The 57671-nt window shown below is 43.3% G+C and carries 49 protein-coding genes (2 of these 49 only partly in view); 25 read left to right on the top strand and 24 right to left on the bottom strand.

All coding sequences use genetic code 11. The annotated features are described in order from the left end of the window. On the top strand, positions 1–143 hold the 3' end of the coding sequence (locus AABW11_RS01230; RefSeq protein WP_340102676.1) for a type II toxin-antitoxin system VapC family toxin. 292 nt of this gene lie to the left of the window's left edge; the window shows 143 of its 435 coding nt (coding positions 293–435); its start codon lies beyond the left edge, outside the window; it ends in the stop codon at positions 141–143. Between the two features lie 283 nt (positions 144–426). Here the strand turns inward: AABW11_RS01230 and AABW11_RS20060 are convergent, their stop codons facing one another. Beyond that, positions 427–654, bottom strand: coding sequence for a Fic family protein (locus AABW11_RS20060; RefSeq protein WP_445263727.1), 228 nt, complete (start codon positions 652–654; stop codon positions 427–429). Positions 655–1470: 816 nt separating this feature from the next. Between AABW11_RS20060 and avs2 the strand changes: the two genes are divergently transcribed. From avs2 to AABW11_RS01140, 18 genes are all read left to right on the top strand, one after another. Next, positions 1471–6225: an AVAST type 2 anti-phage system protein Avs2 gene (avs2, locus tag AABW11_RS01225; protein WP_340102675.1), complete on the top strand. Its 4755-nt coding sequence runs from the start codon at positions 1471–1473 to the stop codon at positions 6223–6225. Beyond that, positions 6212–7309, top strand: a complete 1098-nt coding sequence (locus AABW11_RS01220) for an MBL fold metallo-hydrolase (RefSeq protein WP_340102674.1) — start codon at positions 6212–6214, stop codon at positions 7307–7309. The genes avs2 and AABW11_RS01220 overlap by 14 nt, the downstream gene beginning before the upstream one ends. 281 nt (positions 7310–7590) lie before the next feature. After that, positions 7591–7977, top strand: coding sequence for a hypothetical protein (locus AABW11_RS01215; protein ID WP_340102673.1), 387 nt, complete (start codon positions 7591–7593; stop codon positions 7975–7977). Continuing rightward, complete coding sequence (locus AABW11_RS01210) at positions 7961–8131, top strand: hypothetical protein (RefSeq protein WP_340102672.1); 171 nt, start codon at positions 7961–7963, stop codon at positions 8129–8131. The genes AABW11_RS01215 and AABW11_RS01210 overlap by 17 nt, the downstream gene beginning before the upstream one ends. Positions 8132–8239: 108 nt before the next feature. Beyond that, entirely contained in the window at positions 8240–9946 is a 1707-nt protein-coding gene (locus AABW11_RS01205) for a GMC family oxidoreductase (RefSeq protein ID WP_340102671.1), read from the top strand. 4 nt (positions 9947–9950) lie between these two features. After that, positions 9951–10547 carry a gluconate 2-dehydrogenase subunit 3 family protein gene (locus AABW11_RS01200; RefSeq protein ID WP_340102670.1) on the top strand — a complete coding sequence of 199 codons (597 nt, stop codon included), beginning with the start codon at positions 9951–9953 and terminating at the stop codon, positions 10545–10547. Between the two features lie 189 nt (positions 10548–10736). Beyond that, the gene (locus AABW11_RS01195) at positions 10737–12263 is read left to right on the top strand and encodes a serine hydrolase (protein ID WP_340102669.1); all 1527 of its coding nucleotides are present in this window, start codon (positions 10737–10739) and stop codon (positions 12261–12263) included. 311 nt (positions 12264–12574) lie between these two features. Beyond that, positions 12575–13300, top strand: coding sequence for a hypothetical protein (locus AABW11_RS01190; protein ID WP_340102668.1), 726 nt, complete (start codon positions 12575–12577; stop codon positions 13298–13300). 169 nt (positions 13301–13469) lie between these two features. Further along, on the top strand, positions 13470–14090 hold the full coding sequence (locus AABW11_RS01185; RefSeq protein WP_340102667.1) for a hypothetical protein: 621 nt from the start codon (positions 13470–13472) through the stop codon (positions 14088–14090). Positions 14091–14775: 685 nt separating this feature from the next. Further along, complete coding sequence (locus AABW11_RS01180; RefSeq protein ID WP_340102666.1) at positions 14776–15786, top strand: hypothetical protein; 1011 nt, start codon at positions 14776–14778, stop codon at positions 15784–15786. Positions 15787–16103: 317 nt separating this feature from the next. Then, positions 16104–16553 carry an acyl-CoA thioesterase gene (locus tag AABW11_RS01175; RefSeq protein WP_340102665.1) on the top strand — a complete coding sequence of 150 codons (450 nt, stop codon included), beginning with the start codon at positions 16104–16106 and terminating at the stop codon, positions 16551–16553. A 227-nt stretch (positions 16554–16780) separates the two neighbouring features. Then, complete coding sequence (locus AABW11_RS01170; RefSeq protein WP_340102664.1) at positions 16781–17593, top strand: hypothetical protein; 813 nt, start codon at positions 16781–16783, stop codon at positions 17591–17593. A gap of 436 nt (positions 17594–18029) precedes the next feature. Continuing rightward, positions 18030–19067: a serine hydrolase domain-containing protein gene (locus tag AABW11_RS01165; RefSeq protein ID WP_340102663.1), complete on the top strand. Its 1038-nt coding sequence runs from the start codon at positions 18030–18032 to the stop codon at positions 19065–19067. Further along, the gene (locus AABW11_RS01160) at positions 19064–20035 is read left to right on the top strand and encodes an NAD(P)-dependent alcohol dehydrogenase (RefSeq protein ID WP_340102662.1); all 972 of its coding nucleotides are present in this window, start codon (positions 19064–19066) and stop codon (positions 20033–20035) included. The genes AABW11_RS01165 and AABW11_RS01160 overlap by 4 nt, the downstream gene beginning before the upstream one ends. 9 nt (positions 20036–20044) lie before the next feature. Next, complete coding sequence (locus AABW11_RS01155) at positions 20045–20230, top strand: hypothetical protein (RefSeq protein WP_340102661.1); 186 nt, start codon at positions 20045–20047, stop codon at positions 20228–20230. A gap of 278 nt (positions 20231–20508) precedes the next feature. Continuing rightward, the gene (locus AABW11_RS01150) at positions 20509–21144 is read left to right on the top strand and encodes a DNA-3-methyladenine glycosylase family protein (protein ID WP_340102660.1); all 636 of its coding nucleotides are present in this window, start codon (positions 20509–20511) and stop codon (positions 21142–21144) included. A gap of 143 nt (positions 21145–21287) precedes the next feature. Further along, positions 21288–22325 (top strand): vWA domain-containing protein, encoded by a 1038-nt coding sequence (locus AABW11_RS01145; RefSeq protein WP_340102659.1) that lies wholly within the window; start codon positions 21288–21290, stop codon positions 22323–22325. A gap of 12 nt (positions 22326–22337) precedes the next feature. Further along, positions 22338–23087 carry an HAD family hydrolase gene (locus AABW11_RS01140; RefSeq protein WP_340102658.1) on the top strand — a complete coding sequence of 250 codons (750 nt, stop codon included), beginning with the start codon at positions 22338–22340 and terminating at the stop codon, positions 23085–23087. A gap of 511 nt (positions 23088–23598) precedes the next feature. Here the strand turns inward: AABW11_RS01140 and AABW11_RS01135 are convergent. The 3 genes from AABW11_RS01135 to AABW11_RS01125 form a co-directional block, all read right to left on the bottom strand. Further along, a complete protein-coding gene (locus AABW11_RS01135; protein WP_340102657.1) occupies positions 23599–24396 on the bottom strand; it encodes a copper resistance protein NlpE N-terminal domain-containing protein in 798 nt (265 codons plus the stop codon). Between the two features lie 15 nt (positions 24397–24411). After that, a complete protein-coding gene (purE, locus tag AABW11_RS01130; RefSeq protein WP_445263729.1) occupies positions 24412–24870 on the bottom strand; it encodes a 5-(carboxyamino)imidazole ribonucleotide mutase in 459 nt (152 codons plus the stop codon). 306 nt (positions 24871–25176) lie between these two features. Continuing rightward, on the bottom strand, positions 25177–26337 hold the full coding sequence (locus AABW11_RS01125) for a 5-(carboxyamino)imidazole ribonucleotide synthase (protein ID WP_340102655.1): 1161 nt from the start codon (positions 26335–26337) through the stop codon (positions 25177–25179). 152 nt (positions 26338–26489) lie between these two features. Here AABW11_RS01125 and prfA point away from each other — a divergent pair, with 152 nt between their 5' ends. The 3 genes from prfA to nfo all read left to right on the top strand — a co-directional run bounded on the left by prfA (position 26490) and on the right by nfo (position 29137). Next, complete coding sequence (gene prfA, locus AABW11_RS01120; RefSeq protein ID WP_340102654.1) at positions 26490–27569, top strand: peptide chain release factor 1; 1080 nt, start codon at positions 26490–26492, stop codon at positions 27567–27569. A 73-nt stretch (positions 27570–27642) separates the two neighbouring features. Continuing rightward, positions 27643–28254 carry an inorganic pyrophosphatase gene (locus tag AABW11_RS01115; RefSeq protein WP_340102653.1) on the top strand — a complete coding sequence of 204 codons (612 nt, stop codon included), beginning with the start codon at positions 27643–27645 and terminating at the stop codon, positions 28252–28254. 37 nt (positions 28255–28291) lie between these two features. Further along, the gene (gene nfo / locus AABW11_RS01110) at positions 28292–29137 is read left to right on the top strand and encodes a deoxyribonuclease IV (protein ID WP_340102652.1); all 846 of its coding nucleotides are present in this window, start codon (positions 28292–28294) and stop codon (positions 29135–29137) included. A 64-nt stretch (positions 29138–29201) separates the two neighbouring features. Here the strand turns inward: nfo and AABW11_RS01105 are convergent, their stop codons facing one another. Then, positions 29202–30038, bottom strand: coding sequence for a universal stress protein (locus tag AABW11_RS01105; RefSeq protein WP_340102651.1), 837 nt, complete (start codon positions 30036–30038; stop codon positions 29202–29204). A 427-nt stretch (positions 30039–30465) separates the two neighbouring features. On the opposite strand from AABW11_RS01105, the gene polA reads away from it, so the two are divergent. Beyond that, positions 30466–33198, top strand: coding sequence for a DNA polymerase I (gene polA / locus AABW11_RS01100; RefSeq protein WP_340102650.1), 2733 nt, complete (start codon positions 30466–30468; stop codon positions 33196–33198). 185 nt (positions 33199–33383) lie between these two features. Here polA and AABW11_RS01095 read toward each other — a convergent pair whose 3' ends face one another. The 6 genes from AABW11_RS01095 to AABW11_RS01070 all read right to left on the bottom strand — a co-directional run bounded on the left by AABW11_RS01095 (position 33384) and on the right by AABW11_RS01070 (position 43794). Continuing rightward, positions 33384–34490, bottom strand: coding sequence for a DUF6588 family protein (locus AABW11_RS01095; RefSeq protein WP_340102649.1), 1107 nt, complete (start codon positions 34488–34490; stop codon positions 33384–33386). A 75-nt stretch (positions 34491–34565) separates the two neighbouring features. Further along, the gene (gene rsgA, locus AABW11_RS01090; protein ID WP_340102648.1) at positions 34566–35480 is read right to left on the bottom strand and encodes a ribosome small subunit-dependent GTPase A; all 915 of its coding nucleotides are present in this window, start codon (positions 35478–35480) and stop codon (positions 34566–34568) included. Positions 35481–35583: 103 nt separating this feature from the next. Continuing rightward, positions 35584–38124, bottom strand: coding sequence for an endopeptidase La (lon, locus tag AABW11_RS01085; RefSeq protein WP_340102647.1), 2541 nt, complete (start codon positions 38122–38124; stop codon positions 35584–35586). Between the two features lie 151 nt (positions 38125–38275). After that, a complete protein-coding gene (locus AABW11_RS01080; RefSeq protein WP_340102646.1) occupies positions 38276–39802 on the bottom strand; it encodes a DUF5723 family protein in 1527 nt (508 codons plus the stop codon). A gap of 255 nt (positions 39803–40057) precedes the next feature. Next, on the bottom strand, positions 40058–42349 hold the full coding sequence (locus tag AABW11_RS01075; RefSeq protein ID WP_340102645.1) for an ATP-dependent helicase: 2292 nt from the start codon (positions 42347–42349) through the stop codon (positions 40058–40060). 128 nt (positions 42350–42477) lie between these two features. Next, on the bottom strand, positions 42478–43794 hold the full coding sequence (locus AABW11_RS01070) for a glycerate kinase type-2 family protein (protein WP_340102644.1): 1317 nt from the start codon (positions 43792–43794) through the stop codon (positions 42478–42480). A 287-nt stretch (positions 43795–44081) separates the two neighbouring features. On the opposite strand from AABW11_RS01070, the gene AABW11_RS01065 reads away from it, so the two are divergent. After that, positions 44082–44822 carry an SDR family NAD(P)-dependent oxidoreductase gene (locus AABW11_RS01065; protein ID WP_340102643.1) on the top strand — a complete coding sequence of 247 codons (741 nt, stop codon included), beginning with the start codon at positions 44082–44084 and terminating at the stop codon, positions 44820–44822. Between the two features lie 58 nt (positions 44823–44880). Beyond that, entirely contained in the window at positions 44881–45600 is a 720-nt protein-coding gene (locus tag AABW11_RS01060; protein WP_340102642.1) for a PIG-L deacetylase family protein, read from the top strand. A 213-nt stretch (positions 45601–45813) separates the two neighbouring features. Here the strand turns inward: AABW11_RS01060 and AABW11_RS01055 are convergent, their stop codons facing one another. From AABW11_RS01055 to AABW11_RS00995, 13 genes are all read right to left on the bottom strand, one after another. Beyond that, positions 45814–46740, bottom strand: a complete 927-nt coding sequence (locus AABW11_RS01055) for a mechanosensitive ion channel family protein (RefSeq protein WP_340102641.1) — start codon at positions 46738–46740, stop codon at positions 45814–45816. A 60-nt stretch (positions 46741–46800) separates the two neighbouring features. Continuing rightward, positions 46801–47208 carry a VOC family protein gene (locus AABW11_RS01050; protein WP_340102640.1) on the bottom strand — a complete coding sequence of 136 codons (408 nt, stop codon included), beginning with the start codon at positions 47206–47208 and terminating at the stop codon, positions 46801–46803. 38 nt (positions 47209–47246) lie between these two features. Continuing rightward, positions 47247–47762, bottom strand: coding sequence for a DUF427 domain-containing protein (locus AABW11_RS01045; protein ID WP_340102639.1), 516 nt, complete (start codon positions 47760–47762; stop codon positions 47247–47249). A gap of 55 nt (positions 47763–47817) precedes the next feature. After that, the gene (locus tag AABW11_RS01040; RefSeq protein ID WP_340102638.1) at positions 47818–49239 is read right to left on the bottom strand and encodes an esterase/lipase family protein; all 1422 of its coding nucleotides are present in this window, start codon (positions 49237–49239) and stop codon (positions 47818–47820) included. 169 nt (positions 49240–49408) lie between these two features. After that, on the bottom strand, positions 49409–50410 hold the full coding sequence (gene nuoH, locus AABW11_RS01035; protein ID WP_340102637.1) for an NADH-quinone oxidoreductase subunit NuoH: 1002 nt from the start codon (positions 50408–50410) through the stop codon (positions 49409–49411). Between the two features lie 8 nt (positions 50411–50418). Next, positions 50419–52155 (bottom strand): molybdopterin-dependent oxidoreductase, encoded by a 1737-nt coding sequence (locus AABW11_RS01030; RefSeq protein WP_340102636.1) that lies wholly within the window; start codon positions 52153–52155, stop codon positions 50419–50421. 51 nt (positions 52156–52206) lie between these two features. Beyond that, on the bottom strand, positions 52207–53502 hold the full coding sequence (gene nuoF / locus AABW11_RS01025) for an NADH-quinone oxidoreductase subunit NuoF (RefSeq protein ID WP_340102635.1): 1296 nt from the start codon (positions 53500–53502) through the stop codon (positions 52207–52209). A gap of 5 nt (positions 53503–53507) precedes the next feature. Beyond that, positions 53508–54038 carry an NADH-quinone oxidoreductase subunit NuoE family protein gene (locus AABW11_RS01020; RefSeq protein WP_340102634.1) on the bottom strand — a complete coding sequence of 177 codons (531 nt, stop codon included), beginning with the start codon at positions 54036–54038 and terminating at the stop codon, positions 53508–53510. A gap of 4 nt (positions 54039–54042) precedes the next feature. After that, positions 54043–55335: an NADH dehydrogenase (quinone) subunit D gene (gene nuoD, locus AABW11_RS01015; RefSeq protein ID WP_340102633.1), complete on the bottom strand. Its 1293-nt coding sequence runs from the start codon at positions 55333–55335 to the stop codon at positions 54043–54045. A gap of 10 nt (positions 55336–55345) precedes the next feature. After that, a complete protein-coding gene (locus AABW11_RS01010; protein ID WP_340102632.1) occupies positions 55346–55858 on the bottom strand; it encodes an NADH-quinone oxidoreductase subunit C in 513 nt (170 codons plus the stop codon). An 11-nt stretch (positions 55859–55869) separates the two neighbouring features. Beyond that, entirely contained in the window at positions 55870–56352 is a 483-nt protein-coding gene (locus tag AABW11_RS01005; RefSeq protein ID WP_340102631.1) for an NADH-quinone oxidoreductase subunit B, read from the bottom strand. Between the two features lie 6 nt (positions 56353–56358). Next, a complete protein-coding gene (locus AABW11_RS01000; RefSeq protein ID WP_340102630.1) occupies positions 56359–56748 on the bottom strand; it encodes an NADH-quinone oxidoreductase subunit A in 390 nt (129 codons plus the stop codon). A 272-nt stretch (positions 56749–57020) separates the two neighbouring features. Continuing rightward, positions 57021–57671, bottom strand: the final stretch of a protein-coding gene (locus AABW11_RS00995; RefSeq protein ID WP_340102629.1) for a transglycosylase domain-containing protein. Its footprint extends 1689 nt past the window's final position; the window shows 651 of its 2340 coding nt (coding positions 1690–2340); the start codon falls outside the window, past its right edge — the gene reads right to left on this strand; the stop codon is at positions 57021–57023.

Below are 57671 nucleotides of genomic sequence, written 5' to 3'. Positions count from 1 at the left end.
GCAAACCCCTTCCGGCAATTGATGCATTAATTGCTGCTACAGCTCTGGTGCATGACTTATTGGTTGTTACAAGAAATACGAAGGATATGGAAGGTTCAGGAGTTGAGGTAACTAATCCCTGGAACTATGAGCTGAACACATAACCAGCGGTTCATGCGATCGGGTTGTTGTTGGTTGCCACTGGCTTTGATTCAGCCCCGACGTACAACCACTAAACCGTTATAATGCTCTCTTAACTCTACATTTGAGCGCAAAGTTTTGTATTAATGAACCATGAAATCAGATACCAAAAGAAAAATATAGACTCTATTTCCCGCGAGGCCATGAAGTCACAAAGAGCTTCATTTCGTATTGAGGGCATAAATATTCCAAAGAAGAGATCAGAACGAATTCGACGTGAAGTGGTGCGGGAGTTTCAAAACAATTCTACTTCTTAAAACTCCTGAATAGCTTGATCAACGGTTCATAGTTTTTTTCTGTTGCTGAAATATACCCCGGCATTCTTTTTTCGGTAATCTTTTCAAAATTAAAGCGATCAAACCCACTCTTTAAAGCAATCAAGTCGGCAAAAAGTCTAATTGTACATCCATTTCCATCCCGGAATGGATGAATAAAAAGAAGTTCAGCATGAAGAGGTGCAACATGCTTTATCATCAGTGGGGCCGCCGGGCCTTACATTGGTTTAGAGACGGGAGACGGTTTCAATGATGCCGGACCAGACATACAGACGGTGATCGGCGCGCGCCTCGGCATTGGCTCTGGCTCTCATGCATGGAACTGGTTGAGGCTTGGTTTGCGCACAGCGTATCACTTGACACCGGAATTCGATGACGCACTTGGAAAAATTCAGAGCGGGAGCGGAGTACAGCTGTCCATTGAGGCCGGCGCATCCTTCTGAGGCGAATGAGCACGGCAAAATCCATGCCTTAAAAAAAGAGTACTGAGGTGAGCGCTAATTGATTGTGGGGGAATGCAATCGCTACATAAACAACCCCAGTATTTAATTAAAAACAGTTGATTAAGTCACGTAAAAAATCCAGCTTAACTGACCCACTGACCCACTGACCCACTGACCCACTGACCCACTGACCCACTGACCCACTGACCCACTGACCCACTGACCCACTGACCCACTGACCCACTGATTATATTTGCGAGAGTAGAAGAATTGGATTACTATCAGGCAACATTCGGGGCTGTTAAGTTTTGAGAGAAATACATGTTATATGGTGACCGTAATTGTACGCTTTTATTCTTTAGTGCAAGCTGATGATCTTCCTTTAATAGGGCTTATGATTTCTTCATTTTATCCTCAATATTTAAAGAATAAAACGATTAAAACTTACGTACGAAGCTAGGATAACCTCAACAGCGTGGGTTATATGCCAATGTTGTGGAGTATATAAATCAACATTAGTAAAATATCCTCGACAGATTCTTTACATAAATAATTTTGTGATAACTAAATCTATGATTAACCCAAATCAAGACACACTGATTTCTCGTTTAACTGTTCGACTTCGAGAAGAATCAACAAAAGCAGTAATTGGAACTGGATTGATTTACTATTCAGATGATCTTAGAGATAATGTTTATTTAATTACTGCTTCGCACTGTTTACACCATGATGGAGATTCTTTTCAAGAATTACTTTCCTCTGTCATTGTGGACATGTACAATCCTTCAGAAGACAAGTATGTATCAATCAAAGTAAATCACATCAATAAAAATCTCCTATTCAAAGATGCTGGCAAGGATTTGGCTGTGTTGCCACTTAATAAATCCGACGTGGAAAGTATTATAGGAGATATCCCAAGGGTTAGAGTTGTAACCACTCGACAAAATAAGACTCAATTCATCGTTAAAGGGTTTCCAAATGCCACCATGGGTAAAGAGCTAGATGTAATCTTTCCCACATGGAAACAGGAGTTAACGACAACTCGAAACTTTCAGTTGCAATTAAATGAGGATTACAACGACTATGCTACTGAAGGATTTTCGGGAAGTGGTATTTTTTTGAACGATAATGAATATGTCTACTTATTTGGCATCTTCACGAGATTTCGCCCAGAAGATAGGGGTAGGGTTATTTATGGACAACATATTGAATTAGTTAATGATTTGCTCTTTAAGAACTACTTGCCTTCTATAAGGTTTGATTACTTGGGAGATAACAATTTGAATCACAGCTTCTTTAAAAACAATGTAGAAAAGGCGATTCATAATTTAGGTCAACGCTATAGTAAAGAACTCAATTTAGAATTACCTATTTCCAAACTGTTCAATGACCTTATTCGTGATAAAGATTTTGAACACCGATTTCTTCAAGCAATCGACAATTGGATCAATGAAAATCGATACTCAAGTCCAAAAGAAGAATCTGTGCTTTTCAATATTCAGACTGAGCAATACAATCTGAAAACCAAAGTAACAAACTGGATCGAATCAATTTCCATCAATGTGCCTAACGTCATTGATTGTACATGGATTATTAACGAAATCAATCGTATATCTGATTTGATTAATGAAAGGCAATCAGAACTATATGAGCTTCAGAGAGAAAAAATAAAAGCTGAGAAGGATACCAAAAAACCATACAACTATAGAACTCCTTATGAAGCGGAATTAAACACTTTAAGAGAGCTGCAAGCAAAGAACAGACGAATGGAGGATGATTTACAGAACAAAGTAAATGTTAAGCTTACAAATTATCCTGTGTTGATTCTCAAGGGAGAAGCAGGAAGCGGAAAATCTCACCTTTTAGGAGATATAGCCCAAAACAGGATGGATCGAGGACGACCAACTGTCCTGCTTTTGGGACAACATTTTAAACCTGGGGTCGGTAGCGTAGAAAAGAACATTTTAGATCTATTAGGGCTGGAAATGAATATGGATGATTTTCTTAAGTCTCTAAACAAGGTTGGTGATCAATTAAATGAAAGAATACCTATTCTGATTGACGCTTTGAACGAAGGCGGAGGAGTTGATTTGTGGAGGGATGAAGTATTTGGGTTATTAAATAACGTCTCCAAGTATCCATATATAGGAGTCGTTTTGAGTATCAGAACGACCTATTTTGATCTAATGTTTCCTGAAAGTATTCCTCAAGAAATTTCGATCGTAAACCATGAAGGGTTTGCAGGCAATGAATACACAGCATTAAAACTATTCTGTGAACATTATGAGCTTAAACAACCAGACTTCCCAATATTGGCACCTGAATTTACCAAACCCCTCTTTTTAATCTTGATTTGTAAAGGAGTGCAAAACTCTCCATCAAAAGAATTTCCTCAAGGTTTTCAGGGTATTGGGACGATATTTAGCTACTACGTTAAAGCTCTGGAAAGCCAATTTCAAAAACTTCGTGAGGAATATCATTTAGCCCCCAACTTAATCTCGATTGCGATCCAAAAGTTTTCGTTAGAATGTTTCAGTAAAAACGAGAGTGTATTATTACTTGAAGAGGCTCAGACTTTCTTCAATACAAATTTCCCTCAATACCCCAGCCTTTTAAAAGACATGATCCAGGAGAGCGTATTTATAAGGAATTGTCGTGAAAACTATAATACTGGAGAAAAGGAAGAAGTAATATATTTTGCATATGAGCGGTTTGGAGACCATTTTATTGCTAACGAACTCATTAAGGATTTCAAGGATCAGCAAGAAGTATTAAGAGCTTTTGGCAAGGAAGAGAAACTCGGTAAACTGATAGAGGAACATCATTGGAAATATGGGGGTGTTCTGGAGTCTCTCGCAATTTTACTACCAGAAAAGCATGGATTAGAATTGTTTGAGGTATATAGTTGGCTATATGAGGATGTGAAAAAGGACGATTTCGGACTTAAAAATACCATTGATTGGCAAAACGGATTCCTATTAGATAGCTTGAAATGGCGAAGTATCGAAAGTATCAATGAAGAAAAGCTAATTGAGTGGTTTCAGGGAGATTTCTTTTACTTTGACTATGATAGGATTTTACTCACAATTGAAGAGCTCGCTACAATAAAGAATCATCCATTCAATTCGGATAGGCTTCATCGAATTCTTTTAAAAACACCAATGCCAGAAAGAGATAGCTTTTGGCAACATCATGCTTTGTGGTATTCAGGGCATAATGATAACGAAATCGGTTTTCCACTTCGCCGATTGATTGACTGGGCATGGTCTTCCTCTATTTCAAGTTCCGTTGACAGTCATACTGCATTGCTAGCTGCTCAAACGTTATCATGGATGCTCGCATCAACTAATCGAAAATTAAGAGATGAAGTAACTAAAGCTATCGTCAATCTACTTGAGCAACAACCTAAGGCACTACTTGATCTACTTACGAAATTTAGTGAAGCAGACGACATGTACATTCAAGAAAGGCTTTATGCAATTGCTTATGGATGTATCCTGAGAACTGAATATGAAGAATCAATTCAATTGATAGGCAACTACATATATAATAAGGTCTTCAAGAAAGGTAACCCACCTGAACATGTATTACTTCGTGATTATGCTCGAAACACTGTAGAATATATGATATACAGGGGGCTGGGAGAGGAAATAGATACTGAAAAAATCCGTCCACCGTACAAAAGTAAGCTACCAACCTATCCAACAGAGGAGGAAATTAGCATCTATGATATAGACTATGAAAATCCTGAATACGACAAAGAGTTTATTAGAACACATAATAAAATACATTTTTCAGTGATGTCATGGGACTTCGGACGGAAAACGGTTGAACCAGACATTAGGAAGTTTTGTCCTGTCAGCTTTACTACTGAGGATGAATACACAAAATTCATTAACGACGAACTCTCAAAGGAACAACAAGATCACCTCTCGTCTTTAGTCGATATGATATATTCAAAGGAGCTTCATGAAAGTAAAAGTAGTAAATACGATGTCGAAAGGTTAGGGGGGCAAGAAAGGTATGATAGTTTATTAAAGGAGTATGAACAAGTAGTTGAAAAAGGATTTGAAATCCTCAAATCAATGTTTAATGGAAAGTCAGAATATGTAATTAAAAATATCCTCCCATATTTGCAAAATGTCAAAAGGTTAAATACTACAAGCTACAATCGAAGACCATTTGATACAAGACCTGTGAAAAGGTGGATTGTGAAGAGAGCTCATGAATTAGGTTACGATGTCAAATTACATGGCAGATACGACCAAAGTAGTGGGTCGTATGGTCAAAGCAGACCAGGCGTTGAACGCATTGGTGAAAAATATCAATGGATCGCTTTTCACGAAATACTAAGTATTCTCTCCGATAATCATAAAATAAGTGAGTGGTATTCGGATAAGAATTATCAATACTACCAAGGAGCATGGCAATTTTACGCAAGAGACATTGATCCTGTTTACACAACTAAGAACCCTGAAGAACTACCTGAAGACGACATGATGATTTTAGAAAAAGAGTATAAATGGTGGCATGCCCCAGAGTATTCTTTTTGGAATCAAGAAAATCAGGAATGTGCAAGAAATATTGACGATTTACCAGAAGTCAAACATGTCATCTCGAAAAAAGATGACAATGGGGTCGAGTGGCTCTTTTTGAACAAGAGTGCCAAATGGATGATGCCAAAGCCAATAGGAGTGGACAAATACTCTATGTATAGAAAAGAAGTGTTTTACATGATAAATGGATATATAATCAAACGAGATGATAAACCGCAGATAGTCGAATTTCTACAAGACAAGAATTTATGGGGAGGCTGGATGCCAGAACCCAGAAATGAATCCAACCAACTATTAAATAGAGAGAAATATTGGTCTCCAGCATATCACAATGCAGAAAGAGAGGAGCCATGGGTGGAAATCTACTACAATCATATATCAACAGGTTTAACGGTTATGCCTGCTATAGAAGACGCAAAATCGCATATTAGTGATGATAAATCTGGGGCAGAGTCCTTATATAACATCCCTTGTGAGCAACTTTTTAATGACCTTGAGTTGATTTATGCTCCGAATGATGGTGACTTTGTTAACCCTCAAGGGGTTTTGACAGTTCAGAATATTCCCAAATCTGATGGGCTCATGATAAACAAAGAAACTCTCTTAGACTATCTGAAAAAGAATGACCTGGATATAATCTGGACTCTTCTTGGAGAAAAAATGGCATATATCTCGCATGGGGAGCAAAGTTATTTTGGAGCTCCTTGTGGAGTGTTCCATCTTGAAAATGGAGAAGTAAAAGGACAATTGAATCACTATGAAAGAGATTAAAAAGGAAATATTCTTCTACCAAGCTGAATGTGGCGATGCTTCAAGAGTGAGATTTTACGGGAGTGATGGAAAATACCATAACGTTTTTATTGATGCAGGATATAGAAGAACTTTTAGAAATGTCATATCGTCTCATGTAAAAGACATTCAAGCTAGTGATGAGTCAATTGACCTATGGATCGTGTCTCATATCCATGATGACCATATTGGAGGAGTAGAACAGTTTATAAAGCAAATAAAAACTGGGGAGTCGAAGGATACAATCAACAAGTGGTTTTATAATCGACCAAGAAGAACAAATCAATCAACTCAGGATAAAAACCTTGTGAGCGCATCTAAAAGCATCAGACAAGGCGATATTTTAGCTGAATATCTTGAGAGCATTGATAAGATTCCTCTCCAGGATATTGTTACATGTGAAGAACCGATTGATTTATTTGGCTTAAAAATCCATGTTATTACTCCTTCCTTGGACAAACTTCACAAATTGAGAACTAAGTATGAGAGTGAACCTAAACTCCCACTGGAAAAACAAGAGGGAGAAACAGTTAGTGGAGCTAAAAGAGCCATTAAAGATGATTACCACATACAGCTAAATGATTTTGATCTATCCCTTTGGGATGAAGACGACTCAATCGAAAACGGCAGCAGTATTAGTGTATTGACTGATTATAATGGTATAAGAACCTTATGGCTCGCTGATGCCCATCCAAGTGATATTGTCACATCACTTAATTCAATGGGGTATAACAGTAGCAACAAATTAGTATGTGACTGGGTCAAAGTCACTCATCATGGTAGCAAAGCAAACAACAGTAATGAATTGTATAGTTTAATTGACTGCGAAAACTTCCTTTTCAGTGCAAATGGTATGAACAAACATAAGCTTCCGACCAAGGAATCTATTGCGAGAATTTTAAGAAATGAACATAGGAAAATGGACAAACACTACAACCTTTATTTTACGCATGACAACAAAGTTCTTCGAAATATTTTTGCCAATGAAAAAGAATCAATATATAATGAATTAAACTTTTCAACTCTATTTTCAGAGGAGTCAAATTTTTTAAGATTTGAATATTAAAGTAACGCTCCACAACAATGGCAAAAAAAAATCATAGCTGCCCTGTGGAACAGCAATGCTTTTTAGCCGGAACGTTAAAATTATCTAAAATCTTATCATAAAACACTCTATAACAAGCATTTAAGCGGATTTACCTGCTCTTCATTTTTTCATAATTCAAGTCATGTAGTAATCTAGAGTTTTCTACACTTTATTTATTGTAAAAGGCAAAACCGCTTAAATGTCATGCCGCTAAATACCAACTTTGCAGCACATCAAAAACCCGATCACCAGTAGACCAATTGAACATCACCGATCATAAATCTGATAAAACCATCGCCGTTCTTCCATTTGCAAACAGGAGTGCGAGTGAGGACATCGAGTATTTTAGTGATGGCATGACAGAGGGTGTTATTAATGCGCTGGCAAAGATTGAAGGTCTGAAGGTGACCTCCAAAACTTCATCATTTTATTTTAAGGACAAGCATATTCCTTCCCCTGAGATCGGAGAAAAATTGGGTGTCTCAACACTGTTGGAAGGCAGTGTTCAGTTGTCCGGAGATTCAATGCGTATTACGGCTCAGTTGATCGATGCTACTGAGGATTTTCAATTTTGGTCGGAGACGTGGGACCGAACAATCGACCATATTTTTGACGTGCAGGATGAGATCAGTGGCTATTTCAGATAGAGCACCCATCATTTCGGCAATTGAAGCCTTCAGAAACGATCCGGGCTATGTAGCGGCGGCTAATGCAGAAATCACCTATGGATCTGACGCACTATTTTATATGCGTCAGTTCAAAGAGCGTGCGGAACAGATTCTTACGATTCTCCAATCTTAGAATAGGTTCCGGCAACCCGAAGATCCAAGAGTTGAATTTCACTCCTCTTTTAAGCAAATTCGAACTCAATGCGATTTCTTTCCCAATTCTGACTTTTAAATCCTCATTATGGCTCAATTCATTACCGATGCAAAGCGAGACACAACCTATGATGCAATTGTCATTGGGTCCGGAATAAGCGGTGGATGGGCTGCCAAAGAACTCTGTGAAAACGGACTTAAAACACTGGTGCTGGAAAGGGGGAGGATTGTCAATCACGTGACGGATTACCCAACCATGAATGATGATCCATGGGACGATGATTTAAAAGGCGCGCTTACACCTGAAGACAGAGAGAATCATTACAAAGGCATACGGTCAGGATTTATTGGACAAAGCACCAAACATTTTTATGCCAACGACAAGGAGAACCCTTATACCGAAGTGAAGCCATTTCTATGGGTGAGGGCGCATCAAATGGGCGGACGCTCACTGCTATGGGGACGGCAGTGTTATCGCTGGTCAGATCTCGATTTTGAAGCGAATGCGAAAGATGGTCACGGCGTCGACTGGCCGATACGGTACGAGGATATTGAACCGTGGTACACGTATGTGGAAAAATATGCGGGTATCAGTGGTGAAGCACTTGGCCTTCCTCAGCTGCCTGACAGCCATTTTTTGCCGCCCATGGAGATGAACTGCCTGGAAAAGCACGTCAAAAGCAGGATTGAGAAACAGTTTCCCGGACGACATATGACGATTGGCCGTGCAGCGCACCTCACCGAACCACTGAACGGACGTGGCAAATGCATGTATAGAAATAAGTGCGGACAGGGCTGTCCGTATGGCGCGTATTTTAGTAGCAACGCGGTGACGCTGCCGGCCGCCAACGCAACCGGTAACTTGACCATCAGGCCATATTCGATTGTACAATCCATCATCTATGACGACCAGTCAAACAGGGCCTCAGGCGTCCGGATTATTGACGCGGAAACCGAAGAGGTGATAGAGTATCAGTCACGGATCATTTTCTGTAATGCCTCAGCTCTTAGCTCCACTCAAATCCTTCTGAATTCAACCAGCGATCGATTCCCGGACGGGCTTGGCAATGACAGCGGTGAACTTGGCCATAACCTGATGGATCATACCTACAGAATTGGAGCTATGGGCGAGTCGGAGGAATTTGCTGATCAATACTACAAAGGTCGGCGGCCAAACGGTATCTATATACCAAGATACGTCAACCTGGAGGGGCAGCCTCAATCCGACACATTTGTTCGTGGGTTTGGTTTCCAGGGCGGAGCAGGCCGAGCCGGTTGGGGCAGAGGTGCCAATGAAGAGGATTTTGGTGGAGAGTTCAAAGACAGGTTAATGAACCCCGGACCATGGGAATTTTTTATCACCGGGTTTGCAGAATGTTTGCCCTATCATGAAAACAAGGTGACACTCGACAGTGAGAACCTGGATAAGTGGGGTCAGCCAACGCTTGCGATTGATGCAGAGTGGCAAGAAAATGAACTGGCCCTTAACAGACAGATCCGGGAAGATGCCAAAGAGATGCTGGACAATATCGGGTTAAAAAATGTGGTGGACTTTGATAACAACCATGAGATGGGGTATGGAATCCACGAAATGGGAACGGCACGAATGGGGAGAGATCCCAAAACCTCTGTTTTAAACGGCACCAATCAAATTCATGCGTGTAAAAATGTCTTTGTGACAGACGGCGCCTGTATGACCTCTTCATCCTGCGTCAATCCATCACTCACCTACATGGCTCTGACTGCACGGGCTGCAAATCATGCGGTATCGGAACTCAAAAAAAATAACCTCTGATTCTATGGACAGACGAGATGCAATTAAAAACACGGCGTTACTGGTTGGAGGTGTCCTGGCGGGGCCTTCTTTGTTATCAATTTTGCAATCCTGCACGAGAGTAGATCGCTTGTCGTGGCAGCCACAATTTCTGACGGATGATCAGGCTCGCTTCATCTCTGCTTTTGTTGATACGCTGCTGCCGGCAACAGACACGCCCGGCGCGCTGGATGTAAACGCGGATATATTTATCGATCGTTTTTTTGAAAATGTGTATGACGATGCTGCTCAACAGCAGGCAAGCAATGATATTGATGAGTTAAATGTGGGTGCAGTAGCTAAATACGGGGATACTTTCCTGAATTTAAATTCAGAGGATAGGAAGAATTACCTTGCTGACCGTGAAAAGGAGTCAGGTAAATACAGGAAAAGCGTATGGGGAACGCCTGTAGGCGATGAAATCGAACCGCCGGGATTCTACAAATCTTTAAAATCGCTGGCACTGTGGGCCTATTTCAGTTCTGAAAAAGTAGGCGAGGAGATACTTGTGTACGATCCGGTTCCCGGGACTTATAGCGGGTGTATTCCATTGTCTGATGTGGGCAGATCGTGGAGTCTTTGAGAGACGATATCAGGGTAAAAATTCAGATGTTTATTAATTCGTAATCTGATTACCTGTTTTGTGCTAATTTGATACACCACAATTGTATATGGCGGATAAATCGTAACTACTTTCTCTAAGAAGAGTATATCAGTTGGTCATCTTTCTACTTTCTGAATTAATATCAATAATACCTACCATATACCCACCATGGTGAAAGTGTTTTTTATACTCCTATTGTTCTTTTCCTTTAATAATTCGGTATCAGGTCAAGAGTCGCCAATATATTATTGTCCTCCCTGTAACTGCCAGGCCCATGAAACGAACGAGGAGTTTGATGAACATGGAAAGTGCCCTCATTGCGGAATGGCGCTACTTGAGACCGACAACTCACCTGTCCCGTCTATACCAATCCAACAGCTTTTAGACTATGAAGGCAAATATGAATACGTCTCGGGATCAATATTAGAAATGATGGTATCGTCAATGGATACGACGCTTTATGCAGTTATTGACAAGGCTAAATATCCGCTATCCCATGTTGAAGGAGATAGCTTCACCAATATTGAAGATATCCCAGTGATCTTTCAGCGGGATGGTCAGGATAATGTTGATGGCTATAGGGTTAATGGGCAATCCTTTAACCTGATTACAACTGATATTGAAAAATTGGTGATGTATCCTCGTAGAGAAATGTTTGATCAGCCTGAGGCTTATACTTATCAATCTCCCGAAAAAAATAGTGATGGCTTAGAATCCGGCGATATTAACGATGCTTTTGAACAGACAGAACTTATTAAAGAAATGGTTAAAAAAACCATCAAAGGCGAATATCCTGACGTTCATAGTATGTTAATCTATAAAGACAACACGTTGGTATTTGAAGAGTATTTTTATGGATATGATAGAACTACGAAACATCAACTGCGGTCGGCAACAAAAGCGTTTATCGGTTCACTCGTAGGCTTAGCAATAGAATCTGGCGCAATCGGTAGCGAGCAGGATCAGCTATTGCCCTATTTTAAGGATGAATACAACAGCTTTGATCAAATGACCGAGCGAAAAAGAAGTATTACTATTCAGGACTTTTTAACCTATCGCCACGGTTTGGATTGTGAAAACGATAATCCGGAAAGTGTGGGCAATGAACAACAAATGATGCAAAGTGCCGACTGGGTGAAATACACGCTCGATCTTCCAGCCGTTCATCAGCCCGGAGAGCTGTCATCATATTGCACCGGAGCAGCATTAACCCTGGGACGACTTGTAGAGCTTGCAACTAATACACCCCTGGAAGAATTTGCTGAAGAGCATCTCTTTAAGCCAATGGGTATCACCAATTATGAATGGCGGTTTGCTCCTGATTCCACAAGCCGACAAACATTCAGCCAAATGTATCTTCAACCGCGAGACCTTGTCAAGCTCGCATCGATGTATATGAATGGTGGCAAGTGGCAAGGAAATCAAATTCTTCCTGAAGACTGGGTTCGGAAAACTTTTAAAGAATATTCACCAGAATTTGGGTACTTATGGGAACACAAATATTTTGTTATAGATGGAAAGCAATACAATTCCTATATGGCATCGGGTAATGGTGGTCAAAAAATTAATATTTGGCCCGACTACAATATGATCACAGTTTTTACCGGCGGAAATTATAATTCATATGAACTGTATGGGAGAAGCACTCCTCCGAATTATATGATTCCCAACTATATATTACCGGCACTTGATTAAGCTGATGGTAAAAAAAGGTCATTAAGCGGACGTGCTTCTCTTTCCCTGCCGGTTTTGAGGTTACTTAATTTCTGTAGTACATTTTGTTTTAAAATCAACGTTGACATGCACGCAGCTCATGCGCAAGGCCGTTATACAACCTAATGAACCTTTTATAATGTATGTATCTCAAATTGAATGCCGATAGTAACAGTCTTTAAATCAGTTTATTAAGTCAAAAAAAAGACTAAACTTGAAACATGTTTTAACGATAATCGTGCAAAAATACCTAATTATTTAATTCGACTTCAAAAATTAATAAGTAACTCATCATGCAAGAATTCAAAAACCTGGAACGACCAATTTCCTACGCTCTGTCGGTGCTTTTTATGTTCATCTTGACATTGGGCATCAGCTCATCTGAAACCCAGGCCCAAAACAGAAACGGTACAGAGACTGAAATCATCTTTACAGAAGAGAAAAGAGAGCAGGCCCGCGAGCAGCTGCGGCGGATACTCGCAACATACGATCTCGATCCGTGGATTATCACAAACGAGGTGAAAATTGAGGAAGAGGTAGATCCCCACAGCAGGCCGATTCTCACGCTGAACACCAACTTTCTCGACAGTGACAAAATGCAGCTCGCTATTTTTATCCACGAACAGGCCCACTGGCTGCCGTTTGACAAACAGGTAGCCGCGGCTGAAGAGCTGTCCGAACTTTTCCCATCTATTAACGGATTGCCCGATATGGAAGGTATGTCTGCTGAACAGCTTGAAAGGCTCGTAGACATTCAGGACAGAATTTACAGACACATCGTTGTAGGCTGGGCAGAATTCGATGGCATGGTTGAGATGGTTGGCGAGGAAGAGGCGAGAAGGGTTATTAAAGAAAAAAACAATCGTTTTGTTGAAGAGCCCTACTCTAATCTGGATAAGACGTATCTCTGGTATTTTGAAAGAGTATTAGAAGACACCGAAGCGGTTGGGCAGGTACTGGCACGGCACGACCTGATTATTACTCCTGAGAAGGGCATCGTGATCGATTCCGCGCAGTAAATTAGATTGGGGCCGACCATCAATATCATGTATTGCGGTTGGGGCTATTTTACATTTTCTTAACGGAGAATTTGCATGACACCTCGATATGTGTAAAACACAACTAAGTTCACAACACTTATCCAGAGTTACAGAGCTTCGTTTAAATGAATTAACATAATTTTTTTCAATGGATACCGACGATCACAAATCATCCTTTTCTGACTGGATTCGAAGTCCACAAACAATGATTGCTCTATCTGCTGTGGTTTTAAGCGTCTGCGGTCTGTTTATTTCTATGTATGAGGCATCTTTGATTCGAGAACAGCAGCGTGCCTCAGTATGGCCTAACGTGGAAATCCAACCTTCAATCAGAAATGATACACTGAAAATTTTTGTAGTAAACTCTGGAATCGGACCAGCCCGAATAATGAAAACCTCAGTAATGTTAGAAGGGGAAGTAAAAGATAACTGGGGTGATGTGATGAGTGATTTTACGTTCCAGAGAAACGAAACCTCTGATTATCAATCACTGATACAGGGAAGCGTGCTGCCACCAAATTCCGGACAGCAGATGATATTTAGAATTGCATCCAATGAATCAGATCCACAATCAAATTTAGCAATTCAAATGGGCAGATCTATTCTACAGGAAGATCTCAATATAAGCATTTGCTACTGTTCAGTTTATGATGAATGCTGGACGACGCAACTTTCTTACTTGATAAAAAGAAATAGAGGGGAACAAGTACCATCCAGAGAAGAGCGGCGTGTCACAAGATGCTCAGCTTTAGAACAAAGCGGAATTTAAGTATTGACGAAGTGGGTATTGTAGATATTATTAAAATGATGATGTAAATAGCCTAAGAATAATTGCTCCAATCGAATTTATTTTTTTATAACCTTTACACTATTATCGGCTTCATAACCTGAGTTCGATTATTAATCATCATCAAAGTGCGCCAAAAGCCCCCTACTTTTCTAAGGAGGGGATTTCCCCGCAAGGGATCCCTGTGGGAAGGGGTGGTTTTGCCTTGGCCATCCCTGGAAGAAAAGTATTTTTTGAGTCTAATTTGAGCTCGAAACCTAAAGCTACCACCTCCTGCCCCTCCTTACACAGGAGGGGAGTATCCTTGCCCCGATTTACAATCGAACTCAGGTTTGTAGTATTAAGAAATTTGGATTAACCCTAAGTGGTTTAAATTATAAGGGGTTTAATTCTCAGACCTATTGGGTCTAAGGTAAAAGTCCTCTTTTCCCCAACGGTATCCCCACGTTTTAAGCTGCCAGGAATCGATCTTGTAAACTCAATCATTCTATATTGCGAAGTGATGTTCGCGCATTGGCTTTAGCAGATCCTGATTCATATTACTCTCACAATTACATCGTAATCTAAAAATATCAAGAGGTGGTAAATGTTACGGGTAAACCAAAATCAATCGGAAAAACTGAGAGCTTTATAAACAGATCATTTATAACAAGAAAGGGGTGGACGTATGAAAATTTTGAACACTTTAATGACCGTACTTGCCGTCACGATTTTGGTGAGTTGTTCTTCTAAAAACAACAGAACCGTAGATGATATTCTAAACTCACCCTTCAGGGTTTATCAAATTTCCGGATTCCAGGGCCCCAATATCGATATCAATAAAGATAGCCTTGCCCAGTTTCTGGTTGCCCTGCACTATGATATTCCGCTTTCTGACATTGAAAATGAACTGAACTGGAGTGCTGAAACATCGGAGAAGAACATCGATGCCCTTATTGAAAACAGACTGCTCGAAAAAGATGGGGATGACCTTCAGCCAGCTCTTGGGATATTCACGCTGGAGCGGGGGAAATTAATGGAGTTAAAAGCCCGAAACGTAGCGAATGAAATTGCAGACAGCGTATACAGCCGGCTGCCGGAAATCATGGCCATCCATGACGAAGCGCACATTTCACAGCGGCATGATTTCCGTGAACTGTCTCTCTTCTACCTGAGCAACGTCGTCCTCGATAATTTTCAGATCCGGCAGGTGGAAGAGGCATTTTTAAACCAGGAGCGGCCGTTACGAAACGGAAGCCGGTACTACCTTGGCATTGTTGAAGATGATCTTGCCGGTAACACCGAACCGTATGGAATGTATGGCAACATGGGGCTTTTTTGGAGTGACTCCATAGGCATTTCCGTGTATGGGAACACGCGAACATCGTCGAATCCAGGCTGGGACAATTATGATGACATGTACATCCATGTGTTTGATGAACACGATACTGAGCTGATCACCCGAACCATGCCCGACCTCTTTTTCCCGACACTGCTCGATATCCTGAACAGGAACCGGCCTGATTTTGAAGCCACATATCAGGAGCTGAACTTTGATGAAGAGATATCCTTTGAGGAGTTTTTTATCTTCTGGTACCACTGGATTTACACGGAAGCGACGGACGTCCTCATTGCAAGAGACATCATTCAAGAGACGCAAAACGAGATGTTCTATTACCAGGTTGCGGTGTATTTTTAAACAGCATATGCAGCATTCCCGCATTTTTTTGCTTATACCAATTTACATTTGGAAATAAATATAGCCAGCCGGGGAGAAAAGCTATAGGCATAAAACGCGCTATGACTATTGTTGTGTCAACGGTAAACTGTCGAAAGCAACCTGTCAGCACCCACCGGATCTGACAGCGTTGGTTTTTGACGCTGACAGAAACCCGGTAAAGCACCGGGAATGCTGTCAGGTCTTTATGCGACAAATGAGAATTGACATGATAATAGTATGTTTAATTATCTATCCATTTCATTTCCATAGCAGGTTTACTTGTATATATTGAAAGCATGCAGACATACAGCAAAACCTTTGAAGTAACATGGGCGAATATGGATCCCAACAACCATATGCGTCACTCCGTGTATAACGATTATGCTGCCCAGACACGGGTGGCCATGTTCTCCGATTTCGACCTATCCATAGCGGAGATCGGACGGGGGGGATTTGGGCCTGTCTTGTTCCGTGAAGAGACTAAATTTCTGAGAGAAATTAACCTGCTTGAAATCATTACGGTTACCTGCGCACTGGCATCGATGCGCGAGGATGGCTCCCGTTGGAGTTTTGTGCATGAAATATTTAAAGAAGGCGCAGACGATGTGAAGGCAGCTAAGATTACTGTGGATGGTGCCTGGCTGAACCTGGGGAGCCGTAAACTGGGCGTAATTCCTGAGCTGGCAGATGTGATGAAACGCTTTCCAAAAACTCCGGACTTTGAGTGGCTTCCCGAAAGGACCTGAGCATCCCCGGTGCTTTCCGTCCCGACAGCGGTCGGGATGTCAGCGTCATAAACCAACGCTCTCAGATCAGCTGGTTGCCAAGCAGGTGAAGCCAGGAGAGGAACAAAGCGTGGTTTATGTAAGATGCAGGATGCATTGTATGGGTTTCTTGCAGGAGTTGGTTATGAAACTGCAACCGCATGATTATTAATGCGTACGCTTATCGATCACAATAGCGGGGTAGGTTTATGAAATTATATGATAGTAAGGAAGTGAGGGCGATCCTGAAGATAGCTGCTGAAAACTCATCTGCAGATAATCCAGATCAAGAAATGGGATTGACAATTGATGAACTGCGTCAGCTTGCATCCGAGGCGGGAATTGACCCGGAGCAAATAACGAAGGCGGCTGCTGAAATTGAAGCAAATACCGGCAAGAATGATCGAAACTTTTGGGGCGGGCCTTTCTCATTTAGTACCCAGGTGCTGGTTGATGGTGAGATAACAGGGGAGCAATGGGAAGAGATGCTCCTTTCGATTCGGGATTTCTTCAAGTCAATGGGAGAAGTGAGTTCCAGAAATTCCGTGTTTGAGTGGAGTTCGCCATGGGATACAAGCAATTCTGCCCGGGTAACGGCTCTAAAACGAAATAGCAGCACAAAGATCAATGTAAGCTGGAATGGCCCTCTGACGGCCCTGCCGTATTATATTCCGGTGCCGTTGGTTGCCATTGCTTCATTATTATTTGCCTCCGGTTTTTTAGAGCTGTCAGCCATCCCCGGTGTGGCGTTTACGGTATTAATGACCGGACTTGCATTCCTGATCGGGCGATGGAAGCTTCGCGAAAACCTCGATAAAGGATTTAAAAAACTACGGCAAATGGTCACCGGTCTCGAAGTGATCGCAAGCAGGCCAATATCAAAGTCTGAGTCAGGTGTGACACCAACAAGCGAGATTGAAGATAAAATCGATACAGATGATTCTCTGAAAAATATACTTATCGAAGAGGATCAAATTGACCCGGAGATAAAAACAAAGCCTAAAAATCGTCATAGAATATGAAAGCTGGCCTGCACATTTTTCAGCTCATCAGGCGTCTTTCTGTGATATATGACTGCCAGTGAAAGTTTTATTCAGAGTAAAATCCCCTCTATGAGAGGGGAAATGGAATTGAAACCTGCGGAACGCAGATTTTCAAACCGAGGGGTGTGTTGAAAGGGACAGGAACCGAAATTTGATTACAGTATTTTTCAAGGCACAGGAACACATCCCTCGTCACACTCAACCGGCGTTGCCGTTTCGTTTAAACTTTTTCGCTGCCGCGTGCAAAAGATGAGCCCTCTTGAGAGGGGATTTTATTTTCTGTCACCTCTTAGATGGCATCGCCTTCTTTTGGGCAAGATTGGCGGCTACCAAAGTCTATGCTGATAACGGACGTACGAAAGGAAGTGTGGTAATTGAAATAGGGACTAAAACAGCAGTTTTCATATAATACCGTATGACAAAGAAGAGCAGAAAGAGAATTCTTAGAATAGTACTCCTTGTCGGTACGGTTGTCTCACTCTTCTTCGTGCCGTGGATGTTGTTAAAAGCATGGATAGTACCACTTCCCGATACGGTACAGGAGCAGGTTGGTGAGGCCATTGATTATGGGTTTGACGGTGTGATTGTTTATGTAGACCAGGCTGGGAACACCCCCCAGTATTTTGCTGCCGGCTGGCACGATCGGGAAGCTAAGATTCCAGCCAACCCTCAAGCCTTATTCAAAATTGCCAGCATCAGCAAAGTGTATGATGCTGTAGCTGTCACCAAATTGGTTTGTGATGGGCGCCTATCTTTGGATAAAACCCTCGCTGACTATTTACTTGATCTTATTGGACGAATTGATAACGCTGATAAAATTACGTTGAGATTGATGTTACAGCATCAAAGTGGCATTCCCAATTTCACGAATACTCCCAATTTTTGGGTTGCTCCAACAGAGACATATGAAGAAAGTCTTGCATTGATTCTGGACAAGCCGGCCAACTTTGAACCCGGTGAAGAGTATGAATATAGTAATACGAATTACCTGTTGATCAATAAGATAATGGATGATGTATTGGGTTACGGGAACTTTCAATTTATTCAGGAAGAAATTCTAAACCCGCTAAATCTTACCAATACATTCGCTTCGCTAAACGATGTGGCATTAGACGATGTGATGAGTGGCTATCATGCAGGACACCCATTTGATTTAAAGGCAGACGAACACGGTATGTTAGCCACTGCGGAAGACGTGGGTACTTTCCTCAGGGCATTGAACGATGGATCATTGTTTGAAGAAGGAGAACAGGACATCCATTCATTCATTTATGAATATGAACATTCCGGCTGGGTTCCCGGATATCAGAGTTTCGCTGAATATCACAAAGATATTGATGCTGTTGTTGTTGAGTTCTACAGCACAACCGATCTAAAACTTTACAATTGGAACTTATCAGAAATCATAAACGGTAGAATTGTAAAAATACTGAAAAGGCGAAAAACCTCATGAAAGCCATACTACTAAAGGAATACGGGTTACCAAAAGATCTTGAGTTTGGGGACGTGGCAAAACCGGTTCCGAAAGAGAATGAAGTACTGGTGAAAGTACACTCTGCATCTATCAATGACTGGGATTGGGGGTTTGTGAGGGGAAAGCCTTACATAATCCGTATGTTTTTTGGCCTGAGAAAGCCAAAAATAAATATTCCCGGTGTTGACGTTTCCGGAACCATCGAAGCGGTGGGCGGGAATGTGAAATCCTTTAAAATCGGCGACGATATTTACTGCGATCTGTCTGAGTGTGGTCTTGGCGGATTTGCAGAGTACGTTTGTGTTCCGGAAAAAACATTGTACAGGAAAACTTCCAACATCAGCCACAATGATGCCGCTGCCATACCCCATGCCGGAACACTTGCACTTCAGGGACTTTTGGAGAAGGGGGAGGTAAAATCCGGTCAGACCATCCTCATTAATGGAGCCGGAGGCGGTGTCGGGACCCTGGGAATTCAAATACTGAAACCCTACGATGTAACAGTAACTGGAGTGGATAGTGCCGAAAAACTGGATCTGATGAAATCGCTGGGGTTTGATAGCGTGATGGATTATAAAAAAGTGGACTTTACCGCCACCGGTGAAACGTATGATCTTATTCTTGATGCAAAATCAAACAGATCCGTATTTAAATATGCTCGTGCCCTCAAGAAGGGTGGCAAATATGTTACTGTAGGGGGATCGATGATCAGGCTTCTCGAAATAGCATTAATAGGATCGCTCATATCACTTTTTACCGGAAAAAAGCTGAGTGTGCTTGTCTTAGAGGCAAATAAAGGCTTAGACCAGATTTCTGAGCTGGTGAAGCAGGGACATATCAAGCCAATTATTGATGGTCCTTACGAATTTGAAAAGATCCCGGAGCTGATTCAGTATTTTGGTGAGGGCAGGCATAAGGGAAAGATTGTTGTTGAGATGGAGAAATAGCGACGGATAATGCGGAAAACATTAATAAACACAGCAGGAAATGATAAAATTCTGTTTGATACGTTGCAGATGGCCTGTCCTGCATTGATCGGCCAACCAGTTATGACGATTCAGAATGCTGATTATCTTTCACCTGAAAACAAGCATGTAATATTGTGGGTAAATGCGACTGATTCATTAGAGGTAGTGGAGTAAAACCCGAATTATTCACGAATGTGTATGAAAAGGTACTATAAGTGCTGTAAATAATTTGTTAACGTTATATGGATGTTAGCTCAAATCTGTGTGTAGATTTTTGCGTCGTAATCTTAATATGTACTGCGTCTAAGTATAAATGTCCTACTCAGGGTACATATGTATCCTTCCGTCGTCATTCCCCCTTCACCTTGTTCATATCAAAATTTCTTGGTGAATAATCCGGGTAAAAAGAGCAATGATTAAGTAATGTCAGTAGATAACAAAGTATGAAGAATATGATGCCAAAAAACCGTCTGGATGAGAAATCACTGTATGTTGGAGTTTCAATACTTACTGAAGCTGATTCTGATTTGGAGAACGTCATCACTAAATTCGGCAACCCGCCATTATGGTCTCGCGAACCAGGGTATTCAACACTGGTCCATATCATTCTTGAGCAGCAGGTCTCATTGGCATCGGCAAAAGCAGCTTTCAATAAGTTAAAAGAAGCCGTGGAAAACGACCTGACACCAGAGCGATTTCTTGAATTTTCTGATACCGAATTAAAGAATATTGGTTTTAGCCGACAAAAGACTAAATACTGCCGGGAACTATCGAAATCTTTAATAAATGGAGATCTTGAACTTGACAAGCTTGAAGGATTAGATAATGCCGATGCACGAAAAGAACTGAAAAAAATAAAAGGGATCGGAGATTGGACTGCAAATATTTATTTGCTCATGGCGTTAATGCGTCCGGACGTTTGGCCATCAGGTGATCTTGCGCTTAAGAAGTCCATTCAAAAAATTAAGAGCCTGCCTGATACGCCGAGCAGTGAACGATGCGATGAAATTGCATCACAATGGAAACCGCTGCGCGCAGTTGCAGCACGTATCATTTGGCATCATTATCTAAATCAACCTTCTTTATAAAGCCAAAAATCACATAAACCAGAGTTGCTTTTGCTGTGAAGCGCGAATCAAACAGATAAGCACCTGTAATTCTAACTCAAGATCTTACCTTTCACGAAATTATGTTATCTTTAAAGCTTTGCTCAAAAAAGAATTGATCTACCATGATTTGGGAAAATAGTACGTATTTATTTGGACTGCTCCTGATACCCATTGTGTGGGGAGCATTTTGGTGGTTAAGAGTTGCCCGGCACAAGCGTCGGTCGGAGCTCTTCGATGACCGTCTGCTAACACTGCTGCGTCTGAACTTCTGGAAAACGGGCGATAGCATCAGGTTCTATAGTTTTCTGCTCGCGCTGTTATTCTTTGTTCTTGCCCTTGCCGGACCTAAAATCGGGACGGAAATTCGCGAGGTTGAACGAAGCGGCGTGAACATGCTGATTGCCCTGGATCTGTCCCGAAGTATGAATGTTGAAGACATCTCACCCAGCCGGCTGGAAAAAGCGAAGTTTGAGATTAACCGGCTCATCAACCGACTGGAAGGAGACAGGGTAGGGTTGATGGTGTTTACAGGGCAGGCGTTTGTGCAGAGTCCGCTTACGCTCGACTATTCCGCACTGCGATTGTACCTCGACATCGTGAAAACGGACCAAATGCCCTCTTATACATCAAATTTTCAGGCCGCATTGGTGAAAGCCCAGGAGACGTTTCAGTCGATAGAAGAGAATAATAATGCTGCAAATGTATTGTTGCTTATTGGGGATGGTGAAAACCACGGCCCCGGATTTACTGAAGCCGCTGAACAACTAAATGAAAGTGGCGTGACGATATTTACAGTTGGTATTGGAACCAGTGCCGGGGGACGAATTCCAATCTATGAAAATGGAAATCTTCAGGGTTATCATCGCGATAACCAGGGAAATGAAGTTGTATCAACGTTGTCATCACAAAATATGCGGGAAATTGCTAACCTGGGCGGGGGAAACTATTACGAAATTAGCCGGGGCAGCGATACGATTGAACCGTTCCTGTCACGTCTATCTGAATTAGAGCGGGGGGAATTTTCCTCACAGGAGTATGCAAACTACAAAAACCGGTATCAGCTTATGACCGCAATAGGACTCGTATTCCTGTTTCTGTCTCTTTTCTTTCCTGATTTTTCTCCCGCATCAAAAAGTAACACAAAACCTGTTGTCAGTTAATAAACTTTACGAATGATTAAACTATTTGTCACCGATCTGGACGGTTGTATTTCGTTTCCCTTCAAGACACCCACATGGAGCGCTGTAAATTCCATTCGCGAGCTCAACGAGCAAAGCGGGGATGATTCAACGATTCCACCCATCACAATATGCACCGGTCGGCCGTTTCCGTATGCGGAGGCCGTGGGCCAATGGCTGAATATTCGCCACCCGTTTGTTTTTGAAAGTGCAGGGCTTTATCACTGGGACGGAAACCGGATTGAAACCGCCCTCGATGATCATGAAGAGACGCTGGCTCCCATCAAAGAAGCGAGAAACTGGATTATTCATGACATCCTTCCGAACTATCCGAATGCGATCCTTGAATTCACAAAAATGATGGATGCCGGGATTGTCTGTCCCGACGAATCGGTGATAGATGAAATTCATGAACTCGCGCTGCAACGAATTCCTGAAATTGATCCGAATCTCGAAATTCATACCACGGAGATTTCTATCAACATACTGATGCCGGGCAATAATAAACTCCAGGGACTTAAACTTCTGGGTAAGTCATTGAATGTCGGCCTGAATGAAATGGCGTACATCGGCGATACCGGTGGAGATGCAGTTGCGCTGAAAGAAGTGAAGATGCCGTTTGCACCCTCTAATGCACGGAAAGTGGCTAAAGACCTGGCGACAGAACTCCCGTTTGAAGCGACAGAGGCTGTTCTTGAAGCGTATAGGCGCGTGATTGCATATAATCGTGATCAGAACGGGTAGGGGGTAGATGAGTGCTTTGGGGTAAGAAATCAGGGCTTTTGATAATAAGTGATTTAATTTCCCGGTTTTACCAGAAAGTTTGTGGGTGATTGCAAAAATATGTGAATAATCTCTTAGACCATGCTCAAAAATTTCCAATCATAGGCCATTGCTTTTGCAGATCCTTCTCTACGCCATTAACTGCAATGGCTCGATCAGGATGACGGGCTCAATGTTTAGCACGCGGGCGGCGTGGGCGCATTCGTTCTATTCAATATCATCGTGTCGTCACGCCGCCCAAGACCCTAAGACGAATCATTGTCATTCTGAATAAAACGGTGATTTTCCGTTTTGTGAAGAATCTGTAAAAGCAACATGTTTTGTTCTCAGATAAACTGGTTTAACCTTCTGAATAACTCATCTGACTTAATCAGACTATGCATAGGATTATAACATGTACCCACAAACTTTCCGGTAGAACCAATTTCCCGATCCTTTGGGTTGGAAAGGAGGACACTCCTATACTTAATTATCACTCTGTCTCAGTAGTCTTGGCGGACAGAACCTCATTCAAAAACCGTCCGCAGCCTCTCTGTTCATCTCCCTCAAACTGAAGCGTCACAGTATGAGTAAACAGAAATCCACTCATGGAATCCTGGCAAAATTCATCGTTGATATCAAGCTCAAGAGTTTCACCGCTTCCAAACAGCGCATTTAATTCTGTAGATGATGTATCAAACGTTCTCTGATCAAGTTCACCGCTTTTTCGTGTCTGCGGTGTTTCATAGATCACATAATCTTTATCTGTAACACGGACCGACCAAAAGGGTTCATTTCCGGCAGCGATAAATTTGAATCCCCTTTGCCGAAGTTCCTCATGTCGTTTTCGAATTTGGTTTTCCATGTCTGAATAGGTGAGCAGATAGTTTTCCTCAAGATCGCCTTCTATTTTGTTGCCATTCTGATCAAGCATACGCAGCGTATCGTTTTCCATCAAGTAGGTTTTGTAGCTGCCGCCATCACTATTCAGAAACAGGGAGTCGGCTGATGTCTCCCACGTTCCATAGGTGGCAAAGAGTCCATCTTCCTCTCCAATATACCGGTTCACCTCTCTGAAACCGGTTGAATCGACCAATAAGTGGGTATCGATGCCGGGGCAGCTTGCGCATGGCAGCGTACCTGTGAACACCGAGGGCAGACCCAAAGGGAAGTTGAGCGATGTCTGCTCGTTCTCGGAGCCCCCGCCCGGCACATTCAGTGCGATATAAACACGCATTGAAATGAATCCAATCAGGCAAATAACAATGATGATGGCGGTCTTTCTATTCAAAGGATGACCTCAGGTTCAGGTAAGATTTTCGGTTTTTTTGAGTGACTCCTCAGCCATGGATGCATGATATTCCGCAAGTTTTGCAGTGATAGACTTATCTGAGGTAGACAAAATCCTGGCTGCCAACAGTCCTGCGTTTTTTGCCTTACCAATTGCTACCGTTGCAACCGGTACTCCATTTGGCATTTGAACAATAGAGTAGAGGCTGTCCACTCCGCCAAGGGCTGACGTTTTTACCGGTACGCCAATGACGGGAAGCGTGGTGTAGGCTGCCAGCATGCCGGGAAGATGAGCCGCTCCGCCGGCCCCTGCTATGATGACGCTTAAGCCTCGATCCCGGGCCTGTTTCCCGTATTGAGCCATCAGATCGGGTGTGCGGTGGGCGGAAACAACCTTTTTTTCATACGGAATATTAAAATGATCGAGTATGTCAGCAGCTTCTTTCATGGTTGACCAGTCGCTGTCGCTGCCCATGACAAGGCCAATGATAGGTTTTTTAGTCACGTGATTTTGTGGTTTGATTGTAAGTTATAAATAGGTTTTTGATCTAAACTGATTTTGTGACAATTATAAAATTTCAGTTAAAAATTGGGTAATGGATGATTTCTCCCCTCCTTTTGAAGGAGGGGCTGGGGGTGGTCAGACTAAGTCTTTTCTAAATTTATGATTATGATATCGAATAATAGGTACTTCAACCACCCCTTAATCCCCTCCTTGAGAAGGAGGGGAAATTTCCTTGACAAACGGTGAATTACATCTTATACCATACTACTGTAAAGTTTAAATCTGAATATTCAGCGTGGCTTTAATTGCTTTTTCATAAAGTTCATCCTGGTCGTCACCAAGCAATGTATAATGTGCCATTTTTCGGCCCGGTTTGCTGTCACTCTTGCCATAAATATGAAGGTGTCCGTTATGTTGTTTCATAGCGTCCTCAGCAAAATCAACTCTTGCGGTGCGTTTATGAGTTCCCAGTAGGTTGATCATCACAACAGAAGGTTTGATAAGATCAGTAGCGCCAAGTGGTAAACCTGTCACTGCCCGAACGTGGTTTTCAAACTGCGAGGTGATGCAGCCTTCAATAGAGTAGTGTCCCGAATTATGCGGCCGCGGGGCGGTCTCGTTCAATAAAATCTGGCCATCGGTCGTCAGGAAAAATTCGAAAGCAAAAATACCTACGCCGTTAATGGATTCCACGGCCAGTTTGGCAAGGCGCTGTGCTTCTTTGGCAAGTACCGGATTGATCTGTGCCGGGGCTTTTACAGCCACGCAAATGTGATCTTCCTGAACGGTTTCCACACAGGGATACACCACCGTGTCGCCATTTTTTGATCGGGCCACCTGCACGGCAAGTTCATGCGTGAAATCGACAAACGATTCCGCTAAAATGTCACGTCCGTCAGAGCCGCCGAGCTCGTCAAACGCTGCCTGTGCATCACCGGCTTTTTTTACAGTCCTGTTTCCATAGCCATCGTAACCGCCTTTCGAGGATTTCAGCATCACCGGCCAGCCGTGGTCATTAGCAAATGATTCGATATCGTTTGGTGAACGCACAATTCGGCTTGGCGTGACCGGAATGCCCGCATCCTCAAAGGTGATTTTTTCAATCTCCTTGTTTTCGATCAGCTCAAACGTTTCGGGCGATGGATAGATGGGGGTCCCGGTTCGTTCGCGTAACTCAAACAGTACTGAGGAATCTATAAACTCATTTTCAAGAGTAATGACGTCGCAGCTATTCGCAAAGTCAATCATCGAATCGGTGTCGTCAAAACTGCCTTTGTAGATGGATGGCGTCATGCATTCGAGAGGCTCCGTTTCGCTCCGGTCGGAAAAAGAGGCAATCTGCATACCGTAACGAAATGCTTGGATAGCGGACATCCGCGCGAGTTGTCCGGCGCCTAAAAAACCAAGTGTGAATCCTTTTTCTAAACTTTGTTGCATCGACTTAGAATCGTTATTTGTTGGAAAAATTTGATATCAATAAACACTCTGAAGGTACAAAACTATCATCTAAATTTGATGTTGGATTCGATTCATATCAAGCCAAAAAAATCGATATATTTAAAACTGCAAAAGATTACAGATTTTATACCATGGATTTAGAAGCAAAGTTAGAACAGATTCGCGAACGCTACGACGAGATCAACCAGGCGATGGCGGATCCATCTATTTACGACCGTCCGCAAGAGTATACCGAGCTTACCAAAGAGCACACGCAGCTCAAGGAATTAGTCGAAGATTTTGAGCGCTGGAGAGAAATCAACCATCAGATTGAAGGCAACGCAGAGCTGATGGAAATGGATGATGATCCTGAAATTACCGAAATGGCTCGCCAGGAAACCCAGGAGCTGAAAGCTGAACTTGAAGACCTGGAAAAGCAGATCAAATACAAACTGATTCCCAAAGATCCCGACGATTCAAAGAACTGTATCGTGGAAATACGGTCGGGAACCGGGGGTGATGAAGCCGCTATTTTTGCCGGTGACCTGTTTGATATGTACCGGCGTTATGCAGACAGCCAGAAATGGAAGCTGGACTTGCTCTCCGTTCAGCAGGGCGATATGGGCGGTTACAAAGAAATTGTATTTGAGCTTAGCGGAAGCGAAGTGTTTGGAAAAATGAAATACGAAAGCGGCGTTCATCGCGTGCAGCGAGTCCCTGATACCGAATCGCAAGGGCGGGTTCACACATCAGCCGCCACCGTCGCAGTTCTGCCGGAGATTGAAGAGGTTGGAGAGGTTAATCTGGATATGAGCGACATACGGGTTGACACGTTTCGGTCGAGCGGAGCGGGTGGCCAGCACGTTAACAAAACGGATTCAGCAATTCGCCTCACGCATGAGCCTTCTGGCATAGTAGTAGAGTGCCAGCAGGAGCGGTCACAGCATCAAAATAAAGACAAAGCCCTGACAATGCTGCGGTCGAAAATTTATGAAATTGAGCAGGAGAAGATCCGTGCTGAACGTGCTGCAGAGCGTAAAAGCCAGGTGTCATCGGGTGACAGAAGTGCAAAAATTCGAACCTATAATTATCCGCAGGGGCGCCTCACAGATCACAGAATAAATTTGACACTTTACAACCTCGATGACATCATGAAAGGTGACATCGGCGATGTTATTGAAGCGCTTCGGGTTCAGGATAATCTGGAAAGACTGAACGCCATTATGAATTAAAAAAAGCATTTCGCTGAAGCAGGACTTTCTGTAATACAACAGGATAAATAACTAACCAAAAAAACTTAGAACATTGAATTTTCCCAATCCTTTTTACCGATGGCGTCCCCATCCCTGGCACGGACTTGAAGTTGGCGTTGACGTACCAAATGTCGTGAACGCATTTGTTGAAATAACCTCATTTGACACGATTAAATACGAAGTTGATAAGAAAACGGGCTACATGCGCGTTGATCGTCCTCAACGAAGCTCGTCACTTCCTCCATCACTCTATGGATTTATACCAAGGACCTATTGTGGTGACCGCGTGGGTGGCCTGTCAACTCAGACAAATATTGGAGATGGTGATCCCCTGGATATCTGCGTATTAAGTGAACGCCCGATTGACCGTTCAGAAGTAATTCTTTCGGCCCGTGTTGTAGGTGGTCTTCATATGATTGATGAAGGTGAGGCAGATGATAAAATCATATCTGTACTTAGCAACGATCAGTACTACAAAGATGTGAATGATATCGGGGATCTGCCTGAAATTATTATCGAACGGTTACGCCACTATTTTGGAACCTACAAAATGATTCCGGGCCAGAAACTGGACGTTAACGTTGAGCGGGTGTATGACAAAGAGGAAGCATTTAAAGTAATCCAGGCCGCGATGGAAGATTACGACGATATGTTTGGAAATTAACTCACCAAAGAAAACTCATTTTTAAAGATAATTCAGCATGAAATATATAGGTGCGCATGTGAGTGCAGCAGGCGGGGTGGAAAATGCCCCGCTGCGAGCTCACGAAATTGGAGCTACAGGGTTTGCTCTGTTTACGAAAAATCAGCGGCAATGGAATTCAAAACCCCTGACCGATGAGAACATACTGGGATTCAAAGAGGCGTGCGAAATCCACGGCTTTTCGATGGATGCCATTATTCCCCACGACAGTTACCTGATCAACCTTGGACACCCGGAAACTGCTAAGCTCAAGAAATCACGGGACGCATTTTTGATTGAACTTCAGCGTTGTGAACAGCTTGGCATTCAGAAGATTAATTTTCATCCGGGTAGTCACCTTAGTAAAATATCTGAGAAAGAATGCCTGGCAAGAAATGCTGAATCCATAAATATAGCGCTGGATCAAACCGAGTTTGTGAAAGCCGTGATTGAAAATACAGCAGGGCAGGGAACCAACATGGGGTTCCGGTTTGAACATCTGGCTGAAATGATTGAGCAGGTGGATCAAAAAGAGAGGGTTGGCGTTTGTATTGATACCGCTCATGCTTTTGCCGCCGGATATGATATTTCAACCAAAGAAGGTTTTTTAGAGACGTTTGAAAGTTTTGGCGAGATCGTCGGGTTTGATAAGCTGATGGCTATGCATCTGAATGACTCGAAAAAAGAGTGCGGGACTAATGTGGATCGTCATGATAGTCTCGGTGATGGGTTCATCGGCTGGACACCTTTCGAGATGATCATGAAAGACGACCGGTTTAATGGTATTCCGCTAATCCTGGAAACTCCAAATACTGACCGATGGTCAGAAGAGATTGAAAAGTTGAAGACAATAGAGAAAGGGTAGTTAGTTACTATTTTTTTTATTTCGAGAAGACCTCCAAGGTTCCCAAAACCTTGGAGGTCTGTGTTCAAACATCAGCGGGCAACATCAAAAGTGGGACAGATGCCATTTGAGCGATACTCTTGACAGTGCTGTTTGATAAAAACCATTCCCAGAATTTATTCTTATAGCGGGTCATTACAAGTACGGTATGATTGTCTTTTCCAATGTAGTCAGTGATGCCCTCTGTAAATGACGGGCCTTGATGAACAATGACTTCTGCCGCTGAATTATTGGTGATTTTTTTAATCTTCTTATTGAATCGTGCTAATTTTTCAGTCTCAATTTCATGTACATTCTTTGCAATATGAATCAGCTTGAGGCTTACGCCAATATCAAGGCAAAATTCGCGCATTTTTTTAATGTAATTGATATCCGGTTTTCTCATATCAGTGGCAAACAGCATGGTTTTCAATTCCCTGTAATCAATATGTTTTGAAATGGCCAGAACGGGGATCTCGCTGGTCATGAGGAGGTTGTTTGTTATGCTGCCATAGAGTACTTTCTTGAAATCTGCCTCACCGCCAAGGCCGATCACAATCATGTCGTGGTCGTGTTCCCGGGCAACCTGTCGTGTGGTGGAAAGTACCTTGCCTGTTTTTACGACCCCCTTCATTTTTATGATCCGGAATTCATCAACTTTGTGAAGATCCCGAATGATATCTGATAGCTTTTCTTCTTGTTCCTGTTTTTGAGCATTAAGGATTTCCTGCACCCGGGACGGAAAGTCATATGGTTCCTCAATCACATTCAAAAAGTGAACCTCACCGCCGGTATGGCTGGCGATTTCGCAGGCATAGCGAATGGCAATTTTTGACTTTTTTGAAAAGTCTGTTGGCACTACAATAGAACTGGCGAATTGCACGGCTAAATATTTTTGACTGTTATTTACTATTACTAACCCAAGTTCAATTCTAATATGCTGTAAATTATGTTCCACTCCTGTGTGAGTGTGAGGAGGGGCGAGGGTAGTAGACACAAGAGTTTGAGTCATAAATTTTGATCAAACTCCGATTAAACTACCACTTCCCTTAGAACCTTTAAGTGATCATATTTTACATATTAAAATTACATATTAAAAAATGAAGTCAGATTACTACAAATGGACTCTCATCAGATCACGATAATTGAATATACAAAAGATGTGGCAGCGGGGCACCGAATTTACAATTGCTCAATTTAACCGCAGGGAGATTTTTTTGGGCTATATCTCTGTTGTATCTTTTACAGTTATACCTTTGGATACAATATTTGGTATCAAATCATAGTTTAAAATCCGACAAATCATATACATGGCGAAGAAAAAACTTTATCTCCTCGATGGAATGGCGCTCGCCTACAGGGCTCATTTCGCATTTATAAATAGCAGGCTAAAAAACTCCGAGGGGATCGCTACCGGCCCTATACTAGGTTTTGCTAATACGCTCGTAAAACTGCTTGAGGAAGAAGAACCTACCCACATTGCCGTGGCCTGGGACACGCACGCACCAACCTTCAGGCATGAGCTTGATGAAGAGTATAAAGCAAACCGCCCGCCGCAGCCTGACGAACTCCGTGTTGGGATTCCGCTGATTAAAGAGATGATTGAACAGTTTGGGATTCAGAACATTCAAAAAGATGGTTATGAGGCAGATGATATTATCGGGACCATTGCCTACGATGCACACGAAGATCATGTAGAGGCTTACCTGGTAACGCCCGATAAAGATTTTATGCAGCTGGTGAGAGATCATGTGGTAATGGTGAAGCCGGATAATCAAAATGGCGGCTTTAACATCATCGACCCGGAGGGAGTAAAAGACTATTTTGGTGTATACCCGGACAAGGTTATTGATGTTCTTGCTATGATAGGCGATACATCAGACAATATTCCGGGTGTTCCGGGAATCGGGAAAAAAGGGGCGCCAAAGCTTGTTAAGAAGTATGGATCGCTCGAAGAGGCGATTGAAGCAGCTCCGGATATGAAAGCAAAACGAGCGCGTGAAGGCCTGACGAACAACAAAGAACAGGCGCTGCATGCAAAGGATATGGTGACGATTAAAACAGATGTGCCTGACGTGGTACATTGGGAAACACTCGGCTGGGATGGCCCAAACAAAAAAGAGCTGGGCCTGTTTTTTAAGCGCATGGAGTTCAAAACACTGACACGAAAATATCTCGGCGAAGAACCCGGCGGACAGGGAACACTGTTTGGCGGTGAGGATAACAGAGGTCCGGAGACACTTGATGAAGCGGCAGTTAATTATTCCACTGCAGTAACAGAAGTAGAAATTAAAAATGTCGTCAAGCAGCTCAAAGAGGCGAAAGAGCTTTCATTTGATACGGAAACCGATAGCAAAGATCCGATCGTGGCAAACCTGGTGGGGCTTTCATTATCTGCCAAGGCCGGAGTGGCGTTTTATATTCCTATTAATGTTGATGGCGCGCTCCCTGAAAAAGAGGTCCTTGAGCTTGTAGAACCACTTCTGACAAACCCGAAAAGCTTAAAAATAGCTCAAAATTTTAAATACGACTATCTGGTGCTTTTGCGGGCCGGCCTGAAAGTGGAAGGGCCGGTTTTTGATACAATGGTTGCGGGTTACTTGCTGGATGCGTCACAGAAAATTGGAATGAATGCACTGGCAAAAACCTACCTTAATTACGAACCGGTTTCCATTGAAACGCTGATTGGCAAAGGTAAGTCTCAGAAGTCTATGGATGAGCTGCCATACGATGAGATTGCAGATTATGCCTGTGAAGATGCAGACGTGACTTACCAGCTCTGGAACGTGCTGAAAGATAAGCTGGATGAGGACGAGCTGACCAAAATCGCTAAAGACCTGGAATTTCCTCTGATTCGCGTGCTGGCTCATATGGAAAAAAAGGGCGTGTCTGTTGATGTGGAGATGCTCGAGCAGTTTTCGGAAGAGCTGACAAAAGACCTTGAAGAACTTGAGAAGGAAATATTTGAGATTTCAGGTGAAGAATTCAATTTGAATTCTCCCAAGCAGCTGGGTGAAGTTCTCTTTGATAAGCTGGACCTTCCGGCTGGAAAGAAAACAAAAACCGGGCAGTATTCCACAAATGAGTCAGTACTCACAAAGCTGGCGGTTGAATATGAAATACCGGCTATGGTGCTGGATTATCGCAGTCTGAGTAAGCTTCGTTCAACCTATGTTGATGCACTCCCCAAACTGGTGAACGAGGAGAGCGGACGAATTCATACCGAACTGAATCAAACGGTAGCGGCTACCGGCCGGTTATCATCATCCAATCCTAATCTTCAGAATATTCCTATCCGAACCAAACGGGGCCGGGAAATTAGGAAGGCGTTTGTACCGGCTGATGGGTTTAAAATACTTGCGGCTGACTATTCTCAGGTTGAGCTTCGGGTCATAGCCTCAATCAGTGGTGATGAGAATATGACCCAGGCGTTTAAGAATGGTGAGGATATTCACTCCCGAACAGCCAAGGAAGTTTTTGGCCTGGAATCGATAGAGGATGTGACGTCAGATCAGCGCAGAAAGGCGAAAGAAGTAAACTTCGGTATTCCTTACGGCGTGAGCGCCTATGGACTTGCAAGCCGGCTTGGCATCAGTAATGAAGAAGGAAAGGAGATGATTGACCAGTATTTTGAACGGTTTCCTGGCATTCAAACCTATATAGACGACACAGTAAAAAAAGCCAAAGATAACGGCTACGTAACGACCCTGCTGGGCCGGCGACGGTATATTCCCGACATCAATTCACGAAACTGGAATGTTCGTGGATTCGCGGAACGAACTGCCATTAACATGCCGATCCAGGGAACGGCCGCAGATATCATTAAGCTTGCGATGATTCAGATTGATGATTTTCTTGGCAATTCAGATCTTAAATCCAGAATGTTGCTGCAGGTGCATGATGAATTAATATTTGAAATCCACGAGGATGAAATCAATGAACTGCCCGAGAAATTGAAGGGTATGATGGAAAACGCCTACACGCTGGATGTGCCCCTTGATGTGGAAATTGGCTTGGCGGATAACTGGCTTGATGCTCATTAATCAGGTTTTGGAAATTCCCTCTTTAATAGGTAGATGGGTACCCCAGAGGAAATCATCTGAACGTTGATTTTCCTTTCCACTCCAGGGGAGATTTACATTCATCTATTATCATTTAGAATCCATAAAAATAAAAAAGTCCCGCTGTTGCCGGGACTTTTTTTGTAAAAATAGTTTAGTGAATTTGCTTATCTGAAGCTCAAACCAACGCCTACATTTGCCACCGGGTAATCCGAAAGGGTATAAGATCCTGAAACGGCGATAAAACCTAACCTGATTCTGAATCCGGCTAATGCATGAACAGAATTACTTCCATCTACTGAAATACTGATAGGATCAACTATGGCTTCAACAGCTTTTGGCTCAGGCCGTGTGGATGGGTTATACTCTTCATTTGGAACTGTGACGGGATACGAACCACTGGCGGAAACATCGGTCGTTGAGCTTTGAAATCCTACGCCGGCAAAGACGCTGAGAATGGGCAGTGATTTACCGACAAGAAGATTGGTAGTGAAACCTGAAGACTCAAGGGCAACTTCCTGGTTTTCCCATTCAGTCGGATCGTACGGATTGTATATATCGGTACCGCTTTCGGGCTGTACATTGGTCTGGACGTCAAAATTGAATTTTGTATAGCCGAATTGTATTGAGAGGTCAACAGGCAGCAGTGCGCCACCGGGAATCCACTGATTCAGTCCGTGTTTTGCACCAAAACCAAAGAGGCTCACTTGTCCGTCAACTTCCGGAGTACTTAGTGTTGGCACCAGCCGGAGAGAAATATCTGTATCTTTGATAAGCCCGACAGTAGCCTGAACCATAGGAGAGGGGGCATAGCTAAAACCTGTTCCATCAGGCAGTTCAAATGAAAAAAGTTCTTCCTGCTGACCGGTTCCCGGATGTGTATACATTCTTCCAATTACCGCCCTGTTTTCACTTTCACCGGAAATAGTGGGCGTGAAATCGACATTATTCAGAACTTCAATTTCCTGGAATTGATCGTTTAGCACGCCAATATTAAAAAAGTCGTCTGAAGACGGAATGACGGCAAATGCGGCATTCACGCGAATATCAAACCCAAGTGTTTTATACGGTCTGGCTGAGTTGTTCCACCCGGTATTTAAATTGGCACCAAAACCGTTAGTATACGGCTTCAGGTAGTTTTCAAGAAGAAGATTGGAGTCCTCAACGCCACTTCTTAAAAGCTCACCCACATCATTAACCTGGGCAGTCGCATTTCCAAAGGTTAACAACAGGGATAGGATAATTGCGGGAACTGAAAGTAATTTTTTCATCATGAATTGATTTATGATTGGTTTCTCTTGTGCTTATCGGTATGGTTCTTGAAAATGTTAAGAATAACTAAAAAAGGTTCAAGAATCGAGCCCCTCAAGCATATTCAGGTACGAATGGTATCTCTCAGGGTCTATCTCGCCTCGTTCAAATGCATCAACAACACCGCACTTTGGTTCATGATTATGCGTGCAGTTGTTAAACTTACAGTATTGTCTCGGTTCTCTCATCTCCGGAAAGAACAGTGAAAGTTCATAGGGTTCAATATTCACAAGGCCGAATTCTTTGATTCCGGGCGTGTCGACTATGAATCCACCGTAATCCAACTCAAGAAGCCGTGCATAGGTTGTGGTGTGTTTTCCTTTTTCAGAATAAGATGATATGTCTCCAACCGAAAGGTCAATTCCGGGCGCGAGGCTGTTTATGAGGCTTGTTTTGCCTACTCCTGAGTGACCAACCAAAACCGATGTTTTGTCTTTTGTTTCCTCTCTGAGCTGTTTAATCGTGTCCGGCTTTTCGATTGATGTTTGTAGTACCGGGTACCCGATTGAGGTGTACGTATCCGTTATTGAGTCGAGTTCTGCGCGGTTTGATTCATTCAACAGGTCCGTTTTGTTGATGATAACCCCAGCCGGAATTTCGTAGGCTTCACACGCAACAAGAAACCGGTCGATGAATCCGCGTTTTACAGTCGGCATTTTTATCGACTGGACCACCCATCCGCGATCAATATTGGCGACAAGAATTTGCTCGTCTCTACCGCTGCGAGTGGCTTTCCTTGGAATGTAATTTTTTCGGTCGTGGATCTCGTCGATCATTCCTTTTCCATCGTCACCTACAGTGAGGTCCACCTGATCGCCCACGGCAATTGGGTTAGTATCACCGATATCCAGGAGTCTGAATCGACCCGGAATCCGGCAGTCGACAACGTCACCGTTAACGGAGACTTTATACCATTTGCCCATTGACTGTATGACTTTGCCTGTTTTTCCCATAGAGGTTTAAAATAAGAGATTTTTTCTGAATTATTTATCAAAAAAAAGCCGGTCTGCTTATACAGACCGGCTTTGTAGTAAAGCTGTATGTTAGAATCCTGTGTTAATCCATAACGGCTATTTCCTTACGGGCGTCATTTTTTGTAACGCTGCCATCTGAATCTTTTTTCTGATGCTCAGGTACGTGGAAAAAGTCAGCCGGATTTGTCTCCGGTTCATCTTCCAGCACAATATCAAGCAGTGGATCCATTCGCTCTAAGTATTCTACTTGCAGATCGCCCATGATATCTTCTTCGATCTCATCAACGTCTTTTTCGTTTTTCTTCGGTAGTATCACTTTTTCAATACCGGCTCTTTTCGCAGCGAGAACTTTCTCTTTAATTCCTCCTACTGGAAGAACAAGACCACGCAGCGTGATTTCTCCTGTCATCGCCAGTGTTCCTTTTACTTTACGCTGGGTAAAGATTGAGGCTACGGCCGACAACAGGGAGATACCGGCAGAGGGTCCATCTTTGGGCACGGCTCCCTGGGGAACGTGAATATGCAGATCCCAGTGGTCAAATGCCTCTTTTGGAATACCAAGTTCCTGGTATCGGGCTCGAAGGTAGCTGATGGCAAGCATCGCAGACTCCTTCATTACATCACCAAGCTGACCGGTGATATGAAGTTTACCGCTTCCGCGTGACACACTCGCTTCAATAAAGAGGATATCGCCGCCGTACTGTGTCCAGGCGAGGCCTGTTGACACGCCGGGAACAGTTGTCCGTTCGGCTGCATCGGAGAAAAATTTCCGTTTACCGAGAGCCTCTTCAACGTCTTTCACGCCAATGCTCATCTTCTCAATTTCGTCACTCGCGATCTTCGCAGCAACATTCCGACAGACCGATCCGATCTGACGTTCAAGGTTACGAACGCCGGATTCACGGGTATACTGATTGATAATACGCTCAATAGCAGCTTTAGAAATTTTAATCTGCTTCTTGCTAAGTCCGTTTTCCTCAATCTGTTTTGGAATGAGATACTTCCGGGCTATTTCTACTTTTTCTTCCTGCGTGTAACCGCTGATATTGATAATCTCCATTCGATCGCGCAGCGGAGCCGGTATGGTATCCAGTGAGTTAGCTGTCGCTATGAACATCACTTTTGAGAGATCATATTCAAGCTCAAGATAATTATCTATGAACGAATCGTTCTGTTCAGGGTCGAGCACCTCAAGCAGGGCAGAGGTTGGGTCTCCGCGGTAGTCGGCTCCCACTTTATCAATCTCATCGAGCATCATCACGGGATTTCCTTTCCCTGCTTTCTTGATAGATCGCAGTATACGGCCCGGAAGAGCTCCAATATATGTTCGCCGGTGACCTCTGATTTCGGCTTCATCATGTATTCCGCCAAGGCTGAACCGTTCAAATTCCCGGTTTAAGGCGCGCGCTATTGATTTACCAAGTGACGTTTTACCGACTCCCGGAGGGCCGTAAAAGCAGAGTATAGGCGCTTTCATGTCCTTCTTAAGCTTCAGTACCGCCAAATATTCAATAATTCTCTTTTTGACCTTCTCAAGGCCGTAGTGGTCCTCATCGAGGATTTTACGGGCACGCTTGAGGTCTAGTTTATCTTTTGATGTTTCTCCCCACGGCAGGTCAAGAATCCACTCGATATAGCTGTGAATAATTCCGTAGTTCGGAGATGAATTCGGCGTCATTTCAAGACGTTGCAGTTCTTTCTCGACAGTTTCGCGGGCATCATCAGATAATCCCTTTTTATTCTTAAGGCGTTTCTGGAGCTTAGAGATATCCTGTTGCTCGCTGTCTTCACCAAGAGCCTCCTGGATTGCCTTCATCTGCTGGCGGAGATAGAAATCCCGCTGCTGATCGTCAATATCAGATTTTACCTTGGTACGGATCTCTTCGCTTAAGTTGAGTACCTGGAGTTCCTTATTCAGGTGTTCCATAACCGTATCGAGGCGCTCGGAAAATTTACGGACCTCAAGAATTTCCTGCTTCGCAGTCAGGTCGACCTGTAGATTGGAGGAAATAAAGTTCAGCAGAAAAGAGGGACTGGATATATTGTTGATCGCAATCGACGCTTCTGATGGAATATTTGGAGAAAGATTGACAATCTTGCTTGCCGTTTCCTTCACGCTTCGGATTGAAGCATCGAGTTCTACGCCTGAAATATCCATTTCCTGGCGGAATGCTTCAACATCCGCACGGAAAAATGGTTTCTCCTGCGTGATTTCCTTTACTTCAAAAATACTTTTTCCCTGGATAACGATGCTCTTGCTGCCGTCGGGCATTTTGATGAGCTTCAGGATCTGAGCAACAGTACCCATCTTGTAGAGGTCATCCTTGGTGGGATTCTCAACAGATTCATCCTTTTGAGCAACAACGCCTATGATTTTGTCGTTTTCATACGCTTCTTTTACAAGCTCAAGAGAACGATCTCTTCCAACCGTTATCGGGACAACAACGCCTGGAAATAATACAGTGTTTTTTAGTGGCAGCAGGGGAAGGTTATCAGGAATTTCTGATTCTGTTAATCGCTTTTCTTCCTCCTCGCTCATGAGTGGAATCGCCTGTTCGAAATCATCGAATCCGTCGTTCTGCTCACTAAAAGAGTCTTCAAATTTAAATCGTGGTTCAAACATATATAAAATCTTTATAATCAGTTTTTTTTTGTAATTACTCGCAAAGAGAAAGCCAAAAATAGTGTTGCCCCCATAACGTCAGATCTCGGGAAGTGGTTCTGCCAATTTGTGGTATTAAAGCCGGATGCTGACAGTTGGGCAGAATCGATACTTATGGAATATAGAATTTTACTGCCACAGCTGAGGCAGCTACCGGTTCTAGCGTGGGGCCGGCAGATGTGCTTCTGAACTGAACTGCGGCATTTATATCAAAATATTTGGTTTCAATACCGGCTCCGAAACTATAGTATCCCGGAAGATCTGTTGCAAGTCGTGTACCTGCTCTTAATGGTAAGAAGGCTAAAGGGCGTATTTCAGTTCCAATGTATGTTGTTAATTTAGTAGAGTGAAATGCATTATCTGTAAGTCCGAGACGAAAATCACCCATCATTTTAATTCGGTTGACCTGAAACAGTAGGCCAGTTTGAAGAGATGTGGGCAAAAGTGACTGATACGATTCCCGATCCGCGGAGACTATTGACCTGAGGGGATGATTTCGATTTCCGACATCATCAAGAAAACTAAAGTCTTGTAGTAGTGCACCTGAGTAATATTGTTCAGTTAGCTGGCCGGGGTCGGCATCGTCAGACTCTAAGTTGTTGCCCTCAGCTCTGAACGGGTCTTCAAATACGTGAAGCATCCCTAAATCAGTTATCGAAATACTGAGACGCAGTGATTTTTCCGTCGGTTCTTCACCTCTCCGAATCAACGAGAGATCATCACCAAATGTAAAAAGATAGGTTACACCAAGGTCAATTGCAGCGCCAACACCGGTGGGTGATGCAAGATCATTCAATTTGGTTATGGGGCCAATGTCTTGAATTGGATGCCCGCCTGTAGTTAGTCGTTCAGCATATCGGGAAAACAGTCCGCTGCTCTCAAATTCATACGATGCTTCACGTGACCAGGGTGCCGATGATTCATCCCGTGAATAAATATCAGTAAGCCGGGTTGAGTACCCGGGCCCGGCAATGACGACTTTTGGTGCTACGCCGATAATAAATTTTGATATTCTGGGGATGAGACCGCTCAAAAATGAAAACGACTCGCTGTAGCCAAAAGAGACTTCATGCAGAGTTTGATAGCGATGAGTCAGCGACCTATTGATAGTTTCAAATCCATCAGCTTCTACCGGCTGCAAATCATAAAATCCACGTCCCACGCTGTAGCGGCTGCTTTGCCGCGTGCGAACGGCAAACGCGTAACTTTTTTCATCTCCAAACCATTTAATCCCCAGCCAGTTAATGACTGATCCGGACTGCATCTGTCGAAGGTCTCTGTTGTTATTGTAATATCGGTTGAGCAGTTGCTGGCGTTCGTCGCCGCTAAAGATATTGGAACCGGTAGCCGGAGTCTGTAGCGTTTCACCGAAAAGGCGTATGCGTTCCCGGCCATCATTTATCCTGAGAGGTGTATCGAAGTAAGCGCCGCTTTCGCCAATCGTTACCTGGAGCTTATAATTCTTTTCACGAAGATGAAGGTTTGCAGGATTGGTAAACAGGGCCTCATAATCGGTGATATAAGAGGTGCCTCCGCCACCTAGCCCCATGCTTACAGGGTTATACGATATTTGTGATGAGGCGATAGCCGGCAATAAGTTGGCCAGTGCCACGAACGTTAAAAAAACAGCTTTTTTCAATGGATCGAATGATTATATCTACAAAGTGGATAAGTGCATTGGATGTACCGTATATATCGGCAGATGTTTCTGGAAAATACGGAAACCGTTTAGTTTGGTGTAACCCCAATCCTGTCAGGGTTTAAGCATGAAAAACTTGTTATACAATCAAGGTTACAAAAACCTGACAGGAATTGTTTTCGACTACTTACCAATGACACTGCATTAAGCTGGCCGCGATACTATCATCGGACCAGAACCGACGGTTTCTAATACCTAAAGCACTTTTAATTTGGCAGCCCGGAGCATTAATGTCTTTTGGCCTCTCTGTTTAAAAAATACAACAACTTTAGAATCTTTTCCTGATCCGGTTCGCTGCAGGATTTTTCCCGGTCCAAATGTGGGATGCATGACAGTTGTTCCTGCCTGGTAGGGGTCATCGTCGTACTGAGTTTCAAAGTCAAGACCGCTGTTTGAGGGTTTCTTGCTCTGCTTAGGTTTTTTCCAGTCATACTCTACCATCGTATCACTGCTTTCCTCAGGCTCATGAGAGGTAAACCTGTCTTTTTTCTGCTTGATGGTTGCCCCGGTTTCTGTGCGAACAACGCCGGGATCTACCTCGTCCAAAAAGCGGGAACGCATTTGCCTGGTTTCCTCTCCAAAACGGCTTCGCATTTTACAATGGCTGAAAAAGAGCCGTTTTTCAGCACGCGTGATAGCCACGTAAAACAGGCGACGCTCCTCCTCAAAATCGGCCTCTTCACCGTCCCGGCCACCCATGGGAAACAGTTTCTCTTCGAGACCAACGATAAATACTGCCGGAAATTCCAGCCCTTTTGAGGCGTGGACGGTCATCATAGTAACAGCCGGTTTATCTTCATCATACTTATCTGTATTTGTGATGAGGCTGATCTCTTGTAAAAACTTACTCAGTGTAGGTTTTGAATTATGCTGCTCGTAGTAAGAGATGGCGTTTTGAAGTTCAAGAATGTTATCGCGTCGTGTGAGGGCCTGCGCACTGTTTTCCTCAATTAATGCCTTCATATATCCGCTTGCCTCCAGCATTTTTTTCGCTGTATCGAGCAGCGATGCTCCCGATTCCAGGTCAGACCGGAGGGTATGAATCATGGCTACAAATGACTCAATCCGCTTGATGGCAGGTTTATAAAGATCCGAATCGTGAACATTTTGAATGATAGACCAAACCGAGCGTTTTTGATTCCTGGATTTTTCCAGCAGATCGTTCAGCGTCTTTTTTCCAATGCCCCGGCTCGGTTCATTGATAATACGCAGCAGGGCCTGTTCATCATCTGGGTTGATTAAGAGCGTGAGGTACGCCAGCACATCTTTAATCTCCTTTCGCTGATAAAACGATAATCCACCCACAATTTGATAGGCAATTCCTTTTCGTCGAAATGCTTCCTCAAATACCCGGCTTTGATAGTTGGTCCGGTAGAGAATAGCAATATCATTATTTGATAGTCCTTCCCGCATTTTCAGGTTTTGAATATGCTGAACCACCCGGTTGGCCTCATCCCGCTCATCAAAATTATCGAGCACTGTTATAGGATAGCCGTTATCTTTTTCCGTCCACAATGTTTTGTCAAGCTGCTTACTGTTGTTTTTTATGATGGAATCAGCACACTGTAAAATATACTTAGTTGAGCGGTAGTTCTGCTCAAGCGGTATCTGCTGGGCCCCTTCGTAATCGCTCTTGAAGTTGAGAATATTTGAGATATCAGCTCCGCGAAAAGAGTAAATGCTTTGGGCGTCATCGCCAACCACGCAGATATTCTGATACTTGCTCGCCAGCATTTTGGTCATTTTGTACTGCGCGTGGTTCGTATCCTGGTACTCATCAATGAGAATATATTTGAAACGATCCTGGTACTTCTCAAGAATATCGGGGTGTTTTTCAAACAGCTCTATCGGTTTGATCAGCAGATCATCAAAATCCATAGCATTTGCCTGCCTCAGTCGCACATCATACACTTCAAATACGCGGGCCGTAATATCATCAAGCGTACTGTTGATAAACCTGGTTTTGTAGGCATTTGGTGTGATGAGCTGATTTTTTGCATCACTGATTTTTCGCTGAATAGTACGCGGACGAATTTCACGCGGATCGTAATTTAGTTCTCCGAGAATCAGTTTAATAGCCGATTCAGAATCAGCGGTGTCATAAATTGAAAAATTGGAATCGAACCCGATGTGTTCTGCTTCAAATCGCAAAATCTTCGAAAAAATAGAGTGAAACGTGCCCATCCAGAGTTTTTTTGCACGATCACCAATCAGGGTTTTAATTCGACCCTGCATCTCACGGGCTGCTTTATTGGTAAATGTAAGCGCAAGTATTTCCTGGGGAACAGCTTTATGCTGTTGAAGTAGATATGCGATTCGTAAAGTCAGCACACGGGTCTTCCCACTTCCGGCTCCGGCTATAATTAAGAGCGGCCCGTGCGTGTGTGTGACAGCTTTTTTTTGTTGTGGATTTAATCCCTTAAGAAAGTTTACCGGCGTTGAATTTGAACTTGATTCTGAATTTGGCTGAAGTGTAAACTGTTTCATATACGCGTCTTTCTGTAAAAATCTTGCAACTGAGGTTTAGCTTCCAAAGTTACAAATTTTCTGTTGCAATCATTGGGATTTCAAGCCGGGAAAATTCAATGCGGTAAAAAAGCTAAATAATCAGCTTTTCAACCTATCAATACGATATGCAGATCCATTAAATTATTGCCCGTGGGTCCCGGTTTGATATGTCCCCCGGCTTTTTTAAAGAAATGATAGCTGTCGTTATTATCGAGATACTGTTTAGGATTTATGTCTGACTCCAGGGCCATTCGGTACGTTTCATTTGTAACCACCGCACCAGCCACATCGGTCGGACCATCAATTCCGTCCGTTCCGGCACTTAAAAACGCGAGATCTCGATCAATATTCTGCAGAGACACCGCCATTCTAAGGGCCAGTTCCTGGTTTCGTCCGCCCAGGCCATCACCTGTCACCTGTACAGTTGGTTCACCGAAGCTGATGATTGCCTTTTGCCCGTCATTATCTTTAATCAGGTCTCGTATCTGCGTCAGAAGCGATTGCTCCAATTGATTCATCGGGCCTGAAACCGCCTTATCATTAAGAGTAACATCAAATCCCATCTCCTTCGCTATATCGGCTGCTTTGCTGGCCATAGTAGATGCAGAGGCAATTATGAAAGAGGAGTGGCGATCAATTTCTTTTGTATTACGGTATGTCTTCATTTTCATCTCCTTATCCATTTCCGAGGCGAGAAACTGACGAGCTGCGTGTGGAATTGAATTGTAGAGCTTATACTGCTTCAGTATCTGGAAAGCTTCTGTGGCAGAGATTTCCTGTGCAATTGACGGACCGCTTCCGATCATGCCAATTTCATCGTCAGTGATGTCGCTGATCATCAAATCAACCACCTGTTTACCTTTCAGATGTTGCAGAATTTGTCCGCCTTTTACCGCTGAAAATACTTTTCGGACAGAATTTATTTCGTGTATATCGGCACCTGATTCTATCAGAAGCGAGTAGATGTCCCGGATCTCTTCAATTTCGAGATTGCCGGCCGGCAGGCAAAAAAGAGACGATGTGCCGCCGGAAATAAGATTTATAACGAAAGAGTTTTTCGGGATTTTTTTTATAAAAGAGACAAGCTCATAAGAAGAGGAAATGCTCTCTTTGTCAGGCAGTGGATGTGAGCCCACAAACACCTGTATCTTAGAGTCGCCCTCAAATGCGTCCGGTGAAATTACAATTCCATCTTTGATACGGCCGTGCAGGATGGATTCAATTCCAAGCGCCATAGAAACTGACGCTTTACCGGCACCAATCACATAAATAGGCTGGTCTTTATGAATGTTAAAGTGCTTTCCCTCAACCGTCAGTTCGCCTGAATCTTCGTTCCATTGCACAGTTTCAGGCATAATTTTGGAGGGATCGACATGAGTCAGCGTTTGATTAAAAATTTCAGTCGCTTGTTCCGTTAATTGCATCTGTCTCTGGGTATTATATGGTTTCAAATCCAATGGTTTGTATACTTACGCATACCATGAATGTAGTATTGTTCACCGATACAATACAAACAAGAGTCATCATAGTGAAGTTTATCTCATTGGTGTGTTAAGATAATTATTTTATGCTCCCGTAACCCAGCGGGATCATGAACCGTTTTGATATAAAGTCAGTATTACCTTTGATACTCTCTCAAAGCTTACAAATCTTGGTTTAGCACATTATGCTGATTACATTACCTCGACTTTTTCAATCAAACACGAGGTAAATGTCAGAAACCAAAACAGTATTGCTTACAGGTTGTACAAGAGGAATAGGACTTGAGATCGCCAGCTTATGTCTTCGCAAAGGGTGGCGTGTCATAGGAACGGCCAGGAAATCAAGCTTTCCTGAAAATTTGAAGAGCTCAGACTTATTTCAGGGCATTCATGCTGATCTTGAAGATATCCCCTCATTAAAATCATCGATTTATAACCTGATAAGTGAACATCAGCCCGATGTTTTGGTCAATAATGCAGGAATATTTATAGATTCTGATTTTGAATCTGATGATGACTCATGGTTGAATACCTGGGATAAAACGATGACTGTAAATCTCAAATCAGCCGCACTTTTGAGTAAATGGTTTTTACAGATGCACCTGCAACATGAGACTAAAGGAATAATTATTAACATTGCATCGAGAGCTTCATATCGGGGAGATACACAGGAATACGCTGCCTATGCCGCATCAAAAGCAGGAATGGTTGCCCTTACTAAAAGTATGGCGCGCGATTTTAGTAAGCGCGGAGTTGTGGCCTATTCCATCGCGCCGGGATTTATTGAGACCGATATGGCAAAAGATGCCGTTGAAACCCTCGGAAAAGATTATATCACACGAGATTCTGTCTTTGAAGACATCACGCAACCTAATGAGGTTGCTGAAATGGTAGCCTTTTTGGCGTCCGGAAATGTGCCGCATGCAACCGGCCAAACATTTCATGTGAATGGCGGGTCGTATATGATATGATTTTATCCAGCTCACTACTTCGATAGCTTTCTTTGAAATTTCTAAAATTATATTCTTTATGAACATTCTCTATATTTTTCCTCATCCCGATGATGAATCATTTGGTCCTGCACCCGCTATCAGTGCCCAGTTACGTCAGGGCCACAACGTGTATCTGCTCACGCTAACAAAAGGCGAAGCCACAAAACAGCGATTCAGGCTGGGTGTTGATAAAGACGAAATGGGACGAATCCGCCATGAAGAGATGAAATGCGTTGAAAAGACGCTGGGTCTATCCGGCATGACCGTACTTGACTTGCCCGACGGTGAGCTTAAACATCTCGATCCGCGTACAATCGAAGATGAGATTGAGAAAGAGATTAAATCTATTCAGCCACACGTCATTATTACATACGCTGTTCACGGTGTAAGCGGATTTCATGACCACCTGGTGAGCCATGCCGTGGTCAAGAACCTGTTTTGCAGGATGAAACGGCGCAAAGATAAATACCCCATACGGCTGGCGTTTTTCACGCGGATGGGAGAAACCTACACGGATGGTAAGTTCAGATTATCTGCTTCAGCTGACAGTGAAATTGCATACGTTGAAACCTGTAGTGAGAAAGACATGGAAGCATTTCACAATGCACTGGATTGCTACGAAACCTATCAGCAGGTTATAGAAGACAGCCATGTTAAAGAACTGACGTCAAACAAAGTTCCGTTTGAGATTTTTGGTGAAACCTTTGACCAGCCTCTCAAAAGTATTGTTGACCAGCTGCCCAAAGGCGATGCCTGATTTCATACTAACATGTGATAAATAAGAAAATATTTGATGACATTAATGTCATGTCAATTCTAATTTGGCGCATAAAGAATTGACAGCATTCCCGGTGCTTTTCCGTCCCGAACCCTCGGGATGTCAGCGTCAAAAACCAACGCTGTCAGATCCGGTAGGTGCTGACAGGTTGCTTACGACATTTCATCATCAATAACACATGTTTCAGCCGCGTTATGATTCGGATCCTTCCGACGCAGATCTTGAATTTGCCGCTTTCAGCATACCATCCAGTTTTTCGCCGCCGCGGATACCAAAGTCGAGCGTACGAATTGGAAATGGAATCATGATATCGTTTTCGTCAAAGGCTTGGGAAATCGCAATTATTGCCTCACTTCGGGCACTCCAAAAATCAGGATTCGTAGCAAATGCCACCCAGAAGCGGATTTTAAAATTGATGGAGCTGCTGCCAAATTCATCAAAGTAGAATTCTATACCTCTATCAGACATAACAGGGTCTAATTTGTCCACGGCATTGGTTGCTACTTGCCGGGCTTTTTCGAGGTCATCACCATATGAAACACCGCAGGATAGGTCAATTCGTCGTTCACCGGTGGAAGTGAAATTTTCGAGTGGATTCTCAAATACCTTCTTATTCGGAATATATACAACCTGGCCGGTAACGGTTCGAAGAATTGTATTTCTTAGATTCAGTTTTGTAACAGTTCCGTAGTAATCGTTTGTTGAAATTATATCACCTATTCCAAATGGGTGGCGAACGGATAAGATCACTCCTGATATGAAGTTTGATGCGATATCCTGAAATGCAAAACCAAGAGCAAGACCAATAATACCGGCACCTGCAAGAAGGGACGTTACGGCTCCATCAAGCTGAAGGATACTTAATGCAATAAAAACACCAATACCAATAATTGAGATGCTTATGACTGTTTCAAGCAGTTGTGAGATTGTTTTATTAGCTGAAACCCTGCCAAGTAAATTAGAGACCGCTTTTCTGGCGTATTTGCCAATTACATAAAAAATGATCAGAACCAGAAGGGCAACCACCAGGTTTGGCAGCATCTCAATAAAACCGGTTATCCATGTCTCTACTTTTCCGGTAATTATTCCGTAAGCATCATTAATTTGTGAAGTATCCATTAAGCTAAGTTTATTAAAAATAAGGCCGTCAATGTACTAATAATGAATCTAAACCTCATTTCATTTCCACATATTTGTGGTTATCACCTCAAGGCTGTTACCGGCGGGATCACGAAAATAAAATGACCGGCTTTGGTTAGGCCACGAGATTTCAGATTCAATCGTGATATTTTTCGCTTCTATAGACTCTTTTACTGTGTCAAAGTTTGCCGGATCAACAGAAAAGGCAATGTGAACCGACCCGTCTGCACCATGAAGAGGAACGGGGTTACCATCTACATCCGTCTGTTTATTACGAGTGTGCTCAGGATTGAATACCAGCAACATACTTTCGCCGCATTTAAAAAAGACGTGCCGGTTCTCTTCTTTCATCACCACTTTAAGGTTTAAAACTTTTTTATAAAACTGTTCTGCTTCTTCAAGGTCGGTCGCATAAAGACATGTTTCAGCAATTCCGTTTAGTATCATGGTTAGATCAATAAAAAACCGATTATTATTTGTTTAAGCTACCATCCGCCGGACCCTGGTTCACCTTTAACCGGCCCCACTATTTCCGGGGTCATCCAGCCGCCGTAGAATGAACCTGGCTGAGGTTTAACGCGTATATCATCAACATAACAATCAACTTTTGCAGGATAAAACGAAAAATAACCCGCAATTGACCTGAAGGCAGGATTTGGATCTTCATATAACCAAGCCGCATTTTCAAGGACCCGGCCGTTTATTTCAATATTCCAGTAGGTGGCGCTTCCTTTCCATTCGCAGAATGAGCTGCCTGATGATTCCTTAAGATATGATGTGTTCACGTCAGTCGGAGGAAGATAAAATGTGGGGGGACTGGCGGTTTCCAGCACACGGATAGACTTTTCCGTTTGGGCAATCAATTGCCCCATCCATCGTACCTCAACTTTCCTGTCATCGGGGACAGTGGATGGCGGCCTTGGATAATCCCAGACCGATTCTTCTCCGTCGCCGGGTTCCTTGGCGAAATCTGGTCGCGTTTCACCATTATATTTCCACATAAGTTCACTCCATTTTAAAGTTGACAGGTTACATACTTAATTAACAGCAGCCGTGCTAAGCAGGTTCTTCACCAATTCGGACATACTTGGTTTTTCTATCTACACTAAATTCTAACAGTGTAGTCGTGTTTTCATAAAAGAGCGATGGTACCTTTTGTGCTGACTCTTTTTCGTCGCTGCGATAGATAACGATGTTCTGTAGAGAATCCACATCATAAAAGATTCCCTTATCAATTTCCGGGATATATATTTTCATGATAAGTACAAACTCTCCGAGCTGGTCCCGCGTTTCTTCCATCAGTAAGTCCATTTCATGAAGATTAACCAAGAGTCGCCTATAGCTGGCATCTTTTATATGGGTGTGAATTTGGCTAAGCAAAAGCTTCTGAAATTGATCTGAATAATGCTTTTCAAGATTGTTAAAGTAAGACTGATTCGACACCGTTTGCTCGCTTGCTTTTTCGGTTTTATACACTTCAAACTCAAATGTAAAGTCCCTTACAGGTTCACCGTGGTCATCCAGCCCGTGAATCAGAAACTGCTGATATTTACTAAACCGTTTTGCGTCTTTTGTGCTGTAATTCTGATAGGTCTCGTCGGTTTTTTGCTTAAGTTGTATTTTAAACTCTCCAAACTCTTCAGCGCTGTTAATTTTTAAAGCATTTACAGCAATTTTAATTATCTGAGCATTATCGTCCTCAAAACTGCTTACAATTGAGCCGTGATCCAGATCCGGTAGCACTCCAAAGCAAAAATCATCAGCAGTTTTCATCTCTTTCCATTCGTAAGGCATATCGACATTGGAAAAGTTTAGCTTTAGTTTGACGGAGTTCAGGGGTGCTCCTGAAATTACAATTGTGCCATCGGTGCCCGGTTTGTTAACCCATCCCCTTAATCCGGAATAATCTTCAATTCCGGTAAGAATAGTCAGCTGTATTTGATCTCTGTTATAATAAGAACTGTTACCATTGAAAATATCATGGTGTGCAAGCTGCCATTGATACGGGCTGGCAAGTTCAAGGCCATCAAGTAACTTCCGGCCAACTTCAAGCAGATCACCAACCTTCCAGCGGCCCTTTACAAGCCTGCCAAGGAACGACTTGCCCCGGTGTGCCAGGGGAGAGCCAAAATTTGCAGGGGCAAGCATAAGGATCCGTTTTACCGGGCATTCCTCCATACGGTGAGAGTAGTAGTGCCAGATCCAGTGGCGAATTACAAGCCCACCTGTGGAGTGAACCACGATGTTTAAATCAGCTACTTTTTTACCGTCTGGCTCAATCAGACCTTTTTCTTTCATTTGATCGTTGAGCCCGTCAACTACATCATTAAACGTGATGTTATCTTCCCTGGATTGATAATCACCATATAGAATTGTGTCGACATCCCCGATTCCATTTTTCTGTAACTGCTTCTTTAAAGCCACAAATGAACTTGAGCAGTCACTCCATCCATGTATAATTAATGTAAACTCACTCATACCAGTTTTCCAATCTAAATTAGCTTTATAAATTCATATATACTTAAATAGATGGAATAATGGAAGAATTAAAAATGTGTATCCAGAAATGACCTATGAAACATCTAAGATAAGCCAGGCATAAAAAAAGCCGTGACTGTAAATCACGGCTTTAAGAAATTGGGTTAGATCATGCGTAGATAAAGAACAATATCCCGGCAAGTACAATGAAGTTTACAATGCTGATAGGAAGAAGCTTACTCCAGCCAAGTTTCATCACCTGGTTAAATTTAAATCTTGGAATAGTCCATCGAACCCAGATGAAGAGAAACACAAAAAATGCTGTTTTTGCAACAAATACGGTGACATCTAATATGCCTTTAGCCACTTCCGGCATTTCAGGAAGCCAGTATCCTGCAAAGGGGAGATGGTAAGACCCGAAGAAAAAGGTTGTCATCAGCATAGAATTAATCACCACATGCATGTACTCTGCAAGAAAGAACATACCAAATTTCATGGAGCTGTACTCTGTGTGAAATCCGCCAACAAGTTCCTGCTCGGCTTCAACTAAGTCGAAGGGTGTACGGTTACTTTCAGCAAACCCGGCAACAATAAAAATGATTGCTCCTATAGGATTTAAAAAGACAAACCACCAGTTTTCCTGGGCCACTGCTACATCGACCACACTCAGAGACCCAACAAATATTACGACAGAAGCAACAGCCATACCCATTGGCAGCTCGTAACTTATCATTTGAGCTGCTGCCCGGAGGCCGCCAAGAAGAGAATATTTACTGTTTGATGACCAACCCGCAAGCGTCACTCCATAAACACCGAGTGATGCAATAGCAAGCAGGTACAAGACACCGGCGTTGATGTCTGTTGCGTAGATTCCATCGCCAAACGGGATTACAGCTACTGTCATTAGTGCCGTAATAACGGGGATAACAGGCGCAATTGTGTGAAGCAAGCGGTAGCTATTATTCGGTGTTACATCTTCTTTTAAAAGAAGCTTAACCACATCGGCAATGGGCTGTAAAAGGCCAAGCGGCCCTACACGGTTTGGTCCTACTCTGTTTTGAATGAATGCAGCCACGCGGCGTTCTGCATACACGGCGATTGCAGCAGAATTCAGCAACATAAAAAGAGCTATTCCAAGTACAATATATGAGGTAACGGTAACTTCAGCCATTCCTTAACTTATGATTTAACTCTGTTTTTGATTGATGTAAGGTCTATTCCGAATCTCTCATCCATTGCTTGAAAAGAAACGCCTTCAAACGAAGGGTTTTGTTCAGCAATATCAGAAATAATATGCCGGCTATTCTCAAACCTGAGGTCCAGACCAAGCCTGTCAGAGAGTTCGTTTGCAATATTCCATAGCGGCAGGCAGTCCACTTTATTTTCTTCGGTGACCCAGTTGTCAAAACTGGTTCCGTACCTGTCGAGCCTGCCTTCAGACATTTCTATGTCAAGGCGGCGATTTGAATATTTTGTCTCTTTGGCGGGTACGGTTCGCTGAATACGGTGATCTACATTTACGTAGCTTGCTGCATGTTCTGCAGCCGTTGTAATTGGAATCACAAGATCAGCTTGTTTGGCAGTTTCTGTTTTATTGGTCGCAAACATAGTTACATATGTATTGCCAAAAACACTGCTCTGAAGTGCTTCCCGGTCGACAAGGTTGTCATTCAAAAGGAGAACAAGTTCTGCTTTTTTGATTTTCTCTGAAAGATCTTCGCTGGTTAGCTCATTAAGACCGAGCAGGCGGCACCCGTTCGTATTCGGAGCCTGATCGTCTGAGAGCAAAAAGTCGTCTCCGGCTCCGTCAATTATGTGAGGCGAAAACACGGGTGCAGAACCTGAAAGCAGATTAGAGAGCGCCATCAGAACAAAATTTTCCTCAACGGAGGCATGTGCAGACCCGACAAACAGAATCTTATCTTTATCGGTTCTTTCAATCTGTTCTGCCAGGGTTGCAAATGCGTTGTTCCACGAGGACTGTACCTGTTCGCTATCCAGTTTCTGTGACGGACGAGAGACGCGGTTTTCGTTAAAAATTGTATATGCATCCCGGGCTGTGTCTGGTATCCAATAATCGTTTACAGATTCGTTATGTCGCGGAGTAATTCTAAGAACGAGATTGTCGCGCGTCCAAAGGTCAATGTTGCAGCCTTTGCCGTTAGAAATATCTATGCTCGGCGTTTGATTCATTTCCCATACGCGGGCTTTAAACCGAAAATCTGAGGAGGTTAGCGCTCCAACCGGGCAAATATCAATGGTGTTCATTGAATACGCGTCATCAAATTCGCGCCCGGGAGCTGTTACGGGATAGTTTTTATCACCACGCTGTACAATTGTAAGCTGTTTTGATTCACTGATTTCATCTGTGAATCGAACACAACGCGTACAGTTTATGCATCGCTCGGCATCCAGTGTGACACGAGGTCCAAGCTGAACCCGCTTGGGTTTGTGAACTTTTTTGACCTCAAAGCGGCTGCCTTCCGGACCGTATTTGTACGTTTGAATCTGTAACGGACATTCACCAGCCTGATCACAAATAGGGCAATCCAGCGGATGATTAGCTAAAATAAATTCAAGCGTATCTTTTTGAGCCCGTTCTACAAGATCGTCGGTTTCTTGGGTATGAACAACCATCCCTTCAGACAGCTGTGTATTACAGGACGTCTGAAGTTTTGGGAACCATCGAATGACTCGTTCACCATTTTCATCCAGCTCAAATTCTCCGGTTTCCCGATCTTTTACGGGTGTCCCCACCTTTACCATGCACTGCCTGCAGTTGGCGGGTACCGACATGGATGGATGATAACAGAAGAAAGGAACTTCGAGCCCCTCATCTAAAATGAATTGCAGCAGACTTCCGTCTTTATCACTGTCAAATTCATATTGGTTTCCGTCAATTATTACTTCAGGCATCTTTGGAAATTGTTGGTTTTGAATTTCTGATCTGCCGTTGAGCAGATTTATCTATGCTACAGCGTGTACTGATTTCTTACATCTCGCTTCAAATTCGTCCCTGAAACGATTGATGGTGTGGCGAACGGGCCAGGCTGCTGCATCAGCGAGCGCGCAAATCGTGCGCCCTTCCATTTGGGTCGTGATATCGAGCAGAAGGTCAAGATCTTTAACTTCGCCATTGCCATTTTTAATTTTAAGCAGAATTTTTTCAAGCCAACCTGTACCATCGCGGCAGGGGGTGCACTGCCCACAAGACTCATGATGATAGAAATGGGCAATTCTCCAGAGCATATCCACCATATTGGTATCTTCATCCATCACAACCATACCGGCTGTTCCAAGCATAGTACCTACTTCCCGAAGGCTGTCGCTATCCATGGTTACGCCATCAAGTTGGTCGGCTCTGAGAATTGGGGTTGATGAACCGCCGGGAATGACGGCTTTCAGCTCTTTGCCATTCCGCATGCCGCCGGCGACGTCATTAATAAGATCTAAAACGGGGACACCTGACGGTAGTTCATATACACCGGGACGATTTACGTGCCCGGAGATTCCGTAGAGAACCGGTCCGGGGTGATTTTTGGCCCCAATACCGGAGAACCAGTCAGCACCTTTATTGATTACAGAGACCACATGAGCCAATGTTTCAATATTGTTAATTGTGGTTGGGCGTCCCCACAGGCCTTTTTGGGCTGGAAAAGGCGGTTTTACACGAGGATAGCCGCGTTTGCCCTCAAGCGATTCAAGCATGGATGTTTCTTCACCGCAAATATATGCACCGGCACCGGAGTGAACATAAAAATCGACGCTGTAATCAGTGCCAAAAATGTTCTCGCCGATAAATCCTTTTTCATATGCATCATCGATCGCTTTCTGCATCATGTCGATGTAGTCTTTATACTCACCCCGGATGTACACGTAAATGGACGTGATTTCCATGGCATAGGCAGCAATTAGTGCGCCTTCGATAAAGACGTGTGGATTGTACTCAAAAATCTTCCGGTCTTTAAATGTGCCCGGCTCTGATTCATCCCCGTTACAGGCAAGATATCGTGGTCCGCCATCGGCGGGAGGCATAAACGACCATTTGAGGCCTGCGTTAAAACCGGCCCCGCCGCGTCCGCGAATATTAGCTGCTTTTACTTCGTTAACGACATCTTTTGGCTCTTCCCATTTTTTCTTATCAGTAAGCACTTCCTTAAATGCACTGTAGCCGCCATTTTCCTGGTACACATCAATCTTGTGCAGGTCTTTGACATTTGGGATCAATACAGGCTCAAAATTTTTCCAATCAGCTGAACTCATAATACTTAATTGACTTTACGGAGTGGCATTCTAATTTGTTCGTACTCGGGTTCGTTGCCCTCTTTCAAGGTTTCAATCAGCTTATCTACTTTTTCTTCGGTAAGATTGTTTACATACTTCCCATTTGTTACCTGTAGCATCGGGGCATACCCGCAAGCACCGAGGCATTCAACCTCTTCTACAGAAAACATACCGTCATCTGTAGTTTCGCCCGCTTTGATTCCGAGTTTATCCTCAAGATAGTTGAGAATATCGTATCCACCGCAGAGCTGGCAGCTCAGACAGGTGCAGACGTCAAGTACGTATTTGCCTTTCTTCTCTTTGTAATACTGGGTATAGAATGTAGCAACCCCGTGAACGTGGGCTTCCGGCAAATCCAGTGTATGTGCAACAAGCCGCTGAACTTCTGGTTCAACATGCCCAAATTTATTTTGAGCCAGCCATAACACAGGCAGTGTAGCCGGTAAAACTTCCGGATACTTTGCCTTAATTTTTTCAATTTCTTTTAGATCTTTTTCGTCGAATTCGTAAGTCATAATCTTATTTATCTGCTTCGCCCATTACCGGATCGAGTCCGCCAATAATTACTACTGTGTCAGCTACCATTTCACCATCCAGAATATTCTCTAATACCTGAAGGTTAGAAAAGGAAGGAGCATTAATTTTCATTCGCCATGGATGGCCGGTGCCATCACTTTGTATGAAGTAGCCCAGTTCTCCTTTTGGAGCTTCTACGGCATGATAGGATTCTGCACCTTCCGGAGGGCAAATTCCGGTATCTGTCATCATAAAGTCGTGAATCATGCCTTCCATCGAATAATAAACTTCATCTTTGGATGGGTAGGCCTGTTTTGCGTTATCAGTTCGGACGGGGCCTTTCGGTAGTTTATCGATGCATTGCCGTATGATTTTAATGCTCTCGGCCATCTCTTCCATCCGTACAAAATACCGGGCCAGGTTATCGCCTTCGAGTCGGGTCGGTATTCCAAATTCTACCTCGTCGTATCGAGCATAAGGCTGAAATTTTCTAATATCATATGCATATCCAGATGCACGCAGAACGGGCCCTTTCGCGGCAATATTTAGTGCATCTTTTGTCTTGAGGACGCCAACAGCTTCATTCCGGTCAAAGAACAATCTGTTTCTGTCGAGAAGTTTGTGATAGTCTTTTAATTCGTTTGGAAAAGATTGAGTGAACTCTTTAATCGCCCCCATCGCTTCGTCGGTGATGTCGTTAGCAACACCGCCAATTCGTGCGTGAGACACCGTAAACCGGTGCCCTGCCAGGCGATCCATGATATCATATATCTTTTCTCTCTCCTTGAATGTCCAGATAAAAAATGAAACGGCACCGGCATCCATCACCATGGTTCCAAGCCAGAGCAAGTGAGAAGATATTCGCGCAAGTTCGCATCCAATCATGCGGATGTAATGAGCACGTTCCGGCACTTCAACGTTTGCAATTTTTTCAACAGCCGTACATAAAGCTACATTGTTGCTGTAAGGGGAGAGGTAGTCCATACGATCAGTGTACGGCATGAACTCTTGATACGTCTTATTTTCAGCAATTTTTTCAACCCCCCGGTGCAGGTATCCAATATCAATCTTAGCTTTTTCAATTGTTTCGCCATGAAGCTGGAGTACCAGACGAATCACGCCGTGAGTAGCAGGGTGCTGGGGCCCCATATTCAATATCATTTTAGAGCTCAGCGGATCTCCATCATCCATCTGTTCGATGGTAGTATGTTTATCTTCCAGGCTTTGATAGAGCTGTTTTTGATGCTCTTTAAAGAAAGTGGCTTGTACCTTGGATTGAATATCAGATAGTTTCATAAATCAGCTATTATTCTGTATCCGGGGTTGTGTTGGGCAGTTCAATGGATCCCTGAATACCAAGTAGGGGAAATTCTTTTCGCAGCGGGAAATAGTCAAAATCTTCGGGCAGGAAGATTCGGCGATGATCGGGGTGTCCGTTAAAACGCACGCCAAACATATCGTAAACCTCACGCTCCATCCAGTTTGCCGCTTTCCAAACAGTGCTGACCGTATTCAAAACAGGAGCTTCCTCTTCACAACGAACTTTGAGGAAAAGCCGGGTTTGATGTTTCATGCAAACGAGATTATAGATCACTTCAAACCGTTCATCAGACGTATAACGGTCTGTACCGGCAATATCTGTCAGAAATACAAAATGATGCTCATCTTTCAGGTAGCTACATACCTCAACAAGAGCGTCAGCTTCAATGCGAGCAAATGTATCACCGGTTGACTGGTAGACTTCGATCAATTTTTCAGTAAACTGATCAGAAAGACCGTCAATTGTTTTCTGTAAAGATTCATTTAATTCTAAAGCCATGGGAATATCTGTTATGTATCAAGCATCACTGAGTGTTCAGTTTTTATCTTGTCCTGAATCTTCATGAGAGCATGAAGAACAGCATCAGGACGTGGCGGACAACCTGAAATATATGTATCAACAGGCAGGAAATTATCAACACCCTGCACAACGCCATAGCAGCGGTGCATACCGCCGGTAGATGCGCAAGCACCCATGGCAATACACCATTTTGGATCGGGCATTTGATCCCATATTCGACGAATGGCGTGAGACATTTTATAAGTACACCAGCCGGCAACGATCATTACGTCACTTTGACGCGGTGAAAATCTCATTACCTCAGACCCAAAACGGGCAGCATCATATTTTGGTCCTGCAAATGCCATCATTTCGATTGCACAACAGGCCAGGCCCATCGGCATCGGCCATGCTGCATTTGCCCTTGCCCAGTTGACCAGGGAGTCAACCCGGCTTGTTAAATAACCTTCTCCAAGTGCGCTTTCTACACCCATAATAATCTACTGTTTAGTTGCCTTAAATTTGACGTTTTTCATGTCCCAGTCCAGCGTTCCTTTTTTGAGCGTGTAGACGAGACCGATGAATAACACTACTATAAATATCAGCATTGCAAAGAACGTTCCTGCATCTTTATCTAAAAAAGCGACCGCCCATGGATAAACAAACACGACCTCGAGGTCAAATACGATAAACTCCATCGCCACCAGGTAAAATGCAATAGAATAACGTTCACGGGCTTCACCAACGGGATCCATTCCGCTTTCGTAAGCTTTGAGCTTCGTTTTGCTTGGTCGGTACGGACCTAATATACGCGAAAGAGTCATCAGGAGTACGGCAAGGACTGCCGCTACGCCGAGTAGTATGAAAACAGGATAATATTGTTCTAACATAGCTGTCTTTGGGACGTTGTCAATAAAGTTTATGCCAACACTGTCTAATTGAGCTTAGCCTGTGAATAAGGCATCTAATATAGGACGTTTTTGAGCCAATTTGGAACGTTTTTTTTAAAATTTTAAGACATCCCGGGCGACTGAAATTACACTCATAAAAGTGAGTATACGCCCGGAGATCACAGCAGAAGGTGAGCTTAAATTATAAGCTATAAAAACGAATTGTTTAATGAGTGATAATTGCTGGGTAGCTTACAGGGCAACAAATTATATTACCAGCCAATACGTCCACGTCGTTCATCGATCTGACCATTATCACTGTTGGGGTCTTCAGGCATAATGAATCCAGGTGGAGGGCTAAATGAGTCATAACTCCACGGAGTTTCCGGGTCGTCTTTGGCATAGTTAATAAATGTGCCCACAATTGGGAGCGCGGTACGCGCACCCTGGCCAATACTGGCTGGATCATCCTGAGGGAACCGGACACGGCGATCTTCGCCGCCCACCCATGACCCCATTACAATGTGAGGCATCATGGCCACAAACCAGTTATCAGCACTATTTTGGGTAGTACCGGTTTTTCCTGCAATATCCTGCTGGACGTTGTAGACGTTTCTCATTCGAACGCCGGTCCCGTGATATCCATCACCGCCGCGGATGACACCCCGCATCATATCAATCATGATGTATGCGGTTTCCGGGCTGATGACTTCTTGTCTCATTTCTGAAAAGTACTCCACAAGCACATTGCCTTCTTTGTCTTCAATACGGGTAACGGCAATAGGGTCTATATGAACACCCTGGTTGGCAAATGTCGTGTAGGCACTTACAAGCTCGAGTAAGCTGACTTCCGCCGTACCAAGAGCAATCGATGGATAATCACCTGGTACAGTGCTCATGTCTATCCCAAGGTCCGACGCCAT

The sequence above is a fragment of the Rhodohalobacter sp. 8-1 genome (assembly GCF_038150125.1).
Lineage (GTDB): Bacteria > Bacteroidota > Rhodothermia > Balneolales > Balneolaceae > SW132.
Note: the sequence above shows the minus strand (reverse complement) of the source record. Positions and strands in the feature narration are given on the sequence as shown.

Bases quoted from the DNA above. Each gene is read 5' to 3' on its own strand.
- AABW11_RS01125 (WP_340102655.1), bottom strand. From the start codon at position 26,337: ATGCAACAAAGTTTAGAAAAAGGATTCACACTTGGTTTTTTAGGCGCC.
- AABW11_RS01140 (WP_340102658.1), top strand. From the start codon at position 22,338: ATGATTAAACTATTTGTCACCGATCTGGACGGTTGTATTTCGTTTCCC.
- AABW11_RS01020 (WP_340102634.1), bottom strand. From the start codon at position 54,038: ATGACTTACGAATTCGACGAAAAAGATCTAAAAGAAATTGAAAAAATT.
- avs2 (WP_340102675.1), top strand. From the start codon at position 1,471: ATGATTAACCCAAATCAAGACACACTGATTTCTCGTTTAACTGTTCGA.
- AABW11_RS01095 (WP_340102649.1), bottom strand. From the start codon at position 34,490: ATGATGAAAAAATTACTTTCAGTTCCCGCAATTATCCTATCCCTGTTG.
- AABW11_RS01185 (WP_340102667.1), top strand. From the start codon at position 13,470: ATGGATACCGACGATCACAAATCATCCTTTTCTGACTGGATTCGAAGT.
- nfo (WP_340102652.1), top strand. From the start codon at position 28,292: ATGAAATATATAGGTGCGCATGTGAGTGCAGCAGGCGGGGTGGAAAAT.
- AABW11_RS01005 (WP_340102631.1), bottom strand. From the start codon at position 56,352: ATGGGTGTAGAAAGCGCACTTGGAGAAGGTTATTTAACAAGCCGGGTT.
- AABW11_RS01075 (WP_340102645.1), bottom strand. From the start codon at position 42,349: ATGAAACAGTTTACACTTCAGCCAAATTCAGAATCAAGTTCAAATTCA.
- nuoF (WP_340102635.1), bottom strand. From the start codon at position 53,502: ATGAGTTCAGCTGATTGGAAAAATTTTGAGCCTGTATTGATCCCAAAT.
- AABW11_RS01175 (WP_340102665.1), top strand. From the start codon at position 16,104: ATGCAGACATACAGCAAAACCTTTGAAGTAACATGGGCGAATATGGAT.
- AABW11_RS01060 (WP_340102642.1), top strand. From the start codon at position 44,881: ATGAACATTCTCTATATTTTTCCTCATCCCGATGATGAATCATTTGGT.
- purE (WP_445263729.1), bottom strand. From the start codon at position 24,870: ATGGGCAGCGACAGCGACTGGTCAACCATGAAAGAAGCTGCTGACATA.
- AABW11_RS01180 (WP_340102666.1), top strand. From the start codon at position 14,776: ATGAAAATTTTGAACACTTTAATGACCGTACTTGCCGTCACGATTTTG.
- AABW11_RS01195 (WP_340102669.1), top strand. From the start codon at position 10,737: ATGGTGAAAGTGTTTTTTATACTCCTATTGTTCTTTTCCTTTAATAAT.
- nuoH (WP_340102637.1), bottom strand. From the start codon at position 50,410: ATGGCTGAAGTTACCGTTACCTCATATATTGTACTTGGAATAGCTCTT.
- AABW11_RS01170 (WP_340102664.1), top strand. From the start codon at position 16,781: ATGAAATTATATGATAGTAAGGAAGTGAGGGCGATCCTGAAGATAGCT.
- prfA (WP_340102654.1), top strand. From the start codon at position 26,490: ATGGATTTAGAAGCAAAGTTAGAACAGATTCGCGAACGCTACGACGAG.
- AABW11_RS01045 (WP_340102639.1), bottom strand. From the start codon at position 47,762: ATGTGGAAATATAATGGTGAAACGCGACCAGATTTCGCCAAGGAACCC.
- AABW11_RS01190 (WP_340102668.1), top strand. From the start codon at position 12,575: ATGCAAGAATTCAAAAACCTGGAACGACCAATTTCCTACGCTCTGTCG.
- rsgA (WP_340102648.1), bottom strand. From the start codon at position 35,480: ATGGGAAAAACAGGCAAAGTCATACAGTCAATGGGCAAATGGTATAAA.
- polA (WP_340102650.1), top strand. From the start codon at position 30,466: ATGGCGAAGAAAAAACTTTATCTCCTCGATGGAATGGCGCTCGCCTAC.
- AABW11_RS01205 (WP_340102671.1), top strand. From the start codon at position 8,240: ATGGCTCAATTCATTACCGATGCAAAGCGAGACACAACCTATGATGCA.
- lon (WP_340102647.1), bottom strand. From the start codon at position 38,124: ATGTTTGAACCACGATTTAAATTTGAAGACTCTTTTAGTGAGCAGAAC.
- AABW11_RS01150 (WP_340102660.1), top strand. From the start codon at position 20,509: ATGATGCCAAAAAACCGTCTGGATGAGAAATCACTGTATGTTGGAGTT.
- AABW11_RS01030 (WP_340102636.1), bottom strand. From the start codon at position 52,155: ATGCCTGAAGTAATAATTGACGGAAACCAATATGAATTTGACAGTGAT.
- AABW11_RS01155 (WP_340102661.1), top strand. From the start codon at position 20,045: ATGCGGAAAACATTAATAAACACAGCAGGAAATGATAAAATTCTGTTT.
- AABW11_RS01040 (WP_340102638.1), bottom strand. From the start codon at position 49,239: ATGAGTGAGTTTACATTAATTATACATGGATGGAGTGACTGCTCAAGT.
- nuoD (WP_340102633.1), bottom strand. From the start codon at position 55,335: ATGAAACTATCTGATATTCAATCCAAGGTACAAGCCACTTTCTTTAAA.
- AABW11_RS01220 (WP_340102674.1), top strand. From the start codon at position 6,212: ATGAAAGAGATTAAAAAGGAAATATTCTTCTACCAAGCTGAATGTGGC.
- AABW11_RS01165 (WP_340102663.1), top strand. From the start codon at position 18,030: ATGACAAAGAAGAGCAGAAAGAGAATTCTTAGAATAGTACTCCTTGTC.
- AABW11_RS01050 (WP_340102640.1), bottom strand. From the start codon at position 47,208: ATGATACTAAACGGAATTGCTGAAACATGTCTTTATGCGACCGACCTT.
- AABW11_RS01145 (WP_340102659.1), top strand. From the start codon at position 21,288: ATGATTTGGGAAAATAGTACGTATTTATTTGGACTGCTCCTGATACCC.
- AABW11_RS01055 (WP_340102641.1), bottom strand. From the start codon at position 46,740: ATGGATACTTCACAAATTAATGATGCTTACGGAATAATTACCGGAAAA.
- AABW11_RS01000 (WP_340102630.1), bottom strand. From the start codon at position 56,748: ATGTTAGAACAATATTATCCTGTTTTCATACTACTCGGCGTAGCGGCA.
- AABW11_RS01160 (WP_340102662.1), top strand. From the start codon at position 19,064: ATGAAAGCCATACTACTAAAGGAATACGGGTTACCAAAAGATCTTGAG.
- AABW11_RS01200 (WP_340102670.1), top strand. From the start codon at position 9,951: ATGGACAGACGAGATGCAATTAAAAACACGGCGTTACTGGTTGGAGGT.
- AABW11_RS01070 (WP_340102644.1), bottom strand. From the start codon at position 43,794: ATGCAATTAACGGAACAAGCGACTGAAATTTTTAATCAAACGCTGACT.
- AABW11_RS20060 (WP_445263727.1), bottom strand. From the start codon at position 654: ATGATAAAGCATGTTGCACCTCTTCATGCTGAACTTCTTTTTATTCAT.
- AABW11_RS01065 (WP_340102643.1), top strand. From the start codon at position 44,082: ATGTCAGAAACCAAAACAGTATTGCTTACAGGTTGTACAAGAGGAATA.
- AABW11_RS01010 (WP_340102632.1), bottom strand. From the start codon at position 55,858: ATGGCTTTAGAATTAAATGAATCTTTACAGAAAACAATTGACGGTCTT.